This is a genomic window from Rhizobium sp. 05L429 (assembly GCF_056397645.1).
Genome location: NZ_JBFTNV010000004.1, coordinates 1 through 51,741, shown reverse-complemented (window position 1 = coordinate 51,741; position 51,741 = coordinate 1). Strand labels below are relative to the sequence as shown.

The window sequence follows — 51,741 nt, the reverse complement described above, 5'->3', positions numbered from 1 at the left end:
AAGGTTTTTTTGGACACAAATTCGCTTTGCGTCAGTATATGATTGCACTTTACTTTAAGTGAAATTTAAAGTTTTATTGCGTTTCATCTGGTTCGGTTTTTGGTGTTTATGATGGGCTTTCTTCTAAGAAGTCTTGCCGTCGTTTTCATTACATTTCCACTTTCTTCGTGTATATCGACGATATCGTCTTATGACGAACAGACGGACGCTGCGGCCACGCAACTCCAGAAAGACATCGACACTTTTCTGGTGAAGATGAGTTCGTCGCCTTCGCGCAGCGATCGTTACTTCTCTGCCAATCAGCATTTCTATCAGAAGGCGGCGGTCGATCTCGACTCCCTGGAGATCAGGACGGAGTCGATCAATGCGAACAGCCTGACGGTCGAGCAGGTCAAGCTCATCAAGGAGAATTTCGCTTACATGACGCTGCTGCACAAAGGCTGCGTGACGGCGCCGCTGACGGATGCGCAGAAGCATACGGTTCAGACCAACGGTATCGATGTCAGCGTTAGTTGTCGGGTTGAATATGGCGCGACAGTGGAAGCGGCCGATCGCGGCAGCTCCGCCTTCAACCCGGTTTTCGTCGGGCCAATCAAATCGCTGTTCGATATCGAATTCGGCGCAATACTGAAACTGGAGCTGGAAAAGAAGAAGCTCGGAGGAGGAGCATCATGAGCCTCGACGTCGCCGGACTCGGCAGATCCATTCTTGAGGCGTTCAAGGGTATCCTGAAAGACGGTTGGGCCACCGTGAAGGAATATGCGAAAGGCGAAGCCAAGAAGCTGGCGCAGACGCTCGCGCAGATCACCAAGCTCTACGTGACCGGGCAGGTGTCGAAGGCAGAGGCCAGTGTGCTTCTGGAGATGCATAAGAATGCAGCTCGCGCTGTGTTTCTGACCATTGAGGGAATCGGCCTCATCACGGCGCAACGAGCTATTGATGCTGCGCTTGGCGCAGTCGCGCAGGTTGTAAACGGGGCGATTGGTTTCCCGCTGATTTGAGGCTGTCTGCAGCCGTTCTCAAAAAACCTTCCGCCTACGCCCGCGTCGGCGTGCCCTGATGAAAGAGCAGCTGCCATCTTCCTCCGTCATGTTTCCAGATGGAGCTGCGCAGCACATGCCGTTCTGATCCGTCCGCCTGCCTGCGCCATGTGCGGTAGGTCAACAGCACCGCATCGGCTGAAATCGGTGTCAGCGCGTAGTCGGCGGACTGCAGCTCCCCGTCCTCGGCGCTGTCTTGTTCCTGCAGCAGGAACTCGATCACGACATCGCGGCTGTAGACCCGACCCGACGATCCAAACTCGTGGAAACCCTCGGCGAGCAGCTCTTCGAGCGCATCACTGGAATGGCGGACATCCCGGCGGTGCAGGGCTTCTTCGCGGGCGCGGATCTCGTCAATGCCGGGTTCGATGGTGCTCATCTCATCTCTTCCCAAGATTTGCCGACAACCCGGCGACGGGAGCATGAGGCTGCAACTGCTGCCGGCGCTGACACTTTCCTGATCGTTCGATAGTTGCAGTCATCGGAAGGCCTTGCCTGTGAAATTTGACGATTTCGCGAATAACATACTGAGCAAAATGATTTATCAGGAGTCATATATTCAAGTACAAGGAGAATATCATTGCAAACACCCTGCCGATATGCTTAATCTAAGTTGTACTTGAGAGGCGAGATATCAGGGCAGCGATTGCTACCGACATAAAAGCCAGTACACTTCTCCGCATCCCATACATATCCGAGACCATTGTCACGGCCGCCTTGCTGCGGCCGTTGTCTATTTCCCGCAATTTTTGGTCGGCGAATGACTATCCGCCGCCTGCACACATCCGCATCCAGCCGCTGCCACTCAATCTCATCGCTGCCAACGTGCATACGGAAACCTAGATTTTCGCCATCGCATTCCAGCTTTGTAACCGAGGGAGGCCCGAAATGGCCCAGAGCAAGCATGGTTCGCCCGTGAGGGGCATGGATAACGTCGCGCAATCGAGCGTTCGCGACCAGAGGTTCGGGCGCATGTTCCGCAACCTGCCGTCCGCCGCCTATACCGAGGACGCGCTCGTCGATCTCGCAAAGACGATGTTTCAGGGGGAGTTCGCAGAGAAGATCGAGAAGCACGAGCCTGTCGATGTGGCGCTCAACGAGAAAGAGCCGGAAGACGAGAACCCAACCATTCCGGCCGGCTTTACCTATTTCGGCCAGTTTCTCGATCACGACATTACCTTCGATCCGGCCTCATCGCTCGATCGCTTCAACGACCCCGATGCCTTGCAGGACTTTCGCACGCCGCGCCTGGATCTCGATTCGGTCTATGGCTCGGGACCGTCGGACCAGCCTTTCCTCTATGAGGAGGACCAGTTGCACATGCTGCTCGGGGACGACAAGGATTTCGACCAGGCGCGGAAGAAGCGTCCCGACCTGCCGCGAAACACCGCAAAGATCCGCCGTGCGCTGCTCGGCGACAAGCGCAACGACGAGAATGTCATCGTCTCGCAGCTCCACACCACCTTCCTGAGGTTCCACAACAAGGTGGTCGATACGCTCGGCACTCGTGATTTCGAGCTCTGTCAGCAGACGGTGCGCTGGCACTATCAGTGGATCGTGCTGCATGATTTTCTGCGGCGTATCATCGGCCGGGAGACATATGAGCGCGTCATCGTCGGCAAGGGCGAAAAGCCCAATATCCGCTTCTACAATCCGCAGGGCCGCTACGCTTTCATCCCTGTCGAATTCTCGGTTGCCGCTTATCGCTACGGTCATTCCATGGTGCGGCCGAGCTACTCCCTGAACAGGATCGTCAAGGCGCCTAATCCCGTGCAGCAGCCGTTCAACGGCAAGCAGGCGACGTTCAATCGTATTCCGATCTTCTCGCTGATGGATGTGGCGCAGCATCCGCTGGCGAATTTGAACGGTTTTCGCGAGTTGCCCGGCTTCTGGGCGATCGACTGGTCCTTCTTCTTCGACGGGGTCACGCCCGATGGACCGCCGCCTCCAGGCGCCGTGCTGCCGCAGCCCTCCTACAAGATCGATACGCTGCTGGTCGATCCGCTGACAAGCCTGCCCGATCACCAGCAGGAGCCGATCAAGATCCGCAGGGCGCTTGCGGCTCTCAACCTGCTTCGCGGTTGGCGGCTTGGCCTGCCGTCGGGGCAGGCGGTCGCGCGGCACATGGAAATGGAGGCGCTGACGGACAAGCAACTTTTCGACAGCGAGGATGCCGATGTGAAAGCGGCGCGCGGCAAGGTGCTGAGACAGAATCCCGGTATCTTCGAGGGCAATGCGCCGCTGTGGTTCTATATCCTGCGCGAGGCGGAGATAGCAGCCGACAGCAAGCATCTCGGACCCGTCGGCGGCACGATCATCGCCGAGGTCATCGCCGGCCTCATCGCGGAAGATCGCCATTCCTTCCTGGCGCAATGGCCGAAATGGCGGCCGACATTGCCGGGTAAGGAGAGGGGGCATTTCACGATTGCGGATCTGATCAATTTCACGAACGGGTAGGCTTGGGTGGCGGCGCTGCCCAAAGCAAGGCTTGCGCTACGGGATACGCCGCCATCATTCCTACCGGCATGCAGATACCTCTCTGACGAGTGCGAACGCTCCTGATCGGTCATCCTCCACACGTAAAGCTTTCATTCACCGTTTTTAATTAAATTTGAATCGAGGTTTTCCGATCACAAACCGCATGCGGAAGCGATAAGTATGGCGTTTATCTCCCTTCTCCGGCGTATCGCCCTGCCAGTCCTGCTTTCCACGGCGTTGACGACCTGTTCGATCAGCGATGGGCTGGTGCCGCCCGAGAATGTCGATAGCAGCACGCGCGTCAGTTCCATTACGCCGGCGCACGGCGCGGTGCGCATGGCGCCGGTCCAGAGCCAGCAACCCTATCCCGTCGCGAGAGCGCCTGTCGGCAATACGCAGGGGCAGATCGACTATCTCGATACGCCGAACCTTGCTGGCTCAGGCCAGCAGATGCGCTCTCCGGCGCAGCAATCCCAGCCCTTAGGCATGACACAGCAGGGGCAGCGGCGCCTGCCGATGATCGATAGCGATGAAGCCATGGCGCAACAGAGCCCGCAACAGGCATCTAACGGCAACTGGGGAGGCGTGCAGCCGCTCGCCGTTCCCCAGGGCGGTGTCAACATGGATGAGGAGCTCGGTGCCGGGCCAGGCAATCAGCCGGTCGTCGGCCTGGCGCAGGAGCAACAGCAGCAGATCGCCGAGGGCAATGCCACCGAGCCTGTCGTCGACGGCATCGGCACGGAAAATCCCACCCAGCTCAATCAGCGGAACATGCCGCAGCCGGTTGCCGCCGCGCAAATGAACCGCGCGCCGATGCGCGCTGTACAGGGCAACCGCGCGCAGACATGGAATGACGGCAGCCCGGTTCTCGCCCCGACGCGCGTGCCCGAAGAGGACGAGCCGGAAGAAGTCGCCATGCTGCGGCCGAACAATCCGATGATGAGCGAGCCGGCAGCGCCCGTCGATCCCGGCGTCATGCCGTCTTCCGAATTGTCATGCCGGCGTGAGCTGAAGCGCATGGGCGTGATCTTCGAGGATCGCCCGCCGATTTCCAACGGGCCTTCCTGCCAGGTGCCCTATCCGGTGTCGCTGAAGGGCCTCTCGGGCAATATCGGCGTCAAGCCGGCGGTGGTCCTGAACTGCCAGGTGACACTCGCCTTTGCCAAATGGGTGAAGAACGAACTCGCCCCCTCGGCCCGCTTCCGTTACTGGACCGGTATCAAGACCATCCAGCCGCTCGGCGGCTATTCCTGCCGGCGCATGAATAACAGCCGCCAGCGATACAATCCGATTTCGGAACATGCCAAAGGCAACGCCATCGATGTCGGCAAGTTCGTGCTGAAGGACGGCCACGAGATCGACGTGCGCAAGAAGGGCCTGTTCTCCTTCCGCGAAGGGCGGCTGCTCAAGGCCGTGCGCAGCGACAGCTGCAAATATTTCAACACGGTTCTTGGCCCGGGTTACAATCCGGAGCATTGGAACCATTTCCACTTCGACCTCATGTCGCGCAGAAGCGGAAGAGGTGTCTGCAAATAGGCTGACATCAGGAAAAGGTCTGCGTGACCTCGATGGTGCCGAGATCGCGGCGACAGCTTGCGCGTCCTTGAGAAGATTTGCGCGACATCGAAAATTGGTTCGACTGACAGAAGCCCTTCGAAATTAAAGCGCTCTCGCAAGCCCTTGCAGACGACGGCACAAGCGGTCAGATTGCCGGCATAGCGTAAGCAATATTTTCAAAGTCGCACCATCATGACCGGCATTTTCCTCCTGCTCATCGGCTTTCCGGGCACGGGCAAGTTCACCATCGCCAAGCGGCTGAGCCCACTGTTTTCAGCGAAAATCATCGACAATCACTGGGTCAACAATCCAGTGCTCGGCGTCCTCGACCACGATCCGGCAAAGCCGCTGCCGGCGGAGATATGGGAGCAGACGGGCAGGGTGCGGCAGACGGTGCTGGATACGATCGTGACTTTCTGCGCGCCGTCAGACAATTTCATCTTCACCCATGCCGGCATTCAGGGCGACGAGCGCAGCCATCGCACCTTCCGGCAAATTGCCGATGCCGCCGAGAAGCGGGGATCGCTGCTGGTGCCGGTGCGGCTTTTCTGCGAGGCGGAGGAGCTGGCGCGGCGTGTCGCGATACCGGAACGGCGCGAGCGGCTGAAATCGGTGAATGCCGAGGCCTCGCGGGAGCGGAGCGGGACCTTGGAGGTGCTCGACCCCGAGCATGCGAATACGCTCAACCTCGACGTCACCGCCATGTCGGCAGAGGTGAGTGCGGATGCTGTTCATCGGCATGTGCAGGCTCTCTCGAGCCACCTCCGCAGCTAAACGCGCGGCCGACGCTTCAGCACGTCCTCAACATCAGGTCCGAAAGGCCCTGCTGGAAACCTGGATCGGATTCTGGCACGGGTCTTTGGCGTTGGCATAGACATAGCCGTCCGCCTTGTGGACCGGCCCGAATATCAAACCATTTCCGGCGCATTCGGCGCAGAATGCCTCGATATCCCTGACATCGAAAACCAGCTTGACGGTTGACTGGCCGCTGCGCTGCCTCTTTGCGGCCTGATGCAGCATGATGTTGGCGCCGCCATCCTGCGAGACCAGCTCGACGATCCGGTCGCCAGGCAATTGCATGGGCTTGAAGCCGAAATGCGTCTCGTAGAATGTGGCCGTCTCCTCGATATCGCCAGCATAGATCACCAATCGGTTCAGTGGCACGACAGCCTCCCATGACGTCTCGTTCGATGCGCCTGCAAGGCACTCGCGGCGGAGTCTGCCATGGCGCGTCCGGCCGGAACAGGCCGATTTTGTCTGCCTTGCCACAAGCCCGCCAGATATCCTGACTTGCGCCGGAAACCATTGCCGTGGTGAGCAGTTAGGGACACTCAGCCTGATCCCGGGCATGATCCCGGGGGATGAGGCGATTGCGGGGATGGATGGAGATCGGCGATCTCAGGCTCCTGGCGGGAAAGCATCTGCTCATTGTCGAGAGCGGTGATCTGGTTGCCGACGAAGTGCGGCTTGCGCTGGAGCAGGCCGGCGTCGTCATCGTCGGGCCTGCGTCGTCAGTGGAGATCGGCCTGGCGCTGCTTAATATTATCAGGATCGACGGCGCCATTCTGGATATCCGCCTCGAGGGCGAGACGGTGTTTCCGCTCGCCGAGCGGCTGCAGGATGCCGGAATACCCTTTGTTTTTGCGCTGTCTCATGTCGACGCGGATATTGCCGCGAAATACGGTGGCTACCGTCTCACCGAGAGCCTCACCGCACTTGCCGAGATCGCCAAGGCGCTCTTTGCACCGCGCGAAAACGGCGACTGAGGTTCGCCCGGCTTCGAATGCCGTCAGCATGCCTATTGTGCGGTATCGTACCAAGACATCAGGTTATGGAACGAACAGGAGCTGCATCCCTTTCCCTGAGCATCGGAGACCCTCGATATTAAGGGTTATCCGTATCGAGGCCCTCCATACCGAGGGCCAGGGAGCTGGACATGAAACATTCCCCCGAAATTCTTCAAGCGGAAGTGGTCACGCTCATTCCAGCGCTCAGGGCATTTGCCCGCACTTTTTACCGGACATCCACGGATGCGGACGATCTTGTGCAGGAAACGCTCGTCAGGGCGCTCGGCAATATCGAGCAGTTCAAACAGGGCACGAGGATGAAGTCCTGGCTGTTCACGATCATGCGCAATGCCTTCTGCACGCGCTTCCGGATCGAACAGCGCGAAACGCTCGGTTCGGATGAGTGCGTCTCATCACAGGGTAGCGTGCCGGCCGACCAGGAATGGCATCTGCGCGGCCATGAGCTGGAAGCTGCCTGCGGACACCTGCCGGAGCCATACCGCGCCGCGTTTTCCTTCGTCTTCGTGGACGGGCGCTCCTATGAGGAAGCGGCGAACCGTTTCCATTGCCCTGTTGGCACCATCAAAAGCCGGGTGAACCGCGCCCGCCAACGCATTGCGCACGATATCGGCTATTATCATTAGGCCGCATTATCGCCAGCCTATAATCGCTAAACGGTATCCCGCTGTTTCAGTTCGCCGATCAGCCGGCGATATTCCTGCTCAGCGCGACCATAGGAATCACCGGCAAATTCTTCGAGGCCCGTCCGGTTGCGGACAGCGACCATGCTCCGCTCCGACCAGATGAGTTGCCGGCCTTCCAGCTCATGCAGCGCGGTGGTGATGCTGGCACGTCTTACCGAGAGCATCAGGGCCAGGAACTCGTGTGTGAGGCCGATGTGGTCGCCGTCGAGGCGGTCGTGGCACATCAGGATCCATCGCGCCAACCGCGCCTCGATGGAATGATTGGCATTGGCAAGCGAGGTGGAGGCCGCCTGGACGATGAAGGTCTGGACATAGCGGTTCAGGAGCCTGCGGAGCGACGGCACGACCTCCAGCGCTTCCCGCAATGGGTCCACGGCGATGCGCGAACCGTGCCCTTCCACCTGCATGAAAATGTCGAAGGTCGCGTGCGTGCTGTCTAGGATCGGCGTCAGCGGCACGATGCCTTCGCGCCCGACAATGCCGACCTCGCTCGATCGTTCGCCCGCCGATCTCGCGATGATCGAGGCAATGCCGTCCTCGATGAAATAGCAATGTTTCACCTGCTGACCCAGGGCAGAAAGCGCAAAGCCCCGCGGCAGGGCAAGCGGCTCCAGGTAAGGGGCGAGGTGCCGTCTGGCCTCCTCGTCCATCCTTCCGAGCAATATGTTGTTGCCCACCGTATAAAGCGCCTTGTCCATGATCTTCCTCTTCAGTCTCAAGACTCCGGACTGTCGTTGAAGTTCCCGGTCGCAGCGGAATTCGGCGGTGATTCTGGTGGGAATGGCTATCGCCGTTCAACTTACGCGCTCCGGAGGCTCCAGACTTGTCACCAAATGGTGATCCTGTTTGAGGCAGTTGGAGCGCTTGGGCCGGAACTTTGTTCTGGTCGCCGCGTTCGCTGCGCGGAAACAGTCGATCCAGGGCAGCCCGCTATTCATCATGTCAGATTGGACCACACCGTTGCATATCCGGCTTCCGGGCCAGGTGAACCCGATTACCGTGCGTGGTACGGGCCATGCGGCAGCGCTCCTTGCCGAGAGATGGCCAGTCACCCACGGTCTGGCCTTCGAGCATGCTCTGGCCTCCTTCGCGGCCGTCTCGGAAGGCCAGCTTCTGCCCGACGAGGCGCGGGAAGCCTTCATCGAAGCGGCGGATGCCGCAGGCGTCAACTGGTCGAGTGAGGACGAAGCCTGACATTGCCGTCGCCTGATGAGGGCAGGTGGTGTGGTCGGCCATCAAATCAAGAGGTAATTTAGCAAGGAATTGTTAACCCTGTTCCGCCGATAAGTTCCTTCATCTTCCGGGTGCATGACGCATCGATTCTCCTGTCCAATGATCGCTTTCTCGTTGAATAACAGAGCTTTTGATGTCGTCGATCATCACGAACAATTCCGCCATTGGCGCACTTCAGACACTTCGCAACGTGAACGGCAGCCTTCAGGATACGCAGCATCGCGTCTCCTCGGGATACAGGATCGACAAGGCGGCCGACAACGCCGCCTACTGGTCGATCGCCACAACCATGCGTTCGGACAACAAGGCGCTCTCGGCAGTTTCGGATGCACTGGGCCTTGGTGCGGCCAAGGTAGACACGGCCTATACCGCGATGTCGAGCGCCGTGGACGTGGTAAGCGAGATCAAGGCAAAGCTCGTCGCCGCTTCGGAGAAGGGCGTCGACAAAAGCAAGGTGCAGGAAGAGATCGACCAGCTGCAGGATCAGTTGCTGAGCATCGCCCGATCGGCCTCCTTCTCCGGCGAGAACTGGATGATCGCCATCGACCTGACGACCCGCTCGGTCGTGTCCTCCTTCGTGCGCGACGGCAATGGCAACGTGAAGGTGACGCTGACGGATTACGTTGCCAGGAGCAGCAATCTCACTGATTCGAATACCATGTTCGGTGCCTGGGCGACCGGCGGCAGCCTCGAAAATCTCAATGAGGGCATACTCGGCACGAGTGCTGGAAAGTTATCCGGCCAGTCGGTCTACGCGCTCGACATCACGACGCTCACCACGTCAGGCGGCATCGGCAACGCGCTGCAGGATGTGGAGCAGGCGTTGGGCCAGATGGTTGCCACGGCTTCCGAGCTCGGCTCGCTGCAGAAGCGCATCGCCATGCAGGAGGATTTCGTCTCCAAGCTCGGCGATTCCGTCGACAGCGGCGTCGGCCGGCTGGTCGATGCCAATATGGAGGCGGAGTCATCCCGGCTGTCGGCGCTGCAGACGCAGCAGCAGCTGGCCGTGCAATCGCTCTCCATCGCCAACAGCGCGCCGCAGAACATTCTGTCGCTGTTCCGCGGTTAAACTGGGTGCAGTTTAACGAGGCGCAGCGTGAAGAACGTAGAGGTTTAGCAGGTCCTCATTCCCTCCTCGTGCAGGCACGAGGGCGGAAGAATGACATGGAGCTTGTTGTGGCAGCGCCTCGTCGAGCAGAGAGCGGGCTGACCTTTCGCGTTGACATAGACTGCCATGACGATTGTAGGTTGCGTTTGTGGTTTCCCGAACAGTAGCCGCGCGCACCCGGTAAGGCGGTTCCCAGCGCGTCGGTTTTTCCATTTTGCGCGAGTCGATGCCGCACGGCAGACCCCGAAACCAGCCTTTTCCAGCGCCTGCCGGGATTCTTTTTGCGTCCTGCATTTTGTGTGGAACTCTCTTCTCCTTCATGCGTTTGGCAGCATCTTTATGGAGCGATCGGGAGGAGATCATGCAACCGAAGATTATAACGGATGCACCTGTGGACCGCTGGATCGGTGCTGTGGAGCTTGCGATCGTGCAAAAGGCCTTCGACAAGCTTTGCGCCGAGCGCGGCTGGTCACGCGACTGCACAGAGGCGCGTGAACTCGCCCGCATAACAATCGACCTTTACCGGCAGGGCGCCGACAGCGAGCACAAGCTGCACACCATGCTGTCAGGTTCCGATTTCAAGACGCCGGCCCTGTGAGGGCACCATGAGCAATGTCGTAACATTCCCGCGCCGAAACCTCCGGTCGCAGCGGCCGTTCTATGTCGGCTCGACAAGGCAGGTGGAGGGGAGGATCGCCATTCTGGAAACGATCGCGAAGATCACCGTCCGCGACAGCGCCTTCACGCCCTATGAACAGGCGGCCCTACTGGCGAAGCTGAGAACAGCCATCCGGGCGGAATGCGTTGCACACAAGCTGTCGCCGGAAGAGCAATTCGAGACGATGCGCTATGCCGAGCGGCTGCTCGACGATATCCTCGAGAGCGTCAACGACTGAAGCAGATCCCTCCACGTCTTCTTGTTCCGCTGCCCTCTTCAGGCGCCATGCCGCAGTTGCGGAGCGCCATCTGGTCGTGCAAACATCAGGCCATGTTGATCCGACCTGCCAAAGCCGAAGACCGCAGCGCCATCTGGGCGATCCTGGAACCTGTCGTCCGGGCGGGCGAAACCTATACGCTCGATCGCAACATGAGCGAGGCCGATGCGCTCGACTACTGGCTCGGCTCCGACAAGGAAACCTTCGTCGCCGATGACGGCGGCAGCATCATCGGCACCTACTATATCAGGGCCAATCAAGCCGGCGGCGGCAATCACGTCTGCAATTGCGGCTATATGACCGCGCGCGAAGCGGCGGGCCAGGGTGTCGCGCGCATCATGCACCAGCACTCGCTTGCCCATGCGCGCCAGCGCGGCTTCCGGGCCATGCAGTTCAATTTCGTCGTCAGTTCGAACGAGCGGGCAGTGCGGCTCTGGCAGTCACTCGATTTCCAGGTGGTCGGGCGGCTTCCGGGGGCGTTCAATCATCCTGATCTCGGCTATGTCGATGCGCTCGTGATGTTCAGGGATCTCTAGGCTGCGGAACAAGACCGGGCAGCCATCCTGTCGGAGGGGTATTCACGAGGTCTGGCCGGATTCGGGTAGGGGAACAGCACCATGGAGCAGACATTGAGACGCACCGTCATGACGGTTGCGCTCCTGAATCTCGGCTATTTCGGCGTGGAATTTGCCGTGGCGCTGGCGATCGGTTCCGTCTCGCTGCTCGCCGACAGCGTGGATTTCCTCGAAGATGCTTCGGTCAATCTGCTGATCTTCTTCGCCATGGCATGGTCGGCAAAGAATCGGGCGCGGGTCGGCATGGGCATGGCGGGCATCCTGCTGGTGCCGGCGCTTGCCTTCCTGCTGATGGCATGGGGCAAGATTGCTCATCCGGTGCCGCCGCTGCCTTTGCCGCTGTCGCTTGCGGGACTTGGTGCGCTCGCCGTCAATCTCTTCGGCGCCTATATCCTTGCCGCCCACCGCCATGCCGCCGGCTCGCTGACGCGGGCGGCATTTCTGTCGGCCCGCAACGATGCGGCCGCCAATGTCGCCATCATCGCCGCTGGTCTGGTGACGGCCTATCTCTGGCATTCGATCTGGCCCGATCTCCTCGTCGGACTTGCCATTGCCTTGATGAACCTCGATACGGCGAAGGAAGTCTGGGAGGCGGCGCGGGAGGAGCATGAGGCTGTGCCTTAAGCTGCGTTTTCGAACGAAGCGGCCGACACGCAGAAAAAAGAAAGCCGGCCTAGGGCCGGCTTAGACGAACGCGGCTGAACAGAGGATACTGGCCGGTTCCTGGCATTTCGTGACTGATAATAAATTTCACTACAATGCCGAGGACAGCAGAAAGGGCGTAACGAGATCGCCGAGAGGGCGGCTCCGCAAAGGGGTGGCGGCGGGCGGGAGCCGGTGCTGTCCTCGCGTGTTTTTATGCGGGACGAACATCACCGATTGATGACATCGGGAGCCGGGAGACGACTTTCTTTTCATCGGCTGATTTGGCCTGTGGATAGGCATCCGATGCCCGACATTATTGGTGGATAGGCCGATGGTGTGAATTCAGTGTTCAGGCCCCTCGGGATGTCAAAGTTTCACAAAGGGGCTATATAGCGGGCGAATTGACCTGATATCCGCAAAGAGCCCCATGGCACCAATCATTTCCGTCCAAAATCTCACCAAGACCTATGCAAATGGCTTCCAGGCGCTGAAGGGCGTCAACATCGAGATCGAGCGTGGCGAAATCCTAGCGCTGCTCGGGCCGAATGGGGCGGGCAAGACGACGCTGATCTCGATCATCTGCGGCATCGCCAATCCGAGCGGCGGCACGGTCGTGGTCGACGGCCATGACGTGGTCAAGGATTTCCGCGCCACGCGCACGCTGATCGGCCTGGTGCCGCAGGAGCTGACCACCGACCAGTTCGAGACGGTGTGGAATACGGTCAGCTTTTCGCGCGGTTTGCACGGCAAGAAGGCCAACCCCGCCCATATCGAGAAGGTGCTGCGCGACCTGTCTCTCTGGGACAAGAAGGACAATACGCTGCGCCAGCTCTCGGGCGGCATGAAGCGGCGCGTGCTGATCGCCAAGGCGCTGTCGCACGAACCGTCCATCCTCTTCCTCGACGAGCCGACAGCCGGCGTGGACGTGACGCTGCGCAAGGATATGTGGCATGTCGTCGAGCGGCTGCGGGGCGAGGGCGTCACCATCATCCTGACGACGCACTACATCGAAGAGGCGGAAGAAATCGCCGACCGCGTCGGCGTCATCAACGGCGGCGAGCTGCTGCTCGTCGAAGACAAGCAGGCGCTGATGGCCAAGCTCGGCCGCAAGCAACTCATCCTCGAACTCAACGAAGCGCTCGAAAAACTGCCGGACTGCTTTGCCGGCAACGGCCTGTCGATCGAGGCCGAGGGCAACCGGCTGGTCTATGAATTCGACACCCACAACGAGCATGAAAGCGTCGCATCGCTTTTGACGCGGCTCGGGCAAAACAACATCCATTTCCGGGATCTCTCGACGCGCCAGAGCTCGCTCGAAGACATCTTCGTATCGCTGGTAGGAGGCGCAAGATGAACTTCGAAGCGATCAAGTCGATCTATTATTTCGAGATGGCGCGGACCCGGCGCACGCTGCTGCAGAGCGTCATTTCGCCCGTCATTTCCACCTCGCTCTATTTCATCGTCTTCGGTGCCGCCATCGGCTCGCGCATCCAGCAGGTGGAGGGCGTCTCCTACGGTGCCTTCATCACGCCCGGCCTCATCATGCTGACCCTGCTCGGCCAGTGCATCGGCAATGGCTCCTTCGGCATCTATTTTCCGAAATTCACCGGCACGATCTACGAGATCCTGTCAGCCCCCGTCGCGATGACGGAGATCCTGATCGGTTATGTCGGGGCGGCGGCCACCAAGGGGCTGCTGATCGGCGTCATCATCCTGGTGACGGCCAATATCTTCGTCGATGTCCGGATCGAACATCCGTTCATGATGGTGCTGTTCTTTCTTTTGACGGCGATCAGCTTCAGCCTGTTCGGCTTCATGATCGGCATCTGGGCGACGAATTTCGAGCAGTTGAACCTCATCCCCATGCTGGTCGTTCCGCCGCTCACCTTCCTCGGCGGCAGCTTCTACTCGATCACCATGCTGCCGCCCTTCTGGCAGGCCGTCAGCCATCTCAATCCGGTGCTTTATCTCGTCAGCGGCTTCCGCTGGAGCTTCTTCGGGATTGCCGACGTCAACCCGCTGGTCAGCCTCGGGATGATCTCGCTGTTTCTGGTGATTTGCCTGAGCACGCTCGGCTGGATCTTCAAGACGGGATACAGGCTGCGCAACTGAGCGGGCGGGCGACAGCCACCGAACAAAATCCGGTCAGGCGGTACAAAATCGTTCACATTTTGTTCGCGACTGCTAGTCTGGCCTCGCTGTCATTTGCGGAGGAGGAGAGTCGTGGCGGAGCAACAGGCGAAGTTCGAGCGGCTGAAGGCATTGCACTACCGGGATGAGGCATTCGTCATTCCGAACCCGTGGGATGCCGGCTCGGCACGGATTCTGACGAGCCTCGGTTTCGAGGCCCTGGCGACGACCAGCGCCGGTTATGCCTTTTCGAAAGGCAAGCGGGATTCCTTTGCGAGTCTGACGCGGGGCGAGATCCTCGACAATGCCGCCGAGATCGTCGGCGCAACCGATCTTCCCGTCTCGGCCGATCTCGAAGACGGGTTTGGTGCGGCGCCCGAAATCTGTGCCGAGACGATCCGGCTTGCATCCGAAGTCGGTCTTGTCGGCGGATCGATCGAAGATGCCACCGGCGATCCGGCAAGGCCAATCTATGATCTGTCGCAGGCCGCCGAACGGGTGCAGGCCGCTGCGGAAGCGTCGCGGACACTGCCTTTCCTGCTGACGGCGAGGGCAGAGAATTTTCTTTGGAACCGACCCGACCTCGATGACACGATCCGGCGGCTGCAGGCTTTCTCGGCAGCCGGCGCCGATGTGCTCTATGCGCCCGGGCTGCCTGATATCGAAGCGATCCGCACGGTGTGCGCCGCCGTCGACAAACCCGTCAACGTGGTGATGGGCCTGAAAGGGCCGCGCTACAGCGTTGCCGAACTTTCGGCTGCTGGCGTGCGCCGTGTGAGCGTGGGCGGCTCTTTTGCACGCGCGGCACTTGGTGCACTGCTGCGGGCGGCCGAGGAGGTGAAATCGTCGGGCACCTTCACCTACGCCGCCGATGCGATCCCGGCAGCCACGCTCAGCCAGCTCATGTCGCAGGAGAAGCAGGGCGACCGGCAGTAGGGCAGCATCGATGGCCTCTCATTGCGGATTGGTGATGAGGTCGGGAAATTTGTAGTATATGCAGTCGCTCATTACGAAGAGCGACATGCCGGTATCGCCGAGCTCGTAAGATGAGAGCTCCCACTCGAAGGTGTCGTGACCGTCATACCCGGCCACTAATGCCATCAGGCTCAACTCCCGGTACGGTCCTGGGGGAAACATTGCCCCATACATCGTCACCTCCTTTCCGGCGAATTCGCCTTTAATGACCCTCCTGATCTCCAGATCCGCCCGGATCATCCGGGTCGGGAATTCGTCCGTCACGACCAAACCGGATTCGCCGATGAAAAGCGATTTCACCCTGGCCTCGACCACCACCTTCGCCTTTGCCAGCAGCTCATTCTGCGGAGGACATCGCGGCATCCCGACTGCTGGCCGCAGGCAGAGGACCAACAGGATGAAAATCGCATGGAAGCCTGTTTGCATGCACGCGCTCGATGATGCTCCGGGCATCGGTGTTTCCCCATTCGGGCAGGCCAATTCCTGCCAGTTGCGCGAAGCTGGGCTCGAATTGCGGCTTATCCGCCGCTTTATGATGGCGGCCCGGCGTCAAACAGGTGATGGTTGTAAGTGCGAGATAACAGAACCCGGATGCCTGCCAATCAACCATTCTTCTTGCGCTGTTTCTGTTTGCCGTGCCGGGGGCGGAAATCGACGAGCAAGGATTTCAGTTCGAGTTCGCGCACGCGCCGTGCCGCTTCATCGGGGCTGACCCAGTCCAGCACGCGCTGGCCGACCTCCCTGAATTCGCTTTGTGCTGCCTCCACCTCGATCTGGAAGATATCGACGATGCAGGGAGCGACGTCACCGTCGTCCAGTTCCTTCAGATAGGTGTAGCGGCCAATGGGATGCTTGCTGACCGTTCCGCGCACGCCGGCTTCCTCCCACGCCTCGATGGCGGCCGCTTCGTGCGGCTTCTTCTTTTTCATCGGCCAGCCCTTGGGAATGATCCATCGGCCGCTGTCGCGCGTCGTGACGACGAGGATCTCGATCTCGGAACTCTTGCTTGCGGGGTTCTTGTTATCGTGGCCGGCATTCCCGCGACGGAAGCAGAGCGCGCCATATTGCTGGCGAAAGGCGCCGGAGAAGAGCTTCTCGGGCCTAGCTGCAAGTTGCTTCAGCAGTGGCTGGGATGTGCCGGCGCGGGGTTTTGCGCCTTTTTTATTGGATTTCATGACATCTAGCATTGTCAATTTTTACTTTTTCGATCAATTGCCTGCGACGCTTTATGACAGATTTATGACAGTCTCCTATGGACAGTCGTTCGCACAGGGAAGGATCGCCCGAGATGATGAGCGTGTTTCGCAAGATGATGCCGCGGGAGGACCGCTTCTTCGATATGTTCTCCAGGCATGCGAAAACCGTGGTGGCAGCAGCCGAGGCGATGGAGAAGCTCCTGAAAGGCGAGGCGGTTCAGGAGAATTGCGACCGCATCGTCGCGCTGGAGGACGAGGCCGACCAGATCACCCGCGAGGTGCTGCTGGCGATCCGCCGCAGCTTCATCACGCCTTTCGACCGCGGTGACATCAAGGACCTGATCCAGTCCATGGATGATGCGATCGACATGATGCACAAGACGGTGAAGATCATCCGGCTCTTCGAGCAGTCGAGCTTCGATCCGCTGATGCGGGAAATGGGCGGCGAGATCATCAAGGCGGCGATCCTGATGCAGCAGGCGATCGGGCTGCTCGACAAGATCGGCGCCAATGCCTCGCGGCTGTCGGCGATTGCCGAGGAGATCACCCGGGTCGAGGGACGCTCCGACGAGCTGCATGACGAAGGGCTGAAGGACCTCTATCGCCGGCATGGGCCCAGCGGCAATGCCATGGCCTACATGATCGGCAGCGAGATCTATTCCAACCTGGAAAAGATCGTCGACCGGTTCGAGGACGTGGCCAACGAAATCAGCGGCGTCGTTATCGAGAACGTCTGATGGAAGCCTCTCTCTCCCTTCCGCTGCTGGTCGGCCTGATCGGTGTGGCGCTGTTCTTCGATTTTCTGAACGGGCTGCATGATGCGGCAAACTCGATAGCGACGATCGTCTCCACCCGGGTGCTGAGGCCGCAATATGCCGTCGCATGGGCCGCCTTCTTCAATTTCATCGCCTTTCTGTTCTTCGGCCTGCATGTTGCCGAAACGCTCGGCACCGGCATCATCGACCCGGCCATCGTCTCGCCGCAGGTGATCTTTGCGGCGCTGATGGGGGCGATCGTCTGGAACATCGTCACCTGGCTGTTCGGCATACCCTCATCGTCGTCGCATGCGCTGGTCGGCGGGCTTGTCGGAGCGGGGCTCGCGAAGGTCGGCGTCAGCTCGATCGTCTGGAGCGGGTTGTTGAAGACGGTGGGCGCGATCTTCCTGTCGCCGGCGATCGGCTTTTTCCTGGCGCTGTTCTTCGTTCTCGTGGTCTCCTGGATGTTCGTGCGCCAGACGCCCTTTGCCGTCGACCGCACCTTCCGTTTCATGCAGTTCATCTCGGCCTCGCTCTATTCGCTCGGCCATGGCGGCAACGATGCGCAGAAGACCATGGGCATCATCGCCATTCTGCTGTTCAGCCAGGGGCATCTCGGCGGCAGTTTCCATGTGCCGCTCTGGGTGGTCATTTCCTGCCAGTCGGCGATGGCGCTCGGCACGCTGTTCGGCGGCTGGCGGATCGTTCATACGATGGGCTCGAAGATCACCCGGCTCAATCCGATGCAGGGTTTCTGCGCCGAAACCGGCGGGGCGCTGACGCTCTTTGCCGCGACCTGGCTCGGCATTCCCGTCTCCACGACACATACGATCACCGGTGCGATCGTCGGTGTCGGCGCGGCGCGGCGGTTGTCCGCCGTGCGCTGGGGCGTGGCAGGCAATATCGTCATCGCCTGGATCATTACCATGCCGGCAGCCGCAATCATCGCCGCCGCTTCCTACGGTATCGCGAGCCTGTTCGGCTGAGAGCAGGGGCATCGTCCCGATCCGCCGGGGTGCCTGCTTCACGCATTCGATACCTCAATTTCAGGGGCTGCTATTTTCGATCACCTGTTGCGCTCTATTTCCCAAGCAAGGAGAAGGCGATAGCGAGCGGATAATGGATCTGTCTGAGCATCCATCTGAATCGAGTGCGAAAATGCCCGCTAGAGCAGGCAGCCGCGGGATCAACCAGTGCGGCGCCATCTGCTGTCGGGTCGAGCGCGGCGGAAGGCTGAGCGTGCTGCTCATCACCAGCCGCGATACCGGAAGGTGGGTGATCCCGAAGGGCTATCTGGAGAGGAAGGAAAAGCCCTATCGTTGTGCTCAGCGCGAGGCGCTTGAAGAAGCTGGCATCGTAGGCAAGGTCAGGAAGAGGCCGCTTGGCTACTACACCTACCTGAAAGACAGTGAGACGCCGCTGACAGTCTCTATCCACCTGCTCAGGCTCAAAAACGAGGTCGATCAATTTCAGGAGCGCGCCCAGAGGCAGAAGATCTGGATTTCGCCGGCAGAGGCAGCCCTGCTTGTCGAGGAGCCTGAACTGCAGGCGCTTTTCCAGTCCATCGATGCGGACAATCCACTGACATCGCAGGACCGGCTGAAGCCGCACCGAATCGCCGGACGGCGGCCGGTGGCTGGCGCGGCGGTGTCGCTGGCCAGGTCGCCGCCATCGCACTGACAGCCGTCAGTTGCGGCGGAGGATACCAGGAGGTGACGAAGGCCCGGCATACGGGCCTTCGTCCTATAGGCTAGCGGGGACTGCCGGTCGCCAGAGGTCCCCAGGAAAGTTCGCGATCCGCGACGGCCGCGAGGTCGATCATCACTTCGATGCCGGTCCTGATACGCCGCCGCAGAACGTCGGCACGATCCGGATTCGTCCGGAGCAGACCTTTCCCGTGGAGCGTCTGGAGCCGCGTGCGCGAGACTTTCAGCTCGGTCGCCAGCAGGCGGTCGAGCCGCATACCCGATGGCAACGGCACCAACAATTCGATCTCCAGCCGCGTCCAATCGGCTGTTTCCCGCATGACCTCTCTGGCGATTTCGAATTCCGGGAATTCGTCGACGCGCTGCGACTTGCGCCTCAATGCATCGAGGTTGAAGCTCTCCATCCGGATCCATTTGATATCGTTGGACTGCAGCGCTTCGAGGGTCTCAGGATCGATGTCGCGGACGTTCTGGCGCTCGAGGAGCGGCCGGTTCCAGGTCTTGTCGCAGGCCAGGCATTTGTAGATGAGCCAGGCATCCAGCTTGCGGCCATTGGCATTGAGCCGGATCTTGCCGCTGGATTGAAAGGCTCTCAATCCGCCGCATCCGCCACATGCGATCCAGGGCTGGGGGGCAGTTTTCGGCGTAATGGTCCATCGGACCCTGAGTGAACAGCACATAAGTCTTGGTCTTCCATTCGGAAGTTCACCAAGATGGCGCGAGAGAAAACCTTGAAGGCGCGGAGTGGCGATGCTTTTGGGTGGCTGAAGAGCAGAGACAGCGGAGCTGCGCTGGCGATCGGAACAATGCCAAACCGGTCTCTTGCCACCACCCGATGAACGTATTCATACGCCGATAGCCCGCGGCTATCCGGCAGTACGGGTGAAACTGGATTGAGACCGGTTCTTACTTAGGCAAAATCTACCTCGATGCGCCCATGCTCTTCGAGCGAACGAATAGCAAATGATGTCAGCGAGGGGGAGATGTGAGCCGCGGCACAGCGGGAAAGCTGCGCTATTGCGGCATTTTTGCAACTTTCCGCTGACGTCAGGAAAGGATTAGAGCTCCTGCGCCCTCGGCCGGAACAGGATCTCATTGATATCGACACGCGTTATGACGACGGTGTTTCCTTGATATTGTCGGTCATGACAACTCCTTTCAGGGCCGGCAACTTACCGGCCGACGCGGGCCTGCAGGTGCGCCGGGTAGCGATCTCCCTGCACGGTGACATCGGCCAGCGCCGCCTCGATCTCCTGCAGATCCTGCGCCGTCAGCTCGATCGCCGCACCGCCGATATTCTCTTCCAGCCGGTGCAGCTTGGTGGTTCCGGGGATCGGCGCGATCCATGGCTTTTGTGCCAGCAGCCAGGCGAGCGCGATCTGGGCCGACGTCGCCTGCTTGGCGGCGGCGATGCCTGATAGCACTGATACGAGGCCCTGGTTTGCCTTGCGGTTTTCCTCCGAAAAGCGCGGCACGACATTGCGGAAATCCGTCTTGTCGAAACTGGTGGTCTCGGTGATCGCGCCGGTCAGGAAGCCCTTGCCGAGCGGGCTGAAGGGCACGAAGCCGATGCCGAGTTCCTCGAGCAGCGGCAGGATTTCCTTCTCGGGCTCGCGCCACCACAGCGAATATTCGCTCTGCAGGGCGGCGACCGGCTGGACCGCATGGGCGCGGCGGATCGAACCTGCGCCGGCCTCGGACATGCCGAAATGCTTGACCTTGCCGGCAGCGATCAGATCCTTAACGGCACCGGCGACATCTTCCATCGGCACTTCGGTATCGACGCGGTGCTGGTAGAAGATATCGATGCAGTCGGTGCGCAGCCGTTTCAGGGCAGCATCGGCCACTGCGCGGATGCGCTCCGGCCGGCTGTCCTGTCCCTTGCTGACATCGCCGTCGCGAAAGCCGAACTTGGTGGCGATTACCACCTCGTTGCGGAAGGGTTCCAGCGCTTCGCCGAGCAGGTCTTCATTGGCGCCCTGGGCATAGGCTTCGGCCGTATCGAAGAAAGTCACGCCGCGGCCGAAGGCGGTGCGGATGAGGGTGATGGCCGTCTGCCTGTCCGTTGCCGGGCCGTAACCGTAGCTGAGGCCCATGCAGCCGAGGCCGAGGGCCGATACTTCAGGGCCGTCTGTTCCGAGTTTGCGCTTCTGCATTATCGTATCTCCGTCAGGTGATATTGTTCGTCGCTGACCTTTTCCATCCAGTCGGCGGCGCTGCGGTCGAGCTTTTCGGCGATGGCGATATGGCTCATGGCCGTGGTTGGCGTGGCGCCGTGCCAGTGCTTTTCGCCGGGCGCGAACCAGACGATATCGCCCGGCCGGATCTCTTCCACCGGGCCGCCCTCGCGTTGCGCCCAGCCGAGGCCGGAAATGACGATCAGCGTCTGGCCGAGCGGGTGAGTGTGCCATGCGGTGCGCGCGCCGGGCTCGAAAGTCACCGTGGCGCCGCCGACGCGATCCGGGTCTTCGCTGTCGAAACGGGAGTCGAGACGCACGGTTCCGGTGAAATAGGCCTCCGGTCCCCTAACGGAAGGGGCAAAGCCGCTTCGCTTGATCTGCATGTCGGAGCTCCTTGTCTGCTACCATAATTGCTGTCGACCTTTTAGCGGCTACGCAGTTCTGCGATTAGACGCTAAGTTGCGCATGAACCTATTAGGGGAGCTTATGAATGGGCCGGGCCGGTCTTGACGACATCGCCACTTTCCTGACCATCGCGCGCGGGGGAGGTTTTACGCGGGGTCCAGCCGGCGCCAACGGACGCCGGCCTTCGCTGTCGTGGTGGATGCGCTAAGCTATCGCGGCTGTGTCCGCACCAGCGCTCAGAAACCCAGGCGCTTCAGGTCTTCAGGCAGGAAGTTCTGTCCGCTGCGGTTCTTGACGGCGGGCAGATCGGCCATGCGTGCCTGCCACTGCGTCATCGCGTCGAGGCCAGACGGAACGATACCGGCGACTTCGGCAAAGGCGAGGCCGGCGAGCAGGGTAATGTCGGCCATCGAATAGATCTCGCCTGTCAGGAAGGGTTGCCTAGTGAGGATCTCGTTGAAATAGCGCAGCCCTTCCTTCGCCTTCTCGCCCTCGCGCTCGCCCATTTCCGTGCGGCCCGGCCATTGCGGGCTCTTAAAGGCCTGAAGTGCTGGTCCAAGACCAGGTGTGGCGTGATGGAAGAAGATGCCGACAGGATCGAGGACAAAGGCTTCGGCGCGGCGCTGCATCATATGGATCAGCGCCTTTTCCCGTGGGGTGCGGCCGGTGAGTTCCGGCTTGCCATCGAGATTGTCGAGATATTCGGTAATCGCCGTGCTTTCGGAAATCAGCGTGCCATCATCCAGTTCCAGGACCGGCAGCACGCCGGACGGGTTCTTCGCCAGGAAGGCCGGCTGCTTGTGTTCGGCGGCGATCAGGTCGACAGGGACAAATTCGATTTCGGAATCCAGGCCCTTTTGCGCCAGCACGATGCGGATGCGCATGGGGTTGGGGAAGCCCGGTCTGTCATAGATTTTCATGGAATTCTCTCTCTTTTGGGCAGGCGTGAAGGCGCGCCTCTTCGATCGAGAGGACGCCGGGCCCGAGGGATTGCTCATCAAGGTTGGAAGGGCGGAAAGCTGTTGGCCGCGCTTCTTGCCAAGATATGGCATGCGACCTATTGTTTGATAATAATCCCTTATCTGATCATGCTGTAAAGTGGAGCTGCACAATGGACCGAGCCGAACTGGATGGCCTTGCGATATTTCTGGCGGTGGCCGAGCAGAACGGATTTCGCGCAGCGGCACGCCAGCTGGGCCTGACCCCGTCGGCAATCAGCCAGGGTATCCAGACGCTCGAGAGGCGGGTAGGGGCTGCGCTGTTTGCGAGGACGACCCGCAGCGTTCGGCTGACGGAAGCGGGCCAGAAGCTGCTTGCCCATGCCAAGCCGGCAGCAGCGATGTTTCAGGCGGGCGTGAATGCCGCCCGCGATCTCGGCGAACAGCCTGGTGGTAACCTGCGCATCAATGCGCCGCGCCCGGCGGTTTCGCTGCTGATCAACAGCCTGCTGCCGGATTTCCACGACGCCTATCCCGGCATCAGTCTGGAACTGGTCGGCGACGACGAGTTCACCAATATCGTCGAACAAGGGTTCGATGCCGGTATCCGGCTCGGGCATACGATCGAACTCGACATGGTTTCAACCTGGCTGACGCCGCCCGACAAGTTCGTTGTCGTCGGCGCGCCGAGCCTGCTTCGCAAATATCCACGGCCCGGCCATCCGCGAGAGCTGCAGGGGCTGCCCGCTCTCTTGACCCGGCGAGGCGGGCAGGCGTCGCGGACCTGGGAATTCGTCGAAGGCGGCGAGAGCCTGAAGGTTGCCGTCGATGGCCCGCTGATCCTCAATGATTACGAGGCCTCGATCCGGGCTGCGCTTCGCGGCGTCGGCTTCCTCTACACGGTCGGCTCAGTCATCAGGCACTATATCGAGCAGGGAAGCCTCATTCCGGTGCTTGAAGATCATGCCCGCGATGTGCCGGGGCTCTGCCTCTATTATCCAAGCCGCAGCCAGTCGCTGCCCAAGCTCAGGGCCTTCGTGGACTTCGCGACGAAGCGCATGCGGCAGGGAATGGCCTCAGATGCATTCTCGATGCAGCCGCAGCTGATATCGCAAGGCTGAGGGCCGGCACCTAGCGGACACCGGCCCTCGCTTTACGATTTAAGCCACATGCTGAAGCTGGACTTCGCGATTGTGGAGAAAGCAGGCTTTGTCGAACAGCGTAAGGTCAAGCCGGTTGGGCAGACGGACATCAGCCAGATCCGGCAAGCCCTTGCCATCAGCCTCGAAGGATCGGTCGATCTGCGAGATGAAGGCCAGCACGATACCGGTTTGGCGAGCGAAGGTCTGGAGTGCAGACACCTGTTCCGAAAGGCCCGGCTTGCTGCGTTGCTGATCAAGGATCTGCAGATAGTCGATGACCCCAACCGTTCCCCGCGGAGCGCCCGCGAGATGCCGCATGACATAATCGGCGCTGATCTCGTCCGAGGTGACGATCTCGATCTTCTCGCCCAACGCTTCGCCTTCCGGCAGGGCATGAATACGCTTCATGGTCTGCTGTTCGGTATATTCGAGCGTGAAGAAGGTGGCCTTGCGGCTTTCCCTGACAGCATCGAGCAGAAGCTGCAGGCCGAGCAGGGTTTTGCCGTGACCCGGACGGGCGGCGATCAAAAGCAGATCGCCTTCCGCAAGCTGCGACAGAATCGGGCCGGTCAGTAACTGCGTCTCATGCTGGGATGCAAGCAGGCTCCAGGCGGTAAAACCTTCTTCCTGCGCGATACGGTCCAGCGCCTGATGGAGCGGAATCGTATCGGTGCGCGACAACATTTTCGCACGGCGCTTCAGCTGATAGATGGGTGCAGACAGTTTCATTCAAACCTCCATTGCGAGCCGGAAACGCAACCCCTCCTTATGCGGTGCTCGAACAGATGGTTCGATGGTGGATGAACCCCGCATGGACGATGCTTCCCGGCTGGAGGGAGGAGGCTTGGGTCGAGCCTTGTCCAAGAGGTAGCGGGCGTTGCGATTCGCGACAAGCGGGAAATGATGGGATCTTCCGGATCACATCTGATCGCCTGAGAAATGCGGGAGAGGCGGCAGAGCCGTTCGTCGCTCTGCCGGAACGGCGAAGCGGGAAGGTATTTTGCCTCCATGCGCAGCCGCGTTTCCTGCAATTTCCTCAGATCTGGCTGACGATGCATGGCCGGCATCCCCAGATGAGCTATATGCTGACATTGGAGGACTTTCCTTGATGTCGACAATGCCCGTCACCTGCGAGGTGCGCTACCGCCTCGATCCGAAGAAACGCAGGGAATTCGAAGCCTATGCCGGGGTTTGGGTCCAGTTGATCGAGCGCTATGGCGGAACGCATCATGGATATTTCATGCCGCGCGAAAAGCCTGATGGCGCGGGATTGAGTTTTCCCGGTGCCGGGGCAGACGGGGCAGGCAATATTGCAATCGCTCTCTTCACTTTCCCGGATGAGCAGACCTATCTCGGCTACCGCGCCAGCGTTGCCGCCGACCCGGACAGTATCGCGGCCAATGCACGCTTCGGGGCCGATCCGCCGTTCAAAAGTTACGAGCGCCTGTTTCTGCGACCACTGCCGCGCAGCGAATAGGGCGTGGAGGGTTCCTGTCGGCGGGGAAGAGATCGTCTGCACTCTCCGACAGCAAACAGACAGCTTCGGCGCGCTACCCGTTTGCCCGTCGCCCGCAAGGGGCAGCAGCAAAAGGGTAAAATCATGAAGCTGAAACTGATCGCCGCTCTCGCAATCCTGTCATTCACGCCGGCCTTGGCGCTTGCAAGTCCAAGCTGCACCAGCGAGCCGAAATCCAAATGGATGCCCGAGGCGGCCATGAAGGCGAAGATCGAGGCCATGGGCTACAAGGTCAGGACCTTCGAGATCACCGGCAATTGCTACGAAATCTACGGCAAGGACAAGAACGGCGAACGCGCCGAAGTCTATTTCAATCCGGTCTCCGGTGAGATCGTCCAGAAGGGCGATTGAGCGATGACGGCCATCTCGTCGAAGAAGGAGGAGGGCCAAGAGCCCTCCGATACCAACGAGCAGACGGTCAGGGTGTGGGATCCCGTCATCAGGCTGTTTCACTGGACCATCGTGGGGGCCTGCATGCTCAACCTCTTCATTCTCGAAGAGGGCAAATACTGGCACCGCATCACGGGTTATGTCGTCGCTGCGGCAATCGTCATTCGTATTCTCTGGGGTTTCGTCGGTACAAAACACGCTCGCTTTTCCGATTTCCTGCCGACGCCGCGCAGGGTGATGGAGCAGATACTCGATATGATCGATGGCAGTGAGAGACGTTACCTTGGTCATAATCCGCTGGCATCGGTCATGATGCTGATCCTGATGGCATTGCTGGCGGCAACTGCGCTGACCGGCTGGATGACGACGCTCGATGCCTTCTGGGGCGAGAAGTGGCTGGAGAAACTGCATGGCACCATCGCAAACGGCATCATGGTGCTTGCCTTCGTTCATGCGGGTGCGGCCATCGTCGAAAGCTGGAGGCACAGGGAAAATCTCGTCTGGTCGATGGTCACGGGTCGAAAGAAGGCATGAGGATACTGCTGGTCGAGGATAGTTCCCGGCTTCGCGAGCTGCTTTGCGAGGCTATCCGCGATGCCGGCTGGAAGATCGATGCCTTTGCGCTCGCGCAGGAAGGGCGGCTTGCATTGCAGGAAGCGGACTATGACCTGCTGCTTCTCGATCTCGGCCTGCCGGATGAAGACGGCATCGCGTTCCTGCGGTCGCTGCGGGCCGCAAGGGTTCAGATGCCGGTTCTGGTGCTGACCGCGCGGGGCGCGATCGACGAACGCATCGCCGGGCTCGACGCCGGCGCCGACGACTATCTTGTAAAGCCATTTCACAATGGCGAACTGATCGCCCGCATCCGCGCGCTGACGCGGCGCGCGCCGGCAACCATCATGCCGGTCCTGGAATTTGCCGCACTTCAATATGATGTCGCCTCGCGGCGGGTGATCTGTGCCGGCGCCGAGATCGCGCTCGCGCCCTCCGAAAAGGGCCTGCTGGAACTTCTGATGCGCAATGGCGGCCGGGTCGTGCCCAAGCCGAAGATCGAGCACGCCTTCTCGGAATTCGGCGACGAGCGCAGCAGCAATGCCGTCGAGCTTGCCGTTTCGAGGCTGCGCAGGAAACTCGAGAGGCATCCGACCGGGGCGCTGATCGAGACCGTCAGGGGTGTCGGCTACATGATGCGGGAGGCGCGCGCATGAGACTGAAATCGCCGACACTGGGCGCGATCCTGGCGCGGCGCATCGCCTTCTTTGCGGTGCTGGCCATGGTGGTGCAGCTCGCCGTGATCTTTTCCGACTATTACTGGAATGTCGGGGAGCTTTCGCGCCTCTTCGTGGAGCAGGAGACCGAGCGGCTCGCCTCCGGTATCGAGGTGGAAGACGGCACAATCCGCTACCGGCTTCCCGACAGCGTCGAAGGGCGCTACCGGCAGGCGCAGACCGGCTATGTGGCCCGCATCCGCGAGGCCGGTGGCGGGTTTGTTTTCCAGTCCTGCGATGCCGCCTGCGAAAGCCGCTTTCTGCCGCCTGATGTGAACCCGCCGGATTTCTGGCTGCGGTCACTCGAGCCCGGCAAGCCGCTGACATTGGTGGGCGGGCGGGCCTTCACAGTCGGCGAGCGGCGCTTCGTTGTCGATGTCGCGACGATGGGCGATCCGCAGGACGTGCTGTCGGATGTCTTCTGGAATGAGGTGATCGAACACATGATCGTGCCGATGAGCATTCTGCTGGTCCTCGTGCTCGGCGCCACCCTGCTTTCCGTGCGCCAGGCGCTGAAGCCGGTACGGATTGCGGCCGAGGCGGCGGAGCGGATCGATCCGATGGATTCCCGCTCACACCTGCAATTCCAGGAGATGCCACGGGAAATCGCCCATCTTGCCGAGGCTGTCAACCGGGCCTTCGCGCGTGTCGGCGAGCTGATGAAATCCCAGAAGATCCTGACATCGGGCATCGCCCACGAGGTCCGCACGCCGCTTGCCGCAATCAAGCTGGAGCTCGGTCATATCGACCATCCGCGCGCACGGAAGGCGGAAGCGGATCTCGACGACCTCGTCCGCTTCGTCAGCCAGATCACCACGCTCGCCAGGCTCGATACGTTCGATCACGGCATGTTCGAGGAGGTCGACCTCGTCGCGCTTTCATCCAGCGTGGTGGAACAGCTGGCGCCCTGGGTCTATGAAAACGGTCACTCGCTGGAATTCTCCGCGCAGGTGGATGCCGCCTTCGTGCAGGGTGTGCCGGCGCTGCTGAAGGATGCCCTCCGCAACCTGATCGACAATGCCGTTCGCCACACGCCCGCGCGTACCAATATCGTCGTGCGGGTCAGCAGCAACCTGATCCGCGTCGAGGACCGGCACCCGGTCGGCATCCGGCAAGGGTGCGACGTCACAGCCCGTACGGACGGGCTCGGGATCGGCCTTGATATCATAGAGCGCATTGCCGCGATCCACCGCGGTTCGCTTCGCCGCTCTGCCGGCAGGCAGGGGCATGTCTTCGATCTGGAAGTCGGCACATAGCCCGAGTCTGCGCCACGCTTCTTTTACATCATCTGTCATCGGAGGGTTCCGTGATCAAATCCGTCGTTATTTCCGGCTGTTCGGGTGGCGGGAAATCAACATTGCTCGAAGAGCTTTCCCGGCGCGGTTACGCCACCGTCGAAGAACCTGGACGCCGGATCGTGAAAGAGGAGCTGGCCGGGCAGGGCGCAGCTTTGCCCTGGGTCGATCCAGTGGCTTTTGCCCGGCGGGCGATCGCGATGGCGCTCGAAGATCAGAAGCTGGCAGAGACGCAGGCGGGATGGACGTTCTTCGACCGCGGCCTGATCGATGCCGTCGCCGCGCTGCAGGCCGCTACCGGAGAAGCGGTGCTGGAGACACTGCGTGACCGGCATCGCTATCACCAGACAGTGTTTCTGACGCCACCGTGGCCGGAGATCTACGTCAACGATCCCGAACGGCGGCATGGTTTTGAAGAGGCGGTTGCCGAATATGATCGACTGACCGCGGCCTATCCTGAAATCGGTTATGAGGTCGTCATGCTGCCGAAGTCCGATGTGGCCGCGCGTGCCGATTTTCTGCTGAGCCGCCTGCCGGGGTAATGCAGGCAGGCCTTATGTCATATGCACCTTGAATATCGGAAGTAACACTGCGCGCGAAGTTTGTTTGCGACATTGAAAGCAGGTTCGATGACGGATAGCAGAGCGATTTCGGCCGCCGGAAACAATGCAGATATCTATGAATGCGTGTTTCAGGCACACGATCTGAGATACAGGCGCGAAGCTTACGCGTTTATCAGTATCGACCCGCCGCCGCCCTATTACTCAAGCCTGACGACATTGTCGGCCACGCGGATAGACGAACAGCGGGCTGCCATCGATCAGCTTCGCCGCAGCAGGAGCTGGAAATTCGATTTCAAGGACAGTTTCTGCAGTTTCGATATGACCGCGCTCGGAATGGAAATTCTGTTTGAGGCGCGTTGGCTGTGGGCTCCGCCTCGCATGTTTGGCGGCACGGACCCCAACTGGCAGCAGGTCAAGACCGATGACGATCTGGCTCAATGGGAACAGGGCTGGAAACGAAACGGCTCTTCGACCGAGCGTAAGATGTTTCCATCCTCCATGCTTTCCCGGCCGGATATAGTCTTCTTTGGTCGCCGTAACGGTGCCGGCTTCCAGGCTGGATGCATCGGAAATATCTCCGGCGACTGCGTCGGCCTGTCGAACGTCTTTTCGGAGAGCGACGGCGAAGACGAGCTTCGAGCCGCCATCGAGTGTGTCGCAGCGCTCGCACCTGACAAGCCTGTGGTTGGGTATGATCGGGGAGCGATGCTCAGTCGCATGAAGTCTTTCGGCTTTGAGGATGTTGGACCGCTTCGGATCTGGCGGGGGAAGCAGCCGCTCTGAGCCGGGCCGATGATGTCTTTTGGGATCACCCGCCGTCCGATGCGGTCTTGAGATAGCCGATGACGGCGCGCTTGACGCGCAGCGCCAGCCCGGTCCTGTCCTCCTCTCCATGCTCGCCGGCGGCATCGATCATACCCTTGATGATCGCCACCACGTCGCGCGCCGCGGCATCGATATCGGGCTGCGGCGGCATGTCCGGCCGCAGGAGGGTATCGCGGGTGAGCTCGAAGAAGCGCGTCTTGACCCGTTCAGTCTCCGCATCGAGCGGCAGGCGGGCCTCTTCGTAATCGAGCAGGCGGGCAAGGGCAGGGCGTTCGAGCTGCTGGTGGACGCAAGGGCTGATCAGCGTCGAAAGCGCCTCTTCGCCGGTCGGCTCTCCGGCCGCACGTTCCGCATCTTCGACCAGTGACATCGTTTGCCGCAGGATCAGCGCGCCGATCAGCGCGTCCTTGCGCGGGAAATACTGGTAGAGCGAGCCGACGCTGACGCCGGCCTTTTCCGCCACCGCATTGGTGGAGAAACCCTCATGGCCGCGCTCCTCCAGAATGCGAGCCGCAGCCTCGATAATCGCCGAGACGGTTGCGAGTGAGCGGGCCTGTCTTGGTGCTTTTCTGGGCGCGGAGCGGCTCTTGTAGGGGCTGTCGGTCATGATCTGAAATGCGAGTGGCGGGAACGCGAGTTATCGCTCACATTAACGGCGTCAGATCAAGCGCACAAGCGATCGGGCAACATAGCAGGATTTGAAGTCTTCAAGCGCGTTGCCGGGACCGGTGACGCGCATACACCTTGCTGTGCCTGCGATCGCCTGAGCCGGAACAGAACGGAGAATGACATGACCCATGACATCAGGACCGCCATCGTCACAGGCGCATCCAAGGGCATAGGCGCGGCCATTGCCAGACAGCTCGCAGCCGATGGCTTCCAGACCGTCGTCAATTATGCCGAAAGTGTTGCGCAGGCGGAGGACGTGGTCGCTTCTGTCGAGGCCGCCGGTGGCCAGGCGCTTGCCATCCGCGCCGACGTCTCCGACCCGCGAGCGGTCGCTGATCTCTTCGAGCGTACCGAAGCGCAATTCGGAACCGTCGACGTGCTCGTCAACAATGCCGGCGTCACCACCTTCGGCCCGCTCTCCGAAGTCAGCGATGAAGACTATCAGCGCCTGATCGCCGTGAACCTCACCGGCACCTTCAACGGCATGCGCGAGGGTGCAAGGCGCGTGCGTGACGGCGGCCGCATCATCAACCTTTCCACCAGCATCATCGGCCATTATTCGCCGGGCAATGCCGTCTACACGGCGACGAAGGCGGCGGTCGAAGCGATGACGCATATCCTCGCAAAGGAGCTCGGGCCCCGCCGCATCACCGTCAACGCCGTGGCGCCCGGGCCGGTCGCAACCGAACTGCTGCTCGCCGGCCGCTCCCCGGAGCTGATCCAGCGCCTGACCAACGAGATCCCGCTCGGCCGGCTCGGGCAGCCGGAGGATATTGCGCGCGTCGTGTCGTTTCTGGCGAGCGCAGAGAGCGGTTGGGTCAATGGGCAAGTGATCCGGGCGAATGGCGGGCGGAACTGATGGGAGGGAAGCGCTTCATCCCGTGGGCAGGGCATAGCCAGTCGGGCTCAGCTGCTCGAGCACGTTGAGAACCGTCCAGCAGGCAGCCGCCGCCGCCCATTCCGCCATGTCCGCCTTGCCCTGCACACGCCCCACGGCCGCAAGCGCCGTCTGTCGCGCGAGTGCATGAATGGCGATCTGAGTGGAGGTACAGCCCGCCATTCCATAGGCTTGCGCCACCACCTCCAGCCGACGGATCTGCTCGTCGCCCATATAGTCGTCGTCTCCGAGGTCGAGCCAGGCAAAGGCGAAGTAACCAAGATCCCAAAGGCGCAGGCCCGGAGCGATCGTGTCGAAATCGATCATGCCGCACGGCTGGCGATCACGGAACACCGCGTTCGGCGGACCCCAGTCGTTGTGGCACATGACCTCCGCGCCCGCGTCCAGGACGAGCGGAAAATTCGACGTCGCGTCGTGGAAGCGTCTGAGGAGACGAGCAGCGGCGGTGAGCTGGGCATCGTCGAAATGGCCGAGATCGTCAGGAACATGGCCGGGAATGAAGCTCAGCACTTCCCGCTGCTGATCGTCCACGCCTAAAAAGCGAGGCGCGGCATCAAAGCCACGCTCTTCGAGGTGAAGGAGAAGACCATGCACATGCGTCCGGTCCCTTGTGACTGGGCGCCTGACAGTATCCCCGACCCGGACAACGCCGGCAGTAATGCGACCGCCGGTCAACGGCGTTTCTTCCGCGCTCATTCGAGAAGACTAGCCGCAATCCAGCAGGGGAGGAATGGCCCGTTTGCAGAAGACATGAACCTTCCGCAGCTTGACATGAAAAACGACGGCGCGCATAAAAATCATATGGGGTTGCGATCACCCCACGAGGCGACATGCCGAAGAATCGCGTCCATGAAACCGAACACCGGAGGACGCGTCATGCCATCATTTCTCGAAATATCTTCAGACAAATTGAACCGTATCGTCGGCACACCCAATGCGCCTGTCATCGTCGATGTGCGCGTCGACGATGATTTCGCCCGCGATCCGCGACTCGTGCCGGGCTCGATCCGTAAATCCCACACCAATATCGACGAATGGGCAGCCGGTTTCGCCGGGCCGGTGGTCGTCGTCTGCCAGGCGGGCGGCAAGCTCAGCCATGGGGTCGCCGCCCATATCCGGCATGCCGGGGGAGCGGCGGAGGTGCTGGAAGGCGGCTTCGAAGCCTGGACAGGCTCGGGCGGGACGGCTGTGCCCGTCGACAGGCTGCCGCCGCGCGACCGGCAGGGACGGACCGTGTGGGTCACGCGTGCGCGTCCGAAGATCGACCGCATCGCCTGTCCGTGGCTCATCCGGCGCTTCGTCGATCCCTCCGCGGTTTTTCTCTTCGTGCCGACGTCCGACGTCTTGCTGGTTGGCGATCGCTTCAGCGCCATGCCCTTCGATATCGAGGAGGTCTTCTGGAGTCACCGCGGCGAGCTCTGCACCTTCGATGTGATGATCGAGGAATTCGGCCTTGCTTCGGGGCCGATGTCGAGGCTCGCAACGATCGTTCGTGGCGCCGATACCGCCCGGCCGGACCTCGCCCCTGAAGTCGCCGGGTTGCTGGCTGCTTCGCTCGGCCTGTCGCGCATGTTCGTCGACGACCTCAAGCAACTGGATGCCGGCATGCTGCTCTATGATGCCTTCTACCGCTGGTGCCGCGATGCCACGGACGAAACGCACAACTGGCCTTCCGCGAAAAAGGGAGGCTGACGTGAACAGTGCCGTCACGCATGCGACGCCCGATACCGGGGCGTCGCCTAACCCGCATGGCGTTACCTTCGGCGAGGCTTTTCGTGTCTGGCTGCGGGTCGCCGCGCTCAGCTTCGGCGGACCGGCCGGGCAGATCGCCGTCATGCATCGCATCGTCGTCGATGAGAAGAAGTGGATCGGCGAGCAGCGCTTCCTGCATGCGCTGAACTATTGCATGCTGCTTCCGGGACCGGAGGCGCAGCAGCTCGCCATCTATATCGGCTGGCTGATGCATCGGACCGCCGGCGGTCTGGTCGCAGGCATCCTGTTCGTGCTTCCGGGCTTCCTGTCCATCCTGGCCTTGAGCTACCTCTATGTGACCCTCGGCAGCGTCGAGGCCGTCGAGGGACTGTTCTTCGGCCTGAAGGCCGCCGTGCTAGCCGTCGTCATTCAGGCGGTCGTCAGGGTCGGCGGCCGTGCGCTGAAGAACAGGGCGATGATCGGCATCGCGGCAGCCGCCTTCCTGGCGATCTTCGTCCTGCATGTGCCTTTTCCTGTGATCATCATGGTCGCCGCCATCGTCGGATTCCTGGGATCGAAGTCAGGTTCCCGCCTGTTCCAGGGCAGTGGCGGGCACAAGGCAGCCGGCGGCGCGATGCTGTCCGACGCCGACGCGCTGCTCGGGGAAGATATACCTGATCATGCGCGGCCGAACCTGCGCTGGTCGCTGAGGATCTCGTCTGTGCTGCTGGTGCTCTGGCTGCTGCCGCTGCTGCTGCTCTATCTCTTCCTCGGACCCGACGACATCTTCACGCATATCGGCGTGTTCTTCAGCAAGATGGCGATGGTGACTTTCGGCGGCGCTTACGCCGTACTTGCCTATGTCGCGCAGGAGGCCGTCCAGCGTTTCGGATGGCTGAAGCCCAACGAAATGCTCGATGGTCTGGGCATGGCGGAAACAACGCCCGGCCCGCTCATCATGGTTCTCCAGTTCGTCGGCTTCATGGGGGCCTATCGTGATCCCGGCAGCCTGAATCCGATCACCGCAGCCACGCTCGCAGCCATCCTGACAACATGGGTGACCTTCATTCCCTGTTTTCTCTGGATCTTCCTCGGCGCTCCCTTCATTGAGAAACTGCGTGGCAATGCAGCACTTGCAGGCGCGATGACGGCCATAACTGCGGCCGTGGTCGGCGTCATCCTCAATCTGGCGATCTGGTTCGGCCTGCACTTCCTGTTCCGGAGCACGGAGATTCACAGCCTTGGACCTTTCTCCATCGAGCTGCCTGTCTGGACGTCGCTGTCGACGCCGTCGCTGTTGCTGAGCCTTGCGGCAGCCATCGCGATCTTCCCGTTCAGGGTGGCGGTCATTCCGGTGCTGCTCGGCTGCGCAGTGGCCGGAATGCTCTGGCCCGCCTGAGGCATCGCCGGCTTGCCGGCAGCCGCATCATCGGAAAAACCGATGGCACCATCGGTTTCTTCCGTTTTTCTTCCGGCCCGGTGTAAGGCATCTGCTCTCCAGCCAAGAAGGAGAGGCAGATGACGGACATCAAAATAGAAGGCGCCGAGATTATCATCGTGGGCGGCAGTTCCGGCATGGGGCTGGCGCTGGCGCGCAGGCTGCTGGCCGAAGGGGCGCGGGTGACGATTGCCGGGCGCAGTGCGGAGAGGCTTGAGGCGGCGCGGCGAGAGCTTGGCGATCCTGCTGATCTTAAGACCGCCGTGCTCGATCTCACGCGGGAGAAGGAGATTGCGGCCTTCTTCCACGATTGCGGGCCTATCGATCACATTGTCAGCACGGCCGCGGATATCGAGGGGGCTTACCAGCTTCTGCCGGATCTGCAGCTTTCGGCGGCTCAGCGGGTCGTCGAGAGCAAATTCTACGGGCCGCTGCTGCTTGCCAAATACGGCGCGCCGTGCCTGCCGCCATCGGGCACGATCACCTATACGTCAGGCGTGGCGGCCTACCGGCCGACGGCGCGGGGTTCGGTTGTTGCAGCCGTCAATGCGGCGCTGGAAGGGCTGGTGCGGGCGCTTGCCGTGGAGCTTGCGCCGCTGCGCGTCAACGCGGTATCGCCGGGATGGGTGGATACGCCGATCTGGAGTTTCGTTGCGGGCGACGCCAAGCAGGCGACGCTGGAAGCGATGGCCAAGCGCCTGCCGGCGGGTCGTGTCGGCCGGCCCGAGGATATTGCCGATGCGATCCGCTTCCTGATCGGCAACGGCTTTGCGACAGGCACTATCCTGCACGTCGAAGGCGGGCATCGGCTGGTCTGACCGGCCGCAGATCCTCGCCCGCCGAAGCGAGCAACAGGGAGAGCGCCGGCGGCTGCACACGCCGGCGCCGCCACAGCATGATCAGCGAGGCCGTGGGCGCATCGCCCGGCCAGGGAAGCTCCACGACATCGCCGCGCTCAGCTGCCGGAGTGACGGCCAGACGCGGGACGAGACCGTAGCCGGCGCCGGATGCAACGAGGCGGATGATCGTCTGGATACTGTCGGCCTGGGTGACAATATCGGGTACGGCAATGCCTGCTTCGGCGAAGGCAGTATCGAAGAGGCGGCGATAGACGCAACCGGTTTCCGTGGCGACGAAGGGCAGGTGGCTCAGGTCAGCAAGGCTTTCCGGCGGCGTGGCTGCGGAATTGCGGCCTGCAATCAGTACCAGCGGTTCGTGCGAGACCAGGCGGGTCACAAACCTCTCGTCCAGTTCACCGCGATCGAATGTGAAGGCGATATCGATCGAGCCGTCTTCCAGACGCCGCTGCAATTCACCGCTGCCGCCGATCTTCAGCGTCAGGCCGATATCGGCATGGATCTCGCGAAACCGCGACAGAAAGGGCGCGAGCTTTTCCGCCGCAATGGTTTCGAGCGTGCCGATCGCAAGCATCTGCTCGCCAAGGCCGGCGGCTGCTCGGATCGCGGCTTTCGCCTCGTCATTCAGCGCAAGGATCTCCTCGGCATAGGCTTTCAGCGTGTCACCAGCCGGCGTCAGGGTCACACCCTGCCGGGAGCGCTCGAAAAGCTGGACGCCCAATTGCTCTTCCAGCACCTGCATCTGGTCGCTGAGGCTCGACTGGGCGAGGTTCGCTTCGCTGGCGGCGCGGGTGAAATTGCCGTGCCTTGCGACCGCAAGGAAGGTTTTCAATTGTCGTGGGTTCATCGCGGGCTCCGTGCTCCCCGGCAAGGATGGGCACTCCCTGCCTATATCAGGCAGCAGGGCGAAGAGGTAGTCTCCGCTTGGCCGTAGCCGATGGCGGCATCTCACGGGTCCGGGCATCCGGCCGGCGCCACCTCATGCGCCGAGCCTCGCAATTGACGGCAGACACATGCTTGGCCAAACTGCGCCCCGTATTTGCAAGCGACAGGGAGACTTGCTGATGCCGCCATCAGAGACATCCGTGATCGACTGGCTGCTCGCCTCCGACCCAGCCATCCGCTGGCAGGTGATGCGCGATCTGCTCGATGAGCCGGAGCCCGTATGGTCTTCCGAGCGGCGGAAGGTCGAGCGGGAAGGCTGGGGTGCACAGCTTCTGTCCTATCAGGATGCAGATGGGCAGTGGGCTGGCGGCTCCTTCCTGCCCAGCGATTTCACGCGCGAGGAATGGAAGGCGACCGGCCAGCCCTGGACGGCGACGAATTTTTCGCTGACGCAGCTTCGCGAGTTCGGCCTCGATCCGCGCTCCGAAACCGCAAAGAGAACCGTCGCGCTCATCGGCGCCAATTGCCGCTGGGACGAGGGCGGGCAGCCCTTCTGGGAGGGCGAGGTCGAGGAATGCATCAACGGCCGCACGGTTGGCGACGGCGCCTATTTCGGGGTCGATGTCTCGCCCATCGTGGAAAGATTGCTCGGCGAGCGGCAGGCGGATGGCGGCTGGAACTGCGAGCGGGCGAATGGTTCGGTGCGCTCGTCCTTCCACACGACGATCAATGTTCTGGAAGGGCTTCTGGAATATGAGCGGGCAACCGGCGGCACGGCGCAGTCGCGTGCGGCGCGGCGTTCGGGCGAGGAGTATCTGTTGGCGCGCCACCTGATGTGGCGGCTCAGCACCGGCGAGCCGGTCAACGAGAAGTTCATGCAGTTCCTGCATCCGAACCGCTGGCGCTTCGATGTGCTGCGGGCGCTCGATTACTTTCGCGCTTCCACCTTGTTCACGGGTGCAGCGCCTGATCCGCGGCTCAAGGAGGCAATCATATACCTCCATTCGCGGCGTTTGGAGGATGGACGCTGGCCGCTTGACTGGCGCGCCTCCGGCAGGGCCTGGTTCGTGATGGACGACGGTGAGGGCGAGCCCTCGCGCTGGGTGACGCTGCGGGCGCTCAGGGTTGTGAAATGGTGGGGCGGCGCGCAGACTGAACATGCCGCAGCGTGAGGCTGTTGCGACATCCGGCATTATCCAGGGCAATCCGTAGCTTAAGCCGGAGTGCTGAAGGCTTCCAGTCGTGCCTCGAACTCTTCCATGGTATCGAGAAACCAGCAGGTTGTGCCGCGATTGGCTTCAAGAATGAAGCTTTGCAGCGCGTTGCTGCCGGCAAGCTCGGCATCGATCCCGCCGATGATGGCGATGCGAACGCGGTAGTTGACGAATTTCTGGATCGCAGTACCTGCAATGCCCGAGCGGAGCGTCAGGAAACCCTCGGGCAGGCGAGCGACCGGCAGCACCACCCAATCGACGGCTTCGCCGAGCGCGTGGCCGATCAGATCGTTGATGCCGCTTTCAGCCGATAACGGCTTGCCATCGGGATTGCGGAGCAGCATGCGAAAGCCGTGCGAGAGCCTGATGTCATTGCTCACGGAATGTCCTTTCTCGTCGTCAGCGGAGCGCCTTCAGATAAGCGTCCAGGCTGTTCAACAGTTCCGCCGTATCCGACGGCGTGCCGATGAGGATGAATTTCTGGAGCCGCCGTTCCGCATCATAGGCGGCGTTGAACTGCATGGCGTGCGGACGGCGATGCCGCGAGATCAGCATGGCCTGCATCAGCACCGTCAGGCGGTTCGACATTTCGGCGGAGAGATCGGGCACCTCGACCACGCTGGTGACATAGACCTCGGCCTGCGAGGCCGGGGTGCTGTTGCTGACACCGGCGAAGGCTTCGAGGTCGGAGCGCAGAATGCGGTAGGATTTGCCGATGCGCGTGGCGCGCAAACGCTCTTCGCGGATGAGCCGCAGCACTGTCTTCGGGTGCAGCTTCAGCCGCTCGGCAGCCTGTTCAGCGGTGTAAAACTCTTCCGACATGATCCGTACTGTTCTCTATGGTAATCTTCTTTTAGAAGAATAAGGAATATTTAGGAATAATCCAGATCATATTCGCCTTGATGCGGATCAATGCGGAACTCCCTGTAGCCGCACATGCTTCAGCTATCAAACCGAACGGAGCGTGCCGTGGATGAGGCGATCAGGAAGACGATCCAGGCGATACTGGATGGGCAGCGGATCATGAGCGTTGCGACGCTCCGGCCAGACGGCTGGCCGCAGGCGACGACGGTCGGCTACGTCAATGACGGGCTGACGCTCTATTTCCTCTCCAGCCCGGACAGCCAGAAGGCCGCCAATCTGGCGCGGGACAACAGGATGTCGCTGACGATCAACCCGGATGCCGGCCAGCTGATGCAGATCACCGGCCTGTCGATGGCAGCGCATGCCGAGAAGGTGGAAGACCCTGCCGAGGCCGACAGGGTGCTCCAACTGATGCCGGCGAAATATCCGGTTCAGGAGAGTCTAGCGATCGCCATGCCGACGCGGGATCAGATCTGCATCTTCCGCGTCGTGCCGAAGGTGATTTCAGTGCTCGATTATTCCAAGGGGTTCGGACATACCGAGCTCGTCACGCCCTGATGCGGCGTGCCGCGCAGAAGCGCGGCAGCCTGCCTGGTGTTGATTGCGTGAAGGTCAGGCGCCCTTGGCGACTTTGGCAGCGCCCCAGAGCGAGCCGGGATTGGCACGGCTGGGATGGAGCGCCAGCATGGCGTCGAACAGTTCTCTCGCTGTCGTCGTTTCCAGCTCAAGCCTGTTGAAATCGCGTAGATATTGCTGGGTTTCGTCGATGATATCGGGATCGTCGTCATTTTCTGGGATCTTGTGGCCGGCGACGACGGCCTTCGGCTTCAGCTCCTTGAGCCGGTCCAGCGTTTCGATCCAGTGCAGCCGGCTCTCCCGGGTGGTTTCGCCGAGGTAGCAGTGGATGCCGTTATAAACGACGTCTCCACCGACGATCAGCCCGATCGAGGGAACGTGGAGGGCGGTCGAGTGCGACATGTCGGTATGGCCGGCATCGATCGGGATCAGCCTGTGGCCTTCAAGCTCCAGTTCCGGCGCTTCCAACACTTCGGCGACAGCCATGTTCTCGGCGATTTCGCCGGGGAAGAGTTTGCGCCAGAAGCCGTCGAGCATGTCGGGGGCGCTCTGGCGGCGCATCGCCTCCACTACATTCGATATGGCGTAGGCCTTCGCATCAGGGAAACGCTTCAGCAATGCGCCGATGCCGAAGAAATGGTCGCCGTGACCATGGGTGATGTAGATCGCTTTCAGCCGCTTGCCGCTCGCTTCCACCCAGTCGGCGAGCGTCTTTGTCTGCGGTTCGGTCAGGAAGGTATCGACGAGCACGGCATCACGTTCGCCCGAGATCAGCGTGGCGGAATTAGCGACCCACTGAAGGGATGGATCGCCAGCCGGTACATCGCGGCTGAGGCCGGGGCGGCGGATTGTCAGGACATCATAGCGCAGGCTGGGAGTGGGGCTTGAGGTCATGGTGGCAATTCCTTGGAATAGTTGGAGTTAAGGCGGCTGGGTGAGCCGGAAAGGTCTTGATTTTTGCAGTCAGGCAATAAATATATGACCGGTCGTATTTAATTATTCAAGAGGAAACAAACATGGAAAAGCCGGCCCGCCGCGGCCCCAAGCCGAATATGCAAATGCGGGAGAAACTCATCGAGGCGGGTCTGAAGGAGATTCATGCCAATGGGTTTGCCGCGACCGGCATCCAGAAGATCGTCGATGACATCAAGGTTCCGAAGGGCTCCTTCTACAATTATTTCGACAGCAAGGAGGCTTTCGGAGCAGAGGTTTCCGATCGCTATTCCGAGCAGGCGCTTGCCCGGCTCGTGGGCTTTCTTGCCGATGCCGGCAAACCGCCCCTTCGCCGCCTCAAGGCCTATTTCGACGATCGCGTCGCATCCTTCGCCTTGAGAGGTCATACGCAGGGCTGCGTGCTCGGCAATTTCAGCGCTGAGACGGTCGACCATAGCGAGTTGATCCGCCAGCACGTGGCAGCGCATTTCAGCCGCTGGAGCGAGGTGATTGCGGCTTGCCTGGCCGAAGCGCAGAGAGACGGCACACTAACCAGAGAGCTGCCGGCCGGGACACTTGCCGATTTCATTCTGAACGGCTGGGAAGGGGCGCTTCTGCGCATGCGCGCGGAACGCAGCGGGGCGCCGCTCGAGACATTCAAGCACATGGTCTTTGACGTGCTGCTCCACGGCAAGGCGCATTGAAGCCCATTTACCTCGGTTAAGGAGAAATTTCCCTTCCGGTTCGGGCATTTACCATCTTTCCCGACGTCACAGATCGGCAATAGTTCCAGCTTAATTCCGACATGTTCGGGCTGAAGTTTCCGGCATCGATACGCGGGCGAGGGATCAGATGCCGGGCATTCTCATTGCAACCCTGTTGGCGACTGTTTCGGCCAAGGCGCCGATGGAATATGCCAGCGGCGATCTTCTCTTTTCGGATTGTGGCGGTTCGCGGCAGTTCGTCACCGGCTATGTTTCCGGCTGGCTCGACAAGTGGAATAGGGACGATTTTCTTGCGCGCCGCGCGCTCGCCGATGCAATCCACCGTCCGGAGGCAATGGTCAACTTCGCTCGTTTGGGCAATGGGATCGGCATGAATATCTGCCTGCCGCCGGGCACGACGGCCATCGTCATAGGCGACATGCTCTGCCGCTTCCTGCAGGACAATCCCGACGTCCGCGGGGGCGAGGGCGACGAGCTGCTGATGACCGTCATCTCCCGCCGCTACAATTGCCGGGCGCAATAGGCGTCAGGCATTGCTGACAAGGATGGCGCCGCCGATGATAAGCAGGGTGCCGACAGAGAGTTTCATGAGATCGACCTCAGCAGCCTCTCCCAGAAACACCGCGCCGACGGTCAGCGTCACCAGCACGTTGCAGCTCCAGATCGGCGCGAGTTTGGAGACCGGTACGCCGTAGGCAAAGATCGCGAAGCTGATGAGGCCGGTGCCGACGGCGAAACAGAGGCCGGCGATGGCGGCAAAGCCGATGCCTTCTGCCGTCCAGGGCGCGGGGCGCCAGATCAGGGCGGAGATCCCGCCCGCAACTGCAAGCGTCAGGCCGAAGACGATGAGATAGGCGGAGGAGCCTGCGCCCGATACGGCGCTCTGCTTCTGGAAAATAGCGGTAATGCCCCAGAGAATGGCGGGGGCCACGCCGCCGACGAACAAGGGCCAGAATGCAGTCATCGTAAACTCCTGTCGCACCGGACATGCTGAGGCCTTCGGGGAAGGCGATCGGGATGTGGTGCCACCAGACTAGGAGTTTCTTCTTGTTCTTTGTGGTCTTGTTGTTTTGCTGAAAATTGGTAGATTCACGCGCCGTCAGCAAGCAGCCGGATGGCTGTCACGCCCTCTTTTCTGCCTGGGCGGTGGCCATGGCGATCTCGCCGACCTCGGCCAGCGTCACCTTCTGGAATTCCCGCTGCAGCGCCTGCTCGGCGCTTTGATAGGCAAGCTGCAGCTTGGCATTGGCGGCGCGTTCGACCGGGCAGGAAGGGTGATCGTTGGAGAGCGGCGCATCCAGAATGGTTTCGCCCTGCAGCGCGCGCTGCACATCCAGAATGGTGATCTCGGAAAGCGGTCTCGTCAGCGACCAGCCGCCGCCGCGGCCACCCTCGGATTCGACGATGCCGTGCTGGCGCAGCGACGCCATGGTGCGGCGAACGACGACGGGATTGGTGTTGAGCATCTGGGCGATGCGCTCGCTTGTTTCCCGGCCGCCAAGCAGCCCCATATGGACGAGAACGTGGATCATCCGCGCCAGTCTTCCGTCTTGTCGCATCTGTGCTTCTCTCCATAGCGTAACAAATAGTGTTACGGATATTGACTTCCGTTTTCTGTAACGTAAAAAGATACGGAATTAAAGATTCGATGTCGCCCGGAAGCGATTTTTCCGAAGGGGACGGGCTTATTGTCGAGGAGGCAGCGATGCAGCAGCGCATGATTGAAACCGCAACCTTGAGGATGAACATTGCCGAAGCCGGCGAGGGGCCGCTGGTGCTGCTCTGCCATGGGTTTCCGGAGACCTCGCATGCCTGGCGCCATCAGATCACCGCACTTGCCGGGGCGGGCCTCCATGCCGTGGCGCCCGATATGCGCGGTTATGGCCGAACGGAAAGCCCTGATGAGACCGGCGCCTATACAGTCTTCGATCTCGTGGCCGACATGGTGGCGCTCGTCGATGCGCTTGGTGAGGAAAAGGCGGTCATCGTCGGCAACGACTGGGGTGCGACGGTTGCCTGGCAGGCCGCGCTGATGCGGCCGGACAGGTTCCGGGGCATTGTCGCAATGAGCGTGCCTCTCATGGGCCAGCCGCCCGTGCCGCCGACGAAAATCTTTCCGGCGACAGCGGATCACCTGCTCTATGTGCTCTATTTCCAGGAGCCGGGATTGGCGGAAGCCGAGTTCGAGCGGAATGTGGATGTCACGCTGCGCAAGATCTATGGCGCGGCCTGCGGCGACGCGGGTCCAAGACTGCCAGGCGACGGAACGCCCAATCCGTTCGGCATGGTCTCCCGCGCATCCGGTCTGCTTGCTGATCTGCCCAACCGGGAAACGCTGCCCAAATGGCTGCCGCAAGCCGACCTCGATGTCTTTGCCGATGCATTCAAGGCGTCAGGTTTTCGCGGCGGGTTGAATTATTACAGGAACCTCGACCGGAACTGGGAATTGCAGAAAGCTTTGGCGGGGCTGAAAGTCGAGGTTCCCGCGCTATTCATGGCTGGCGAACGTGACACGGGCCTTGCCATCCCCGGCATGCGGGAGATTATCGATGCGATGCCAGGGCTCGCGCCTGGTCTCAGGGCGACGCAGTTCGTGCCCGGTGCGGGCCATTGGCTGTCGCAGGAGCGGCCGGAGATCGTCAGCCGCGCGATTATCGATTTCGTGCAGGCTTCGTCACCGGTTTAATGCCCGTCATCCAGCATCGCCTCGAGCGTGGCGATCAGTTCGTGGTTGCCATTGCGATCATCGGCAATGGTCTGGAAGACGCCGGCCATGCCCTTGAAGATGAGGGCAGCGGGATCGTCGGCTCCGAGGAACTCGGAGATTTCTTCCATTTCCGCTACCCAGCGATAGGCCTTCGGAAACATGTCCGGAATGGACTGGCGCAGCCGCTTCAGATGCTCGGCCTGGCTTTCGGCCAGTTCCACCTTCAATGCCTCGCTGGCACCGGAGCGCGCGGCGGCAAGCAGCATGGCGGCGGAGAGGCCGGTGATGCCCTTGTTGATGCCGGCGTAACACATCTTCAAGGCGGAGGCGGCTCCAACAGGGCCTTTCACGCGGCGGATCTTCAGGCCGAATCTCGACAGCAGATCCGGCTCGCCGGCGAGCTCGCCGCTGAGGCAGACGACAGGGCCGGCCTTGCCGGGAACCGGTGGCCCACCAATGATCGAACCGTCGATTACCTTCGCGCCCGTGGAAGCGAGGCCTGCGGACAGCTTTTCCATGGTCTTCGGGCTGATGGCGTTGAGGTCGACGAAGGGCGGTTTCTTGCCGCTGTCGTGCAGCACCGGAGCAATGAGATCCGCGACCTTCTGCGCTTCGGCGGGCGGAACGATGGAGAGGATGATATCGGCCTCGGCGAATGCCGACAGCGGGGCGGCGGCGAGGCCCATTGCGCGGGCGCGTTCGATCGTCGCTTCACTGCGTCCATCGAGAAAAGTGATGACCTTGGCGCCGGACTCGGCGAGGCGGCGGCCAACGGCGCTGCCCATGGCGCCGGCGCCGAACAATGCGATGGTGGTGGACATTGGCGGATGTGACCTCTTTGGCGGGGATGCGGAGAGACTAGGGCGGGATGGTCGATGCTGCAAGGCAGGTGCGGCCTTCAGTCCGCAGCTTCGAGGCCAATCAGATCTTCGAGTCCGCCCTGGGTTCGAGCGTTTCGGCACTGGTGCTTGATGAGCAGGTGATGAAAGACACGATCATTTCACGCGACACTTGTTTCACGATGTGATTATTTCGACCGCCCGCTGCATCCATGCGGATTCCATAGGCAGAAGCTGCGTTTGGAATGGGGCAGCCATTTCCATTCGCTCGCGGTTCAACGATGTCGAAATTAGTCAATAAGCCTTCCGGACTGGAACTCATTGAAGAAACCACTCTGGACGGCTTTCGTGATTGGCAGATCCAACTGTTCGGAGGCCAGCTCGGCGGTCTCCCGCAACCTCTTATCGACGCCATCAATGATCCGGCGACGACCCTTGCTCCGCTATTAAGAGGGATGCGGCCCGGTGATCAGCTATGGCTGTGCCGTAGCGAAAAGCGAGGCCCACTCTACGGACACGAAGGGATTGCCGTTGTCCGAGACGGGCGGCCCATGATCTACATGTGCATCTGGAACTATTGAGACCCCATCACTGTACGATGAGGTTCTTAGAGACAAACAATTCAGGATAGCGTGGTTTGATGCGGCTAGCTCCACGACGGACCGTGAGTGCTCTTGCGATCCTGCTATTTGTTGCGCTGGGTTTGATCATCTATAGCGGGTTCGCGGCGAATGGCCATATTGATCGGTGCGCGGACGAGACTTCGGGCTCATATATTTGGGATCAAGTAGCCCGCGAGGCAGCCTGCAAAGAACCTGACTGACGCAGACGAAAACCGGGCTGCGGAATACCCTAATCCCGCATCCTCAGCTCATCCGTCTGCATCTGCAGGGAGCCTAGCGTTTCCAGAAAACTCATGCCGAGCAGGCTCTGGTCGAGCCTGCCGTCTTCGGCAACGGACGCGGCGACATTGCTGCGCACGATCGGGCCGATTGCGACCTGATCGAGGGTTACAGGGGCGGCGCGGGCGCGACCGTTGGCAGTCATCACGGTCATGGAATAGGTGAGCTGTTTCGGGTCGATGCCGATGCGCAGCGCATCGGCATGCGACAGCGCCACCATGCTGGCGCCGGTATCGACCAGCATCGGCACGGACTGGCCGTTCACCGAGACCTCGGCCTCGAAATGGCCGTTCAGCATCTTGTGGACGATGACTTCCTCTCCGCCTTCACTCGTCGTGACGACCACGGCGCGGCCCGGCACGAGGCCGGCGAGCAGCCGGTTGCCGACTGCCATCGCATCCTGACGGTAGAGGTAGGCGGTAGCGAGCGCCAGGATGATGACGAGCCAGATCATCAGCTGGCGCAGGGTCTGGCCGATATTCTGGCGGCTGCCCCAGATGCCGGCCGCCAGCATCAGCGCGATCGGCAGCAGGTAGACGAAGCGGCCGAAATCGTCGCTTGCCAGTCCGAAGATGCGGCTCTGGTCGCTATTGAAGAGCAGGACGGCGAGGCCGATGCCGATGACGGCAAGCAGGAGAACGAGGCGCATCAGCCGATGGTCTCCAGCATTTTGGTCGATTCGGGAGCGAGTGCCGCGAGCCGGGAGGGCAGATCTTCCATGATGGTTTCACGCTCCTCGTCGGAAAAGCGCATCCAGCCGGCGATCTCATCCGTTGTGCGGCCGCATCCGGTACAAAGACCGGTGAGAGGATCCAGGGAGCATACGCGGATGCAGGGTGTTCGCATGGGCGATATATCGGAATTTCAGAGGGCCATGGCAAGAGCGCAGAAGGCTGCGACCTCGCAAATCTGCTGGGTAGCGCCGAGCGTGTCGCCGGTGTGGCCGCCAAGCCTGCGGCGAATGAACCAAGTGAAGGCGAGCGTCGCGAGACCGGCGGCGAGAAGGGCCGAGACGAACGGCAACAGACCGAGTGCCGGCCAGACGAGGATGGCAGTGATAAAGCCTGCCGTCACCAGGGCGATCTGCATGGTGACTTCCGCTGGGCTTCCGGCGGAGGCGGCCAACCCATCCGGCTTTGCGGCGGGAAGGCGCTGCCAGTGCCAGGCGATGGCGCCGCGGCTCAGCGCCGCGACGGCAGGAATGGCAAGCGCAGTAGCAAGGGGCGATGCTTCACGGGCAATCGCTGCAAGCGCCGAAGCCCGCAGCGCGAAGGAAAGGATGAGGGCGATCGCGCCGTAGCTGCCGATGCGGCTGTCCTTCATGATAATAAGGCTCTGGTCGCGGGATTTGCCACCGCCTATCCCGTCCGCAGTATCGGCAAGCCCGTCCTCGTGCAGCGCGCCGGTCAGGATCGTCTGTACGGCGAGTGCCACGAGCGCCGCCATCAGGCGGTCGGTACGAAACGCCAGCATCACGAGGAAGACGAGAGCGGGCAGGGCGCCGATGACGAGCCCGGCCAGGGGAAAGACACGGACCAGCCGGCCAAGCTTGCCGTCATAGCCGGCAAAGAGCCATGGCGGCATGGGAATGCGGCTCAGGAAAGCCACGGCGCGCGCGGCATCGACCACGATGTTCTTTATCATTGCTGGGATCATTCTCTGCTGCCCCCGTCTCTCCGCAGCGTCTTTGTCTCCCTGCGGCTTTTGGCGCTGTGTGCTTTTTCACATTGTTCGCCTGGGCCGCTCGCTTTAAGAGAGTCGCCACGCAAAGAACCCGATTTGCCGGGAAAAGACAAGAATACAAGGAAAGCCATTCAGATGAGCGTTTCAGGCCTGCCGTTCGACGATTTTCGCGCCCTTCTTCGTGACCTGCCGGGACCGGATGGTCGCGCGCTGGTCGCCGCCCGCGAACGCGACGCGCAACTGACGAAGCCGCCGGGTGCGCTTGGACGACTGGAAGAGATCGCTTTCTGGCTCGCCGCCTGGACGGGCAAGCCGCCCGCCGTCAACCGGCCGCTGGTCGCGATCTTCGCCGGCAATCATGGTGTCGTGAAGCAGGGCATCACGCCTTTCCCGCCTGAAGTCACGCAGCAGATGGTGGAGAATTTCGCGGCAGGCGGGGCGGCGATCAACCAGATCTGCGTTGCCTATGATCTGGGACTCAAGGTCTTCGACCTGGCGCTCGATTATCCGACAGGCGACATCACCCAGGAAGCAGCGCTGACGGAACGCGATTGCGCCGCCACCATGGCTTTCGGCATGGAAGCGATTGCCGGCGGCACGGATCTGCTCTGCATCGGCGAAATGGGCATCGGCAACACGACGATTGCGGCTGCCATCAACTATGCGCTCTACGGCGGCACGGCACGCGACTGGGTCGGCCCCGGCACGGGTTCGGAAGGCGAGATGCTGGAGCGCAAGATCGATGCCGTCGAACGCGCCGTCGAGCTGCACAGCGATCACCTCGACGATCCCCTGGAGATCATGCGGCGCCTCGGCGGGCGCGAGATCGCGGCGATGGCGGGCGCCATCCTTGCGGCGCGCATGGAGCGCATTCCGGTGCTGATCGACGGTTATACGGCGACGGCTGCAGGCGCGATCCTGCGGGCGGCCAATCCGTCTGCGCTCGACCACTGCCTGATCGGCCATGTCTCGGCGGAGCCCGGACATCTGCGCGCCATCGAACAGCTCGGCAAGACGCCGCTTCTGGCGCTCGGCATGCGGCTTGGCGAAGGAACGGGTGCAGCCCTTGCAGCCGGCATCGTCAAGGCTGCCGCCGCCTGCCATTCCGGCATGGCGACCTTCGCCCAGGCCGGCGTTACCGGCAAACACTGATACCGGAAAATCAAGCCGCTCCGCGCATTGCTTGCGCGGACGCGGGGGAGCCTGTATCTGCGTATTCGCTTATAAATAATGCGCGGCGAAACGACCGGCGCGGAGGAAATGAGGGGCCGTTGACGAAACCTGCCGTGACCAAGGAAACGGGATTTCGCCATTTCGTGGCAGCGGCCAGCTATTCATGGGCCGGCTTCCTGCGGGTATTCAGGGAATCGGCCTTCCGGCAGGAACTCGGCTTCTTCGTCGTGGCGCTGATCGTGCTTATCCTCATCGGCGCCGATGCGACGGAATTCGTCGTCGCGACAGTGCTTTTCCTCGGGCTCTTTTCCATCGAGGCGATGAACACGGCTGTCGAGGAAGTGATCGACCGGATTTCACCGGAAATTTCGATCGTCGGCAAACATGCAAAGGATCTCGGCTCCTTCGCCGTGACCTGCATGATCGCTGCCTGCTGCCTTTATCTCGGCTTCGTCATTTGCCGGCATCTGTTTTTCTAGAGCATTTGTCTGCCGCAATTCCGGACGCAACACCGCTGCACATTTTTGCTGGAATTGCCGTGATCACGCGAAGCTGCGGCGCCTCCTGGCGACCGGCTGCGCTTCTTCCACGGCCGGGATGCTCTGCAGCACGCGTTTGGCCGGCAGGATGGCGATGACTTCGGTGCCTTCGCGCAGCTTGGATTTCAGGATGAACTGGCCGTCGTGCTTGGCGAGGATCGCCTGGACGATCGGCAGGCCGAGGCCGGTGCCCTGTTCGGCGCTCTTGATGGCGATCGAACCCTGACCGAAGGCCGACAGCACGACCGGGATTTCGTCCTCGGGAATGCCGGGGCCGTTATCCCTGATCGAGATGTACTGGCCGCCGCCTGCGGTCCAGCCGACCTTGACGTTGATTTCTCCACCCTGGGGCGTGAATTTCACCGCATTTGAGAGAAGATTGAGCACGACCTGGCGCATGGATTTCTCATCCGCCCAGATTGCCGGCAACTGGCGCTCGACCTGATCATGGATGGAGATGTTCTTGGCACGGGCGCGAAGTTGCACCATGCCGATGCAGTCTTCGGTGATATCGAGCAGTGAGATCGCCTCTTCGCTGAGCTCGTATTTACCGGCTTCAATACGGGAGAGATCGAGGATTTCGTTGATGAGATCGAGCAGATGCTGGCCGGAGCGATGGATATCGCCAGCATATTCCTTGTAAGTCGGGTTCGCGAGCGGCCCCATCACCTCCGCTGACATGACTTCGGAAAAGCCGAGAATGGCATTCAGCGGCGTGCGCAGCTCATGCGACATGGAGGCGAGGAAGCGCGACTTGGCGAGGTTTGCTTCCTCGGCGCGGCGGCGGGCTTCGTCCGACATGGATTTCGCCACTTCCAGCTCGGCGATCAGATCATCCTTTTCCGACTGAAAGGCGAGGATCCTCAGGCTGGACTGGAAGAGCCGATCGCTGATGTAATTGAAGAAGACGACTGTCATGGTCAAAACTGCGGTCAGGCAGAGTTCCAGAATATCGCGCGAGAGACCGCTTTTTGCGGCAAGTGCGATGACCGCAGGCGCGAAGCCGACCAGCACGGCCGGGGTCAGCATGAAATTCGACATGGTCGTGACCGACAGCGCGATCAACAGGGTAGCGCCCTTATAGAGCGTGAAGCTCGACGGTTCGCAGGCCGAACAGCTCTGCAGAGCAAAGATCGCCCAGCAGCAGCCGATCAGGAACTGGCCTGCCAGCAACAGGTTGCGCCAGCGGCGCACGGCTTCTGCGGTAATGTCCTGTTTCCTGGCGCGGCGTGCCAGAAGAATATTGACGGCATGGCAGGTCAGCGTCAGCAACGCCCAGAAGAACAGGCTCGCATCCTCGGTGAAATAAGTGCCGAGCGCTGCGACGATAATGACGAAGAGCGGCATGATCGCCGCGCCCTGCAGCACCGCAGTGATATACATCCGCAGCAGGTCACGATCGAAGGCGGAACTGGAAGCATGGCCCGACTGCAGGCGTTCGCGCGTTTGCCGCACGGCCTTGGACACGGCCTTGTTACGGTGGCCGCGCGATTTGTCGACGATGATCTTGTCGGTCGATGTGCTGACGCCGGTACTCATGTGCACGTTGAAACTTGTCCCGCAGATGAATAAGAGCTTAACCGGAAATTCTTAAGAAGATGTTTGCCATCTTTGCCAAGGGTTTGTTTTTCAAGGAGGCAAAAGCGTGGCACGGCTTTTCCGGTTGACCCGAGACGGTGCAACCGCTTTCGCTTTTCTTGCTTTGATTGCATTAATCGCGGCGAAATTGAACGACGGGCCGGAAGTCCGGCATCAGGGCAGCTTCCATGCCGGCGATGGCGACAGCCTTGTTCTTGATGGCGAGCGCATGCGGCTCAAGGGCGTCGATGCGCCGGAATTGTCGCAGACATGCGAGCGGGCAGGGCAGGACTGGCCCTGCGGCAGACTTGCCCAGCGCGCGCTGCAAAAGCTCGTTTCGGATGGCGCGACGCAATGCGACGGAAGCGAACGTGATCGTTACGACCGGCTGCTCGTCGTCTGCCGCAATCATGCCGGCGATATCAATGCCAGCATGGTGGCCTCGGGCATGGCGGTTTCCTATGGCGGCTATCGGCGCGAGGAGGGGCAGGCGAGGGCGCAAAAACTCGGGCTCTGGGCGGGCCATTTCGAGATGCCGCGAGACGTCAGGGATCAGGCGCGGCATGAGAACTCCGGCCTGAAGCAGTTGATTGGCGAATGGACAGGGTGGGAATGAACGACGTTTCGAGCGAGGATCGGCTGGACGGGTTGCGGGCAGAGATTGCCGCCTGCCGGATCTGTCGCGATGCGCCGCTGCGTGGCATCGAGGATCGCCTGCCGCACGAACCGCGGCCGGTCGCGGTGCTCTCGTCTCGCGCCCGTGTGCTGATCGCCGGTCAAGCGCCGGGGCTCAGGGTGCATGAAAGCGGCCTGCCATTCGACGATGCCTCCGGCGACCGGCTGCGGCAGTGGCTGCAGGTGGACCGGCCGGCCTTCTACGACCGGGATCGATTCGCGATCGTGCCGATGGGCTTCTGCTTTCCGGGTTATGACGCCAAGGGCAGCGACCTGCCGCCGCGGCGCGAATGCGCGCCGGTCTGGCGGGATCGCGTGCTCTCGGTCATGCCGCAGATCGAGCTGGTGCTTGCGGTCGGCGGTTATGCGCAGGCCTGGCATATGGGTGCTTTGAGGCGCGAAAACATGACGGAGACGGTGCGGGCCTGGCGCGACAGTCTGGAGGCGGCGGGCGGGCCTGCGATTCTGCCGCTGCCGCATCCGAGCTGGCGCAATACCGGCTGGATCAAGCGGCATCCGTGGTTCGAAGAAGAACTGCTTCCTGTCCTGCGCGAACGAATCAAAATGCTTGCCATCTGAAAAAAAATTCTTTTCCATGGTCGGAATCGCGCTATACAAAGAAAATAATTCGAAAGGGACTTAGTTTCGCATGGATCGCCTCGACCGAAAGATACTGCGCCTTCTCCAGGAAGACTCGACGCTCGCCGTTGCCGACCTCGCCAAGAAGGTCGGGCTTTCGACGACGCCATGCTGGCGGCGTATCCAGAAGATGGAGGAAGACGGCGTCATCAAGCGCCGGGTGGCGATCCTCGATCCGGAAAAGGTCAACACCAAGGTTACGGTCTTCGTGTCGATCCGCACCGCGACTCATTCCATCGAGTGGCTGCGCCGCTTCTCCGAAGTCGTGGCGGAGTTTCCTGAAGTGGTCGAATTCTACCGCATGAGCGGCGATGTGGACTATCTGCTGCGTGTCGTCGTGCCCGATATCGCCGCCTATGATGCCTTCTACAAGCGGATGATCGCCAAGATCGAGATTCGCGACGTCTCTTCTGCCTTCGCGATGGAGCAGATCAAGTATTCGACGCAGCTGCCGCTGGACTACATGCTGATCGAAAACGCCAAGTCCAACGAGGACTGAGGCGGGCAGGCTCTTTCAATACAGCCCGGATGATCTAAGGCAGGCGCGAGCGAATCGCGCCCGCTCTTTGTGCAAGCAAAGCGCCTCTGGGGCTGATCCGCGCAGGACAAGCTATGCAGGGAGATTCAGGAGTTCATCTGTGACTTCTGATAGGCCGCGCAAAGCACCTGCCACTTGACGGCGGCACGAAACCTTTCCAAATTGTAATCTTCCTGTCATGGAACCATGCGAAGCCACGCAGGTCATGAACTGCCCATGTGCTGGGGAGGCACGGGTGCGGTTTCGGGTGAGTGCTCCGGGGGCATCTGGAACACGTTTTATAATGTCCGTGCTGCATAATATTGTGCGATGCGCGGTTTTTGTGCCTTTGGCGAAACGTTTAAGCGGCGCCGAAAACGTATGCCTATGGT

66 protein-coding genes are annotated in these 51,741 nt (G+C 61.1%); 43 read left to right on the top strand and 23 right to left on the bottom strand.

Translation table 11 applies throughout. The annotated features are described in order from the left end of the window. Positions 1–255 precede the first annotated feature (255 nt). Positions 256–675: a hypothetical protein gene (locus AC1DNW_RS05060; protein WP_113301521.1), complete on the top strand. Its 420-nt coding sequence runs from the start codon at positions 256–258 to the stop codon at positions 673–675. After that, on the top strand, positions 672–1,001 hold the full coding sequence (locus AC1DNW_RS05055) for a hypothetical protein (protein WP_113307643.1): 330 nt from the start codon (positions 672–674) through the stop codon (positions 999–1,001). The genes AC1DNW_RS05060 and AC1DNW_RS05055 overlap by 4 nt, the downstream gene beginning before the upstream one ends. A 34-nt stretch (positions 1,002–1,035) precedes the next feature. On the opposite strand, the gene AC1DNW_RS05050 is transcribed toward AC1DNW_RS05055, so the two are convergent. Continuing rightward, complete coding sequence (locus AC1DNW_RS05050; RefSeq protein ID WP_113307644.1) at positions 1,036–1,419, bottom strand: DUF4440 domain-containing protein; 384 nt, start codon at positions 1,417–1,419, stop codon at positions 1,036–1,038. A 509-nt stretch (positions 1,420–1,928) separates the two neighbouring features. Here AC1DNW_RS05050 and AC1DNW_RS05045 point away from each other — a divergent pair. The 3 genes from AC1DNW_RS05045 (at position 1,929) to AC1DNW_RS05035 (ending at position 5,849) form a co-directional block, all read left to right on the top strand. Beyond that, a complete protein-coding gene (locus AC1DNW_RS05045) occupies positions 1,929–3,497 on the top strand; it encodes a peroxidase family protein (protein WP_477835151.1) in 1,569 nt (522 codons plus the stop codon). Positions 3,498–3,698: 201 nt separating this feature from the next. Continuing rightward, on the top strand, positions 3,699–5,054 hold the full coding sequence (locus AC1DNW_RS05040; RefSeq protein WP_113307645.1) for an extensin-like domain-containing protein: 1,356 nt from the start codon (positions 3,699–3,701) through the stop codon (positions 5,052–5,054). Between the two features lie 213 nt (positions 5,055–5,267). Further along, positions 5,268–5,849 carry a GTPase domain-containing protein gene (locus tag AC1DNW_RS05035; RefSeq protein ID WP_113307646.1) on the top strand — a complete coding sequence of 194 codons (582 nt, stop codon included), beginning with the start codon at positions 5,268–5,270 and terminating at the stop codon, positions 5,847–5,849. 33 nt (positions 5,850–5,882) lie between these two features. On the opposite strand, the gene AC1DNW_RS05030 is transcribed toward AC1DNW_RS05035, so the two are convergent. Next, entirely contained in the window at positions 5,883–6,239 is a 357-nt protein-coding gene (locus tag AC1DNW_RS05030) for a VOC family protein (protein ID WP_113307692.1), read from the bottom strand. 206 nt (positions 6,240–6,445) lie between these two features. On the opposite strand from AC1DNW_RS05030, the gene AC1DNW_RS05025 reads away from it, so the two are divergent. Continuing rightward, positions 6,446–6,841 carry a response regulator gene (locus AC1DNW_RS05025; RefSeq protein ID WP_477852135.1) on the top strand — a complete coding sequence of 132 codons (396 nt, stop codon included), beginning with the start codon at positions 6,446–6,448 and terminating at the stop codon, positions 6,839–6,841. Positions 6,842–7,011: 170 nt separating this feature from the next. Next, positions 7,012–7,506, top strand: a complete 495-nt coding sequence (locus AC1DNW_RS05020; RefSeq protein WP_113307648.1) for a sigma-70 family RNA polymerase sigma factor — start codon at positions 7,012–7,014, stop codon at positions 7,504–7,506. Positions 7,507–7,532: 26 nt separating this feature from the next. Here AC1DNW_RS05020 and AC1DNW_RS05015 read toward each other — a convergent pair whose 3' ends face one another. Beyond that, positions 7,533–8,264, bottom strand: a complete 732-nt coding sequence (locus AC1DNW_RS05015) for a Crp/Fnr family transcriptional regulator (protein WP_113307649.1) — start codon at positions 8,262–8,264, stop codon at positions 7,533–7,535. A gap of 241 nt (positions 8,265–8,505) precedes the next feature. Here AC1DNW_RS05015 and AC1DNW_RS05010 point away from each other — a divergent pair, with 241 nt between their 5' ends. The 9 genes from AC1DNW_RS05010 (at position 8,506) to AC1DNW_RS04970 (ending at position 15,128) form a co-directional block, all read left to right on the top strand. Next, positions 8,506–8,760, top strand: a complete 255-nt coding sequence (locus AC1DNW_RS05010; RefSeq protein WP_113507724.1) for a DUF982 domain-containing protein — start codon at positions 8,506–8,508, stop codon at positions 8,758–8,760. Between the two features lie 172 nt (positions 8,761–8,932). Then, positions 8,933–9,868, top strand: coding sequence for a flagellin N-terminal helical domain-containing protein (locus tag AC1DNW_RS05005; protein WP_113307651.1), 936 nt, complete (start codon positions 8,933–8,935; stop codon positions 9,866–9,868). 400 nt (positions 9,869–10,268) lie between these two features. Continuing rightward, complete coding sequence (locus AC1DNW_RS05000; RefSeq protein ID WP_113301512.1) at positions 10,269–10,505, top strand: hypothetical protein; 237 nt, start codon at positions 10,269–10,271, stop codon at positions 10,503–10,505. Positions 10,506–10,512: 7 nt separating this feature from the next. Beyond that, complete coding sequence (locus AC1DNW_RS04995; protein ID WP_113301511.1) at positions 10,513–10,803, top strand: hypothetical protein; 291 nt, start codon at positions 10,513–10,515, stop codon at positions 10,801–10,803. A 92-nt stretch (positions 10,804–10,895) separates the two neighbouring features. Beyond that, positions 10,896–11,378, top strand: a complete 483-nt coding sequence (locus AC1DNW_RS04990; RefSeq protein WP_113307652.1) for a GNAT family N-acetyltransferase — start codon at positions 10,896–10,898, stop codon at positions 11,376–11,378. 81 nt (positions 11,379–11,459) lie between these two features. After that, positions 11,460–12,041 carry a cation diffusion facilitator family transporter gene (locus AC1DNW_RS04985; protein WP_113307653.1) on the top strand — a complete coding sequence of 194 codons (582 nt, stop codon included), beginning with the start codon at positions 11,460–11,462 and terminating at the stop codon, positions 12,039–12,041. A gap of 448 nt (positions 12,042–12,489) precedes the next feature. Further along, positions 12,490–13,416 (top strand): ABC transporter ATP-binding protein, encoded by a 927-nt coding sequence (locus AC1DNW_RS04980; protein ID WP_113307654.1) that lies wholly within the window; start codon positions 12,490–12,492, stop codon positions 13,414–13,416. Continuing rightward, positions 13,413–14,174, top strand: coding sequence for an ABC transporter permease (locus tag AC1DNW_RS04975; protein WP_113307655.1), 762 nt, complete (start codon positions 13,413–13,415; stop codon positions 14,172–14,174). Before AC1DNW_RS04980 ends, AC1DNW_RS04975 begins: the two co-directional genes overlap by 4 nt. A gap of 111 nt (positions 14,175–14,285) precedes the next feature. Next, a complete protein-coding gene (locus AC1DNW_RS04970; RefSeq protein ID WP_113307656.1) occupies positions 14,286–15,128 on the top strand; it encodes an isocitrate lyase/PEP mutase family protein in 843 nt (280 codons plus the stop codon). An 18-nt stretch (positions 15,129–15,146) separates the two neighbouring features. Here the strand turns inward: AC1DNW_RS04970 and AC1DNW_RS04965 are convergent, their stop codons facing one another. Further along, the gene (locus AC1DNW_RS04965; protein WP_477852134.1) at positions 15,147–15,620 is read right to left on the bottom strand and encodes a hypothetical protein; all 474 of its coding nucleotides are present in this window, start codon (positions 15,618–15,620) and stop codon (positions 15,147–15,149) included. Between the two features lie 149 nt (positions 15,621–15,769). After that, positions 15,770–16,342: an NUDIX hydrolase gene (locus AC1DNW_RS04960; RefSeq protein WP_113301505.1), complete on the bottom strand. Its 573-nt coding sequence runs from the start codon at positions 16,340–16,342 to the stop codon at positions 15,770–15,772. A 113-nt stretch (positions 16,343–16,455) separates the two neighbouring features. Between AC1DNW_RS04960 and AC1DNW_RS04955 the strand changes: the two genes are divergently transcribed. From AC1DNW_RS04955 to AC1DNW_RS04945, 3 genes are all read left to right on the top strand, one after another. Beyond that, entirely contained in the window at positions 16,456–17,100 is a 645-nt protein-coding gene (locus AC1DNW_RS04955; RefSeq protein ID WP_113301504.1) for a DUF47 domain-containing protein, read from the top strand. Next, entirely contained in the window at positions 17,100–18,104 is a 1,005-nt protein-coding gene (locus AC1DNW_RS04950) for an inorganic phosphate transporter (RefSeq protein WP_113301503.1), read from the top strand. The genes AC1DNW_RS04955 and AC1DNW_RS04950 overlap by 1 nt, the downstream gene beginning before the upstream one ends. A gap of 172 nt (positions 18,105–18,276) precedes the next feature. Beyond that, on the top strand, positions 18,277–18,798 hold the full coding sequence (locus AC1DNW_RS04945) for an NUDIX hydrolase (protein WP_162748428.1): 522 nt from the start codon (positions 18,277–18,279) through the stop codon (positions 18,796–18,798). A 70-nt stretch (positions 18,799–18,868) separates the two neighbouring features. Here AC1DNW_RS04945 and AC1DNW_RS04940 read toward each other — a convergent pair whose 3' ends face one another. The 4 genes from AC1DNW_RS04940 to AC1DNW_RS04925 all read right to left on the bottom strand — a co-directional run bounded on the left by AC1DNW_RS04940 (position 18,869) and on the right by AC1DNW_RS04925 (position 22,329). Further along, entirely contained in the window at positions 18,869–19,504 is a 636-nt protein-coding gene (locus tag AC1DNW_RS04940) for a DUF1062 domain-containing protein (protein WP_113307658.1), read from the bottom strand. A gap of 492 nt (positions 19,505–19,996) precedes the next feature. Further along, positions 19,997–20,980 carry an aldo/keto reductase gene (locus AC1DNW_RS04935; protein WP_113307659.1) on the bottom strand — a complete coding sequence of 328 codons (984 nt, stop codon included), beginning with the start codon at positions 20,978–20,980 and terminating at the stop codon, positions 19,997–19,999. After that, the gene (locus AC1DNW_RS04930) at positions 20,980–21,387 is read right to left on the bottom strand and encodes a (R)-mandelonitrile lyase (protein WP_113301499.1); all 408 of its coding nucleotides are present in this window, start codon (positions 21,385–21,387) and stop codon (positions 20,980–20,982) included. The genes AC1DNW_RS04935 and AC1DNW_RS04930 overlap by 1 nt, the downstream gene beginning before the upstream one ends. A gap of 258 nt (positions 21,388–21,645) precedes the next feature. Continuing rightward, positions 21,646–22,329, bottom strand: a complete 684-nt coding sequence (locus AC1DNW_RS04925) for a glutathione S-transferase family protein (RefSeq protein ID WP_113307660.1) — start codon at positions 22,327–22,329, stop codon at positions 21,646–21,648. A 191-nt stretch (positions 22,330–22,520) separates the two neighbouring features. Here AC1DNW_RS04925 and AC1DNW_RS04920 point away from each other — a divergent pair, with 191 nt between their 5' ends. Then, the gene (locus tag AC1DNW_RS04920; protein ID WP_162748429.1) at positions 22,521–23,468 is read left to right on the top strand and encodes a LysR family transcriptional regulator; all 948 of its coding nucleotides are present in this window, start codon (positions 22,521–22,523) and stop codon (positions 23,466–23,468) included. A 39-nt stretch (positions 23,469–23,507) separates the two neighbouring features. Here AC1DNW_RS04920 and AC1DNW_RS04915 read toward each other — a convergent pair whose 3' ends face one another. Continuing rightward, on the bottom strand, positions 23,508–24,218 hold the full coding sequence (locus tag AC1DNW_RS04915; RefSeq protein ID WP_113307662.1) for a DNA helicase: 711 nt from the start codon (positions 24,216–24,218) through the stop codon (positions 23,508–23,510). Positions 24,219–24,597: 379 nt separating this feature from the next. On the opposite strand from AC1DNW_RS04915, the gene AC1DNW_RS04910 reads away from it, so the two are divergent. The 7 genes from AC1DNW_RS04910 to AC1DNW_RS04880 all read left to right on the top strand — a co-directional run bounded on the left by AC1DNW_RS04910 (position 24,598) and on the right by AC1DNW_RS04880 (position 29,304). Further along, positions 24,598–24,966 carry an NIPSNAP family protein gene (locus tag AC1DNW_RS04910; RefSeq protein ID WP_113301494.1) on the top strand — a complete coding sequence of 123 codons (369 nt, stop codon included), beginning with the start codon at positions 24,598–24,600 and terminating at the stop codon, positions 24,964–24,966. A 123-nt stretch (positions 24,967–25,089) separates the two neighbouring features. Continuing rightward, complete coding sequence (locus AC1DNW_RS04905) at positions 25,090–25,356, top strand: PepSY domain-containing protein (RefSeq protein WP_113301493.1); 267 nt, start codon at positions 25,090–25,092, stop codon at positions 25,354–25,356. A 3-nt stretch (positions 25,357–25,359) separates the two neighbouring features. Further along, a complete protein-coding gene (locus AC1DNW_RS04900; RefSeq protein ID WP_113307664.1) occupies positions 25,360–25,929 on the top strand; it encodes a cytochrome b/b6 domain-containing protein in 570 nt (189 codons plus the stop codon). Continuing rightward, positions 25,926–26,603, top strand: coding sequence for a response regulator transcription factor (locus AC1DNW_RS04895; protein WP_477852129.1), 678 nt, complete (start codon positions 25,926–25,928; stop codon positions 26,601–26,603). The genes AC1DNW_RS04900 and AC1DNW_RS04895 overlap by 4 nt, the downstream gene beginning before the upstream one ends. Next, a complete protein-coding gene (locus AC1DNW_RS04890; protein WP_113307665.1) occupies positions 26,600–27,919 on the top strand; it encodes an ATP-binding protein in 1,320 nt (439 codons plus the stop codon). The genes AC1DNW_RS04895 and AC1DNW_RS04890 overlap by 4 nt, the downstream gene beginning before the upstream one ends. Before the next feature lie 50 nt (positions 27,920–27,969). Continuing rightward, on the top strand, positions 27,970–28,500 hold the full coding sequence (locus AC1DNW_RS04885) for an AAA family ATPase (protein ID WP_113307666.1): 531 nt from the start codon (positions 27,970–27,972) through the stop codon (positions 28,498–28,500). An 87-nt stretch (positions 28,501–28,587) separates the two neighbouring features. Then, complete coding sequence (locus tag AC1DNW_RS04880) at positions 28,588–29,304, top strand: hypothetical protein (RefSeq protein WP_113307667.1); 717 nt, start codon at positions 28,588–28,590, stop codon at positions 29,302–29,304. Between the two features lie 25 nt (positions 29,305–29,329). On the opposite strand, the gene AC1DNW_RS04875 is transcribed toward AC1DNW_RS04880, so the two are convergent. Further along, positions 29,330–29,953, bottom strand: a complete 624-nt coding sequence (locus AC1DNW_RS04875; RefSeq protein WP_113307668.1) for a TetR/AcrR family transcriptional regulator — start codon at positions 29,951–29,953, stop codon at positions 29,330–29,332. 183 nt (positions 29,954–30,136) lie between these two features. Between AC1DNW_RS04875 and AC1DNW_RS04870 the strand changes: the two genes are divergently transcribed. Beyond that, the gene (locus AC1DNW_RS04870) at positions 30,137–30,874 is read left to right on the top strand and encodes an SDR family oxidoreductase (RefSeq protein WP_113307669.1); all 738 of its coding nucleotides are present in this window, start codon (positions 30,137–30,139) and stop codon (positions 30,872–30,874) included. Between the two features lie 15 nt (positions 30,875–30,889). Here the strand turns inward: AC1DNW_RS04870 and AC1DNW_RS04865 are convergent, their stop codons facing one another. Further along, positions 30,890–31,609 (bottom strand): phosphotransferase, encoded by a 720-nt coding sequence (locus AC1DNW_RS04865; RefSeq protein WP_113307670.1) that lies wholly within the window; start codon positions 31,607–31,609, stop codon positions 30,890–30,892. 180 nt (positions 31,610–31,789) lie between these two features. Between AC1DNW_RS04865 and AC1DNW_RS04860 the strand changes: the two genes are divergently transcribed. From AC1DNW_RS04860 to AC1DNW_RS04850, 3 genes are all read left to right on the top strand, one after another. Continuing rightward, positions 31,790–32,605, top strand: a complete 816-nt coding sequence (locus AC1DNW_RS04860; protein ID WP_113301549.1) for a sulfurtransferase/chromate resistance protein — start codon at positions 31,790–31,792, stop codon at positions 32,603–32,605. Between the two features lies 1 nt (position 32,606). Next, positions 32,607–34,004 carry a chromate efflux transporter gene (chrA, locus tag AC1DNW_RS04855; protein ID WP_113307671.1) on the top strand — a complete coding sequence of 466 codons (1,398 nt, stop codon included), beginning with the start codon at positions 32,607–32,609 and terminating at the stop codon, positions 34,002–34,004. Between the two features lie 119 nt (positions 34,005–34,123). Further along, positions 34,124–34,861: an SDR family oxidoreductase gene (locus AC1DNW_RS04850; RefSeq protein WP_113307672.1), complete on the top strand. Its 738-nt coding sequence runs from the start codon at positions 34,124–34,126 to the stop codon at positions 34,859–34,861. Here the strand turns inward: AC1DNW_RS04850 and AC1DNW_RS04845 are convergent. Next, the gene (locus AC1DNW_RS04845; RefSeq protein WP_113307673.1) at positions 34,824–35,747 is read right to left on the bottom strand and encodes a LysR family transcriptional regulator; all 924 of its coding nucleotides are present in this window, start codon (positions 35,745–35,747) and stop codon (positions 34,824–34,826) included. The genes AC1DNW_RS04850 and AC1DNW_RS04845 overlap by 38 nt on opposite strands. Before the next feature lie 217 nt (positions 35,748–35,964). Between AC1DNW_RS04845 and AC1DNW_RS04840 the strand changes: the two genes are divergently transcribed. Next, positions 35,965–36,957 (top strand): squalene cyclase, encoded by a 993-nt coding sequence (locus AC1DNW_RS04840; protein WP_113307674.1) that lies wholly within the window; start codon positions 35,965–35,967, stop codon positions 36,955–36,957. A 41-nt stretch (positions 36,958–36,998) separates the two neighbouring features. Here the strand turns inward: AC1DNW_RS04840 and AC1DNW_RS04835 are convergent, their stop codons facing one another. Both AC1DNW_RS04835 and AC1DNW_RS04830 read right to left on the bottom strand, forming a co-directional pair. Then, positions 36,999–37,379, bottom strand: coding sequence for a DUF4180 domain-containing protein (locus AC1DNW_RS04835; RefSeq protein WP_113307675.1), 381 nt, complete (start codon positions 37,377–37,379; stop codon positions 36,999–37,001). Positions 37,380–37,398: 19 nt separating this feature from the next. Beyond that, a complete protein-coding gene (locus AC1DNW_RS04830; RefSeq protein WP_113307676.1) occupies positions 37,399–37,821 on the bottom strand; it encodes a helix-turn-helix domain-containing protein in 423 nt (140 codons plus the stop codon). Between the two features lie 147 nt (positions 37,822–37,968). Here AC1DNW_RS04830 and AC1DNW_RS04825 point away from each other — a divergent pair, with 147 nt between their 5' ends. After that, positions 37,969–38,421 carry a pyridoxamine 5'-phosphate oxidase family protein gene (locus AC1DNW_RS04825; RefSeq protein WP_113307677.1) on the top strand — a complete coding sequence of 151 codons (453 nt, stop codon included), beginning with the start codon at positions 37,969–37,971 and terminating at the stop codon, positions 38,419–38,421. Positions 38,422–38,475: 54 nt separating this feature from the next. On the opposite strand, the gene AC1DNW_RS04820 is transcribed toward AC1DNW_RS04825, so the two are convergent. Then, positions 38,476–39,333, bottom strand: coding sequence for an MBL fold metallo-hydrolase (locus AC1DNW_RS04820; protein ID WP_113307678.1), 858 nt, complete (start codon positions 39,331–39,333; stop codon positions 38,476–38,478). Positions 39,334–39,455: 122 nt separating this feature from the next. On the opposite strand from AC1DNW_RS04820, the gene AC1DNW_RS04815 reads away from it, so the two are divergent. Both AC1DNW_RS04815 and AC1DNW_RS04810 read left to right on the top strand, forming a co-directional pair. Further along, positions 39,456–40,076: a TetR/AcrR family transcriptional regulator gene (locus AC1DNW_RS04815; RefSeq protein ID WP_113307679.1), complete on the top strand. Its 621-nt coding sequence runs from the start codon at positions 39,456–39,458 to the stop codon at positions 40,074–40,076. A 148-nt stretch (positions 40,077–40,224) separates the two neighbouring features. Further along, positions 40,225–40,620 (top strand): Rap1a/Tai family immunity protein, encoded by a 396-nt coding sequence (locus AC1DNW_RS04810; protein WP_113307680.1) that lies wholly within the window; start codon positions 40,225–40,227, stop codon positions 40,618–40,620. A 3-nt stretch (positions 40,621–40,623) separates the two neighbouring features. Here AC1DNW_RS04810 and AC1DNW_RS04805 read toward each other — a convergent pair whose 3' ends face one another. Continuing rightward, positions 40,624–41,061, bottom strand: coding sequence for an efflux RND transporter permease subunit (locus tag AC1DNW_RS04805; protein WP_113307681.1), 438 nt, complete (start codon positions 41,059–41,061; stop codon positions 40,624–40,626). Between the two features lie 157 nt (positions 41,062–41,218). Further along, a complete protein-coding gene (locus AC1DNW_RS04800; protein ID WP_037102938.1) occupies positions 41,219–41,656 on the bottom strand; it encodes an Rrf2 family transcriptional regulator in 438 nt (145 codons plus the stop codon). 146 nt (positions 41,657–41,802) lie between these two features. On the opposite strand from AC1DNW_RS04800, the gene AC1DNW_RS04795 reads away from it, so the two are divergent. After that, complete coding sequence (locus AC1DNW_RS04795; RefSeq protein WP_113307694.1) at positions 41,803–42,783, top strand: alpha/beta fold hydrolase; 981 nt, start codon at positions 41,803–41,805, stop codon at positions 42,781–42,783. On the opposite strand, the gene AC1DNW_RS04790 is transcribed toward AC1DNW_RS04795, so the two are convergent. Further along, positions 42,780–43,625, bottom strand: a complete 846-nt coding sequence (locus AC1DNW_RS04790; RefSeq protein ID WP_113307682.1) for an NAD(P)-dependent oxidoreductase — start codon at positions 43,623–43,625, stop codon at positions 42,780–42,782. The two genes, AC1DNW_RS04795 and AC1DNW_RS04790, sit on opposite strands and share 4 nt — an antisense overlap. Positions 43,626–43,672: 47 nt before the next feature. On the opposite strand from AC1DNW_RS04790, the gene AC1DNW_RS04785 reads away from it, so the two are divergent. Then, positions 43,673–43,831: a hypothetical protein gene (locus AC1DNW_RS04785; RefSeq protein ID WP_162747279.1), complete on the top strand. Its 159-nt coding sequence runs from the start codon at positions 43,673–43,675 to the stop codon at positions 43,829–43,831. Between the two features lie 93 nt (positions 43,832–43,924). Further along, positions 43,925–44,224, top strand: coding sequence for a hypothetical protein (locus tag AC1DNW_RS04780; RefSeq protein ID WP_113301470.1), 300 nt, complete (start codon positions 43,925–43,927; stop codon positions 44,222–44,224). Positions 44,225–44,495: 271 nt separating this feature from the next. Here the strand turns inward: AC1DNW_RS04780 and AC1DNW_RS04775 are convergent, their stop codons facing one another. The 3 genes from AC1DNW_RS04775 to AC1DNW_RS04765 are packed head-to-tail and all read right to left on the bottom strand — an operon-like array spanning position 44,496 to position 46,189. Further along, positions 44,496–45,194 carry a TIGR02281 family clan AA aspartic protease gene (locus AC1DNW_RS04775; RefSeq protein ID WP_477852125.1) on the bottom strand — a complete coding sequence of 233 codons (699 nt, stop codon included), beginning with the start codon at positions 45,192–45,194 and terminating at the stop codon, positions 44,496–44,498. After that, positions 45,194–45,391 carry a DUF1289 domain-containing protein gene (locus tag AC1DNW_RS04770; RefSeq protein ID WP_113301468.1) on the bottom strand — a complete coding sequence of 66 codons (198 nt, stop codon included), beginning with the start codon at positions 45,389–45,391 and terminating at the stop codon, positions 45,194–45,196. The genes AC1DNW_RS04775 and AC1DNW_RS04770 overlap by 1 nt, the downstream gene beginning before the upstream one ends. 18 nt (positions 45,392–45,409) lie before the next feature. Further along, on the bottom strand, positions 45,410–46,189 hold the full coding sequence (locus AC1DNW_RS04765) for an adenosylcobinamide-GDP ribazoletransferase (protein WP_113307685.1): 780 nt from the start codon (positions 46,187–46,189) through the stop codon (positions 45,410–45,412). A gap of 174 nt (positions 46,190–46,363) precedes the next feature. Here AC1DNW_RS04765 and cobT point away from each other — a divergent pair, with 174 nt between their 5' ends. Together cobT and AC1DNW_RS04755 are read left to right on the top strand one after the other, a co-directional pair. Next, a complete protein-coding gene (gene cobT / locus AC1DNW_RS04760) occupies positions 46,364–47,380 on the top strand; it encodes a nicotinate-nucleotide--dimethylbenzimidazole phosphoribosyltransferase (RefSeq protein ID WP_113307686.1) in 1,017 nt (338 codons plus the stop codon). Positions 47,381–47,499: 119 nt separating this feature from the next. After that, a complete protein-coding gene (locus tag AC1DNW_RS04755) occupies positions 47,500–47,880 on the top strand; it encodes a diacylglycerol kinase (RefSeq protein WP_113307687.1) in 381 nt (126 codons plus the stop codon). 63 nt (positions 47,881–47,943) lie between these two features. Here AC1DNW_RS04755 and AC1DNW_RS04750 read toward each other — a convergent pair whose 3' ends face one another. Then, positions 47,944–49,479 carry a sensor histidine kinase gene (locus AC1DNW_RS04750; RefSeq protein ID WP_113307688.1) on the bottom strand — a complete coding sequence of 512 codons (1,536 nt, stop codon included), beginning with the start codon at positions 49,477–49,479 and terminating at the stop codon, positions 47,944–47,946. 106 nt (positions 49,480–49,585) lie between these two features. Between AC1DNW_RS04750 and AC1DNW_RS04745 the strand changes: the two genes are divergently transcribed. From AC1DNW_RS04745 to AC1DNW_RS04735, 3 genes are all read left to right on the top strand, one after another. Beyond that, positions 49,586–50,134 carry a thermonuclease family protein gene (locus tag AC1DNW_RS04745; RefSeq protein ID WP_113307689.1) on the top strand — a complete coding sequence of 183 codons (549 nt, stop codon included), beginning with the start codon at positions 49,586–49,588 and terminating at the stop codon, positions 50,132–50,134. Beyond that, a complete protein-coding gene (locus AC1DNW_RS04740; protein WP_113307690.1) occupies positions 50,131–50,772 on the top strand; it encodes a uracil-DNA glycosylase family protein in 642 nt (213 codons plus the stop codon). Before AC1DNW_RS04745 ends, AC1DNW_RS04740 begins: the two co-directional genes overlap by 4 nt. Positions 50,773–50,842: 70 nt before the next feature. Continuing rightward, complete coding sequence (locus tag AC1DNW_RS04735) at positions 50,843–51,331, top strand: Lrp/AsnC family transcriptional regulator (protein ID WP_113301461.1); 489 nt, start codon at positions 50,843–50,845, stop codon at positions 51,329–51,331. Positions 51,332–51,741 lie beyond the last annotated feature (410 nt).

Bases quoted from the DNA above. Each gene is read 5' to 3' on its own strand.
- AC1DNW_RS04980 (WP_113307654.1), top strand. From the start codon at position 12,490: ATGGCACCAATCATTTCCGTCCAAAATCTCACCAAGACCTATGCAAAT.
- AC1DNW_RS04735 (WP_113301461.1), top strand. From the start codon at position 50,843: ATGGATCGCCTCGACCGAAAGATACTGCGCCTTCTCCAGGAAGACTCG.
- AC1DNW_RS04805 (WP_113307681.1), bottom strand. From the start codon at position 41,061: ATGACTGCATTCTGGCCCTTGTTCGTCGGCGGCGTGGCCCCCGCCATT.
- AC1DNW_RS04765 (WP_113307685.1), bottom strand. From the start codon at position 46,189: ATGATAAAGAACATCGTGGTCGATGCCGCGCGCGCCGTGGCTTTCCTG.
- AC1DNW_RS04920 (WP_162748429.1), top strand. From the start codon at position 22,521: ATGGACCGAGCCGAACTGGATGGCCTTGCGATATTTCTGGCGGTGGCC.
- AC1DNW_RS04780 (WP_113301470.1), top strand. From the start codon at position 43,925: ATGTCGAAATTAGTCAATAAGCCTTCCGGACTGGAACTCATTGAAGAA.
- AC1DNW_RS04895 (WP_477852129.1), top strand. From the start codon at position 25,926: ATGAGGATACTGCTGGTCGAGGATAGTTCCCGGCTTCGCGAGCTGCTT.
- AC1DNW_RS04900 (WP_113307664.1), top strand. From the start codon at position 25,360: ATGACGGCCATCTCGTCGAAGAAGGAGGAGGGCCAAGAGCCCTCCGAT.
- AC1DNW_RS04915 (WP_113307662.1), bottom strand. From the start codon at position 24,218: ATGAAACTGTCTGCACCCATCTATCAGCTGAAGCGCCGTGCGAAAATG.
- AC1DNW_RS04950 (WP_113301503.1), top strand. From the start codon at position 17,100: ATGGAAGCCTCTCTCTCCCTTCCGCTGCTGGTCGGCCTGATCGGTGTG.
- AC1DNW_RS05000 (WP_113301512.1), top strand. From the start codon at position 10,269: ATGCAACCGAAGATTATAACGGATGCACCTGTGGACCGCTGGATCGGT.
- AC1DNW_RS05040 (WP_113307645.1), top strand. From the start codon at position 3,699: ATGGCGTTTATCTCCCTTCTCCGGCGTATCGCCCTGCCAGTCCTGCTT.
- AC1DNW_RS04840 (WP_113307674.1), top strand. From the start codon at position 35,965: ATGCCGCCATCAGAGACATCCGTGATCGACTGGCTGCTCGCCTCCGAC.
- AC1DNW_RS04925 (WP_113307660.1), bottom strand. From the start codon at position 22,329: ATGAAAATCTATGACAGACCGGGCTTCCCCAACCCCATGCGCATCCGC.
- AC1DNW_RS04975 (WP_113307655.1), top strand. From the start codon at position 13,413: ATGAACTTCGAAGCGATCAAGTCGATCTATTATTTCGAGATGGCGCGG.
- AC1DNW_RS04785 (WP_162747279.1), top strand. From the start codon at position 43,673: ATGGTCGATGCTGCAAGGCAGGTGCGGCCTTCAGTCCGCAGCTTCGAG.
- AC1DNW_RS04875 (WP_113307668.1), bottom strand. From the start codon at position 29,953: ATGACCGACAGCCCCTACAAGAGCCGCTCCGCGCCCAGAAAAGCACCA.
- AC1DNW_RS04820 (WP_113307678.1), bottom strand. From the start codon at position 39,333: ATGACCTCAAGCCCCACTCCCAGCCTGCGCTATGATGTCCTGACAATC.
- AC1DNW_RS04910 (WP_113301494.1), top strand. From the start codon at position 24,598: ATGTCGACAATGCCCGTCACCTGCGAGGTGCGCTACCGCCTCGATCCG.
- AC1DNW_RS05010 (WP_113507724.1), top strand. From the start codon at position 8,506: ATGTCAGATTGGACCACACCGTTGCATATCCGGCTTCCGGGCCAGGTG.
- AC1DNW_RS04815 (WP_113307679.1), top strand. From the start codon at position 39,456: ATGGAAAAGCCGGCCCGCCGCGGCCCCAAGCCGAATATGCAAATGCGG.
- AC1DNW_RS04830 (WP_113307676.1), bottom strand. From the start codon at position 37,821: ATGTCGGAAGAGTTTTACACCGCTGAACAGGCTGCCGAGCGGCTGAAG.
- AC1DNW_RS04770 (WP_113301468.1), bottom strand. From the start codon at position 45,391: ATGCGAACACCCTGCATCCGCGTATGCTCCCTGGATCCTCTCACCGGT.
- AC1DNW_RS05015 (WP_113307649.1), bottom strand. From the start codon at position 8,264: ATGGACAAGGCGCTTTATACGGTGGGCAACAACATATTGCTCGGAAGG.
- AC1DNW_RS05055 (WP_113307643.1), top strand. From the start codon at position 672: ATGAGCCTCGACGTCGCCGGACTCGGCAGATCCATTCTTGAGGCGTTC.
- AC1DNW_RS04985 (WP_113307653.1), top strand. From the start codon at position 11,460: ATGGAGCAGACATTGAGACGCACCGTCATGACGGTTGCGCTCCTGAAT.
- AC1DNW_RS04860 (WP_113301549.1), top strand. From the start codon at position 31,790: ATGCCATCATTTCTCGAAATATCTTCAGACAAATTGAACCGTATCGTC.
- AC1DNW_RS04965 (WP_477852134.1), bottom strand. From the start codon at position 15,620: ATGCCCGGAGCATCATCGAGCGCGTGCATGCAAACAGGCTTCCATGCG.
- AC1DNW_RS04750 (WP_113307688.1), bottom strand. From the start codon at position 49,479: ATGAGTACCGGCGTCAGCACATCGACCGACAAGATCATCGTCGACAAA.
- AC1DNW_RS04935 (WP_113307659.1), bottom strand. From the start codon at position 20,980: ATGCAGAAGCGCAAACTCGGAACAGACGGCCCTGAAGTATCGGCCCTC.
- AC1DNW_RS04930 (WP_113301499.1), bottom strand. From the start codon at position 21,387: ATGCAGATCAAGCGAAGCGGCTTTGCCCCTTCCGTTAGGGGACCGGAG.
- AC1DNW_RS05050 (WP_113307644.1), bottom strand. From the start codon at position 1,419: ATGAGCACCATCGAACCCGGCATTGACGAGATCCGCGCCCGCGAAGAA.
- AC1DNW_RS04800 (WP_037102938.1), bottom strand. From the start codon at position 41,656: ATGCGACAAGACGGAAGACTGGCGCGGATGATCCACGTTCTCGTCCAT.
- AC1DNW_RS05005 (WP_113307651.1), top strand. From the start codon at position 8,933: ATGTCGTCGATCATCACGAACAATTCCGCCATTGGCGCACTTCAGACA.
- AC1DNW_RS04955 (WP_113301504.1), top strand. From the start codon at position 16,456: ATGATGAGCGTGTTTCGCAAGATGATGCCGCGGGAGGACCGCTTCTTC.
- AC1DNW_RS04795 (WP_113307694.1), top strand. From the start codon at position 41,803: ATGCAGCAGCGCATGATTGAAACCGCAACCTTGAGGATGAACATTGCC.
- AC1DNW_RS04905 (WP_113301493.1), top strand. From the start codon at position 25,090: ATGAAGCTGAAACTGATCGCCGCTCTCGCAATCCTGTCATTCACGCCG.
- AC1DNW_RS05060 (WP_113301521.1), top strand. From the start codon at position 256: ATGAGTTCGTCGCCTTCGCGCAGCGATCGTTACTTCTCTGCCAATCAG.
- AC1DNW_RS04775 (WP_477852125.1), bottom strand. From the start codon at position 45,194: ATGCGCCTCGTTCTCCTGCTTGCCGTCATCGGCATCGGCCTCGCCGTC.
- AC1DNW_RS04960 (WP_113301505.1), bottom strand. From the start codon at position 16,342: ATGAAATCCAATAAAAAAGGCGCAAAACCCCGCGCCGGCACATCCCAG.
- AC1DNW_RS04740 (WP_113307690.1), top strand. From the start codon at position 50,131: ATGAACGACGTTTCGAGCGAGGATCGGCTGGACGGGTTGCGGGCAGAG.
- AC1DNW_RS04850 (WP_113307672.1), top strand. From the start codon at position 34,124: ATGACGGACATCAAAATAGAAGGCGCCGAGATTATCATCGTGGGCGGC.
- AC1DNW_RS04880 (WP_113307667.1), top strand. From the start codon at position 28,588: ATGACGGATAGCAGAGCGATTTCGGCCGCCGGAAACAATGCAGATATC.
- AC1DNW_RS04865 (WP_113307670.1), bottom strand. From the start codon at position 31,609: ATGAGCGCGGAAGAAACGCCGTTGACCGGCGGTCGCATTACTGCCGGC.
- AC1DNW_RS04945 (WP_162748428.1), top strand. From the start codon at position 18,277: ATGCCCGCTAGAGCAGGCAGCCGCGGGATCAACCAGTGCGGCGCCATC.
- AC1DNW_RS04790 (WP_113307682.1), bottom strand. From the start codon at position 43,625: ATGTCCACCACCATCGCATTGTTCGGCGCCGGCGCCATGGGCAGCGCC.
- AC1DNW_RS04870 (WP_113307669.1), top strand. From the start codon at position 30,137: ATGACCCATGACATCAGGACCGCCATCGTCACAGGCGCATCCAAGGGC.
- AC1DNW_RS04845 (WP_113307673.1), bottom strand. From the start codon at position 35,747: ATGAACCCACGACAATTGAAAACCTTCCTTGCGGTCGCAAGGCACGGC.
- AC1DNW_RS04995 (WP_113301511.1), top strand. From the start codon at position 10,513: ATGAGCAATGTCGTAACATTCCCGCGCCGAAACCTCCGGTCGCAGCGG.
- AC1DNW_RS04940 (WP_113307658.1), bottom strand. From the start codon at position 19,504: ATGTGCTGTTCACTCAGGGTCCGATGGACCATTACGCCGAAAACTGCC.
- AC1DNW_RS04810 (WP_113307680.1), top strand. From the start codon at position 40,225: ATGCCGGGCATTCTCATTGCAACCCTGTTGGCGACTGTTTCGGCCAAG.
- AC1DNW_RS05045 (WP_477835151.1), top strand. From the start codon at position 1,929: ATGGCCCAGAGCAAGCATGGTTCGCCCGTGAGGGGCATGGATAACGTC.
- AC1DNW_RS04990 (WP_113307652.1), top strand. From the start codon at position 10,896: ATGTTGATCCGACCTGCCAAAGCCGAAGACCGCAGCGCCATCTGGGCG.
- cobT (WP_113307686.1), top strand. From the start codon at position 46,364: ATGAGCGTTTCAGGCCTGCCGTTCGACGATTTTCGCGCCCTTCTTCGT.
- AC1DNW_RS04890 (WP_113307665.1), top strand. From the start codon at position 26,600: ATGAGACTGAAATCGCCGACACTGGGCGCGATCCTGGCGCGGCGCATC.
- AC1DNW_RS05020 (WP_113307648.1), top strand. From the start codon at position 7,012: ATGAAACATTCCCCCGAAATTCTTCAAGCGGAAGTGGTCACGCTCATT.
- AC1DNW_RS05035 (WP_113307646.1), top strand. From the start codon at position 5,268: ATGACCGGCATTTTCCTCCTGCTCATCGGCTTTCCGGGCACGGGCAAG.